Here is a 57,671-nt window from a genome sequence, read left to right on the forward strand (position 1 = left end):
GCCTTGATTGGGCTAGTTACGCCATCCATTACCACGTCTTCTGGAAGAATAACTGGCAGTTGGTCTGCTGGTACTGGGTGAACTTCACCGTCTTCAGTGGTTACCATTGGGATTGGAGTACCCCAGTAACGTTGACGAGAAACGCCCCAGTCACGTAGACGGAAGTTTACTGTTTTCTTACCTTTGCCTTCTGCTTCCAGTTTTGCCGCGATTGCATCGAATGCTTCTTGGAACGCAAGACCATCGAATTCGCCAGAATCGAACAGTACACCTTTCTCAGTGTAAGCCGCTTCAGACACATCTAGCTCAGAATCGTCTTCAGGTTTGATTACTGGGATGATATCGATGCCGTACTTAGTTGCGAATTCGTAGTCACGTTGATCGTGAGCAGGAACCGCCATTACAGCACCTGTGCCGTAATCCATAAGAACGAAGTTAGCTACGTAAACAGGAACAACACGACCGTTAAGAGGGTGGATAGCCGTTAGGCCAGTATCCATACCTTTCTTTTCCATCGTTGCTAGTTCAGCTTCAGCCACTTTGGTGTTACGACATTCTTCAACGAATGCTGCAAGCTCAGGGTTGTTCTGTGATGCTTTCTCTGCAAGAGGGTGACCCGCAGCGATACCGACATAAGAAACACCCATTAGCGTGTCTGGACGAGTTGTATAAACTTCTAGTGGCGCTTCTTCACCGTTAACAGCGAAAGATAGCTCAACACCTTCAGAGCGACCGATCCAGTTGCGCTGCATGGTCTTAACCATTTCAGGCCAACCTTCAAGGTTGTCTAGATCATCTAGCAGCTCTTGAGCGTACTCAGTGATCTTAATGAACCACTGTGGGATCTTCTTTTGTTCTACTGGAGTATCACAACGCCAGCAGCAACCGTCTTCTACTTGCTCGTTCGCTAGTACAGTTTGGTCGTTTGGACACCAGTTAACAGAAGAAGTCTTCTTGTAAACTAGGCCTTGTTCGTAGAGTTTTGTGAAGAACTCTTGTTCCCAACGGTAGTACTCAGGTGTACATGTTGCGAATTCACGTTTCCAGTCGTAACCAAAGCCCAAAAGTTTAAGCTGGTTTTTCATGTATTCGATGTTTTCGTAAGTCCACGGAGCAGGCGCTGTGTTGTTTTTTACAGCTGCATTTTCTGCAGGTAGGCCGAATGCATCCCAACCGATTGGCTGCATTACGTTTTTGCCTTGTAGACGTTGGAAACGAGATACCACATCACCGATGGTGTAGTTACGCACGTGACCCATATGCAGTCGGCCACTTGGGTACGGGAACATAGAAAGACAGTAGAATTTTTCTTTATTTGGGTCTTCACTTACAACGAAAGTCTCGCTGTCATCCCAGTGTTGTTGAACCTTTTGTTCAATCTCTTGCGGGTTATATTGTTCTTGCATCGATGGTATCCGGTTATCTTGGAATTTGTGAGTTCGGTTAGAACAGAATCTTACAGATCGTCATAGAATACCTAAAGGAGCTTAGTACAACAATAGTTATACCCTTCATACTTGCAGTTGCAGCATGGTTGATTGCGTAAATTCAACCAAATTACTTAGGACAGCTATACTTAAGGGTATGAATTGCATTTGTTTGTTAGGAACGGGTCGCTTAACTACGGCCCCGTTCACTAAGATAAAGCTTGGTCATCTTAAGGAGGTCGTTATGCCGAAGAAAAAAGCACTCTATGAAGAAGTCGTCGAAGAGGTGATAGAAACGCTGAAGCATAGTCCTGAAGAGCTTAACAACAAAATCGAAACGTCAGGTAAGTATGCGAAAGCAGCCAATGACATGACCAAAGATGAGCTCTCATTGATCTCGGCCTATGTGAAGTCGGACTTAAAAGAGTTTTCCGAAAGTTATGAAGAGAGTAAAGGTGGTCCATTTTATTTGATGATCACAGACTCTATTTGGCAAGGATTGCTAGATATCACTGATCGCACTAAGGTGGAATGGGTTGAATTGTTCCAAGACTTAGAACATCAAGGGTTGTATCAAGCGGATGAGGTTATCGGGCTCGGGACGCTTGTCTGTGATGAGTGTGGACATCAAACCGAATACAACCACCCGACCAATATCATTCCATGTATCAAGTGTGGGGCGACAGGGTTTAGCCGTAAAGCACTTAAGCCGTAAACACTATAGCCATAGCACCATCAACTTTCCACCGCAGTAATAAAAAAGGGTTGACCCAATCAGCCAACCCTCAAATCACTTTCTTCGAATCTCGAATCTAGCTCTTTGGCTTTCTAATTACCCAGCCAATCACTAAGCTGAGCATCGCCCAGATATACAGTGGCCAAGTACCAACTGCGTGAAAAGGCGTTTGCCCATCAGTTGAAATGAGCTCGGCTTTTAATACGGCCGTTTCAAACTGAGGTATTTGCTTGATGATGTTGCCTTTGTAATCGGTTACTGCCGTCACACCATTGTTGGTCGAGCGAATAACGGGCTTACCAAGCTCTAGAGCACGCATCTGTGCGATTTCCATATGTTGCAGTGGGCCAATCGAACGACCAAACCACGCATCGTTAGAGAGGGTTAAAATAAAGTCCGTCTCATCAGTCACGCTTTGTCTAACTTGATCATTAAAGACGATCTCATAACACAACGCAGGCGCTAAGTGACGGCCATTTGCCACGATGTTTGGTTGAACAAAATCGCCACGGCTAAATGATGACATCGGCAAGTTGAAGAACGGTGCCAATGGGCGCAAGATATCTTCAAACGGCACAAACTCACCAAATGGCAATAGGTGATGTTTATGGTAGCGTTCGTTTGGATCGTAGCTGTATTCACCGTATGGATTGACACCTAGAGAAAGAACGCTGTTATAGTACTTCTTATCTTCAGACTGATTGAGTATGCCAGTGATGATTGAGCTGTTGTTCATCTTCGCTGCGCTATCTAAGTTACGTAAGAAAGATGGAATCTCAACTTCGAATGCTGGAATAGCGGCTTCAGGCCAAATGATGATATCGGCATCCCAGTTTTCTCTACTTAGATCTGTGTACTTCATCATCGTAGGCCAGCGGTGGCTTGGTAGCCATTTACTGTCTTGATCTACATTGCCTTGAATCAATACCACTGAGGTTGTTTTTTCAGGGTTCGGTGTCACCCAATCGATATTTCGAATGCCAAAACCTGCACTGAATACGATCGCAGGGATGATGCCAACACTCCATGCTTTGTTGATAACCATATAAGCGAGTGCAGATGCAGAGACAATGACTGCCAGAGTAATTAACTCGACACCGCCAATCGGTGCAAACGAGCCTAGTGGAGAATCGATTTGGCTGTAGCCAAGCCAAAGCCAAGGAAAGCCCGTCATTACCCAACCACGCAGCCAATCACTGATTAACCACAATGCAGGAGCTGCGAGGAAAAAGCGACTTAGGTTATTAGCAGGGAAGTACTTGTTTAAGCTCCAGGTAAATAGGCCTGAATAAACCGCTAGGTAGCCAATGAGCAATGCCATCAAAAACAGGTTGGCTGCCAGTGGCATGCCGCCAAAATGATCGATGCTGACGTATACCCAGCTGATACCTGTTGCGAATTGGCCTAAACCCCATCCGTAGCCAATCCAAAGCGCACTTTTAGGAGAACGGTTGTGGATCAGTAACAGCAACAAAGCTGGGCTGATAATAGCAAGAGGCCATATTGAATATGGAGCGAATGAAAGGGTTGTTATAGCGCCAACAAAAACGGCCGCAAGCGGCCGTAATAGGCGATGAATAAAGGTCTTAGTCATCTAATTTCTGTCATCTCTTTAGAGAGAAGTTGTTATTCTTCGATAGTCGGAAGAGGCTGCTCGTCAGGGATGGTTACCTGTAGCTGAATCACACGACGGTTATCTGCGGATGTTATTTTGAAATGGTAGTTTCCGATTTCTACAATTTCGCCACGAACAGGCAGATGACCGAGTGCTGTCATTACCATACCACCCACAGTATCAACTTCATCATCACTAAAGGAAGTGTTAAACGTATCGTTGAACTCTTCAATGGTGGTTAAAGCTTTAACCGAATAGGTATGCTTACTCAGCTTACGAATATCTAGCTCTTCTTCATCGTCGAACTCGTCTTCAATTTCACCAACGATTTCTTCGAGGATATCTTCAATGGTTACCAGGCCAGAAACACCGCCAAACTCATCGACAACGATAGACATGTGGTAACGCTCTTCTTGGAACTCCTTGAGCAGGCGATCAACTCGCTTACTTTCAGGAACAACCACGACAGGGCGAATCACTTGTTCGATATCAAATGGGGCACTTTCTGAACCCAAATACTTAAGTAGGTCCTTCGCTAATAGAATGCCTTCAACATGGTCTTTATCTTCACTGATCACTGGGTAGCGAGAGTGTTGAGCATCAGTAATAAGCGCAATCAATGTATCTAAATCATCGGTGCGTTCAACTGTAACCATTTGAGAGCGAGGCAGCATGATATCGCGTACTCGCATCTCTGAAATTTCCATAACACCCTCGAGCATGTCGCGCGTGTCGTGGTCAATTAGGTCATTAATTTCTGAGTCGCGGATTACATCTACGAGCTCTTGGCGATCTTTTACTTCACCTTGAAATAGTTGGCCTAGGCGTTCAAAGAAGGACTTTCTACTCGGACCTTCAGATTTTTTACTTCCCTCAGAAGTGGGGGGGTTACCTTCGTTCATGATTTCTCAAAAAATAACGCTATCAGAAGTGTGATAGCACACGTTACAACTCAGATTCCTGCGAAAATCACAGGTTCGATGAGTTATTGTTTCTCTGCAACCTACTTTACTAGAATCAATTTACTTTTCTAGAATATACGGGTCTTCAAACCCCATAGTTTGCATGATTTCTGTCTCGAGTGACTCCATCTCTTCAGCTTCATCATCTTCGATATGATCATAACCTAGCAGATGCAGACTGCCATGTACAACCATATGAGCCCAGTGTGCTAGCAGAGGCTTATTTTGCTCTTCTGCTTCTTTTTCGACAACTTGGCGGCAGATAATGAGGTCACCCAGTAGATCTAATTCAATTCCTGGTGGTACTTCAAATGGGAAAGACAGCACGTTAGTTGGCTTATCTTTTCCACGGTAGTCATGATTGAGCTGGTGGCTCTCTTCTGTATCAACAATACGAACGGTGAGCTCGGCATTCTCTTGAAACTGAGGAATTGTTTTGTCCAACCAAAGCTGAATATCTTGCTCAGTTGGAAGTCCTTGCTCATTTTCGACCGCTATTTGCAGGTCTAGTTCAATAGACATCTATTTATCACCTTGTTCTGTAATTACAGAGCTATTTTGTGTTGCTAATTGTGTCGTAACGGCTTGCTGAGCTTCAAGAAGTTTGGCTTCACGCTCTTCACGTTTGCGCTTTTCAAACTCTTTGCGCTCTTTCTGGTCTTTTGTTTCCCACTTCTCGTACGCATTGACGATACGAGCAACGACAGGGTGGCGAACGACGTCTTCAGACATGAAGAAGTTAAAGCTAATGTCATCCACTTCGTTGAGTACTTCAGTTGCATGACGTAGACCTGACTTAGCTCCTCGAGGTAAATCGATTTGCGTAATATCACCTGTGATCACAGCGCGTGAGTTAAAACCGATACGGGTTAAGAACATCTTCATCTGTTCTACCGTGGTGTTTTGGCTCTCATCAAGAATGATAAACGCATCATTTAATGTACGACCACGCATGTAAGCCAGTGGTGCAACTTCAATCACGTTGCGCTCAATCAGTTTCTCAACACGCTCGAAGCCAAGCATCTCAAACAGTGCATCGTAAAGTGGACGCAAATATGGGTCTACTTTTTGGCTTAAATCACCCGGTAGGAAACCAAGCTTCTCACCGGCTTCAACAGCAGGGCGAGTCAGCAGAATTCGGCGAACCTCTTGGCGTTCAAGTGCATCGACCGCAGCCGCAACAGCTAAGTATGTTTTACCAGTACCAGCAGGTCCAATACCAAAGGTGATGTCATGAGTAACCATGTTCATTAGGTATTGAGCTTGATTCGGTGTGCGTGGTTTGATGACGCCTTTTTTAGTCTTAATGGTCACTTCTTTGCCGTAGTCGATTTCAGACTCGACCTGTTGCTCCAAAATACCAGACTCAGTGACCGCCAGATGCACTTGCTCTGGTTCGATATCGATTATGTTGCCTTTAACTGGAGCCGTTTCAACATAGAGGTGTTTGATGATGTCTAAAGCTGCGGCAGTTGTGTGAGGCTTACCGACAATGGTGAAAAAGTTGCTACGGTAATTAATCTCTACACCCAGACGACGCTCAAGGTGCTTGATGTTGTCGTCGAATGGTCCGCATAAACTTGCCAAGCGCTTGTTGTCTGCTGGCTCTAGATTTATCTCTAAGGTAACGATTTTATTGCTCAAATTAGCCTCTCATTTTGTGCCACTCACTCTTAAATAAAAAAAAGAGCAAGAAGCCCGATTTAGACCGGGCTTCTGGATGGTGATATCCCTATTTCTAAGATGGTCACTTAGTTAGGTAATTTCAAGCTTTGTGTTTGCGCTTTGTGCTCAAACAGTTGTATTGGCTATGGCGTAAATGTTGCTACACCTAGCTCGTCTTCACGTTTTGTTTTTTCCATCATTTCTGCTGGAGTCATTACAACGCGTAGACCCATGTCTTTTTCTGTGCGAACTAGCTCACCACGTAGTGAGTTGGTGTAAACCTCAGTGATCTTCACATCTACGAACTGTCCGATAAGATCAGCAGAACCTTCGAAGTTCACAACACGGCTGTTTTCAGTACGGCCACGCAGTTCCATTAGATTCTTTCTTGATGGACCTTCAACAAGGATACGCTGCTCTGTACCTAGCATTAGGCGAGAGAAACGCATAGCTTGTGTGTTTACTGTCTGTTGCAGCTCCCACAGGCGATCTTTCTTCTCTTGTGCTGGTACATCACATGGATAATCTGCGGCAGGTGTACCTGGACGAGGAGAGAAAACAAAGCTGAAGCTCATATCGAAATCAACTTCTTTAATTAGCTTCATTGTATCTTGGAAGTCTTGCTTAGATTCACCAGGGAAACCAACAATAAAGTCAGAGCTGATTTGAATATCAGGACGAGCTTTACGCAGTTTGCGGATAATAGACTTGTACTCGATTGCCGTATGCGGGCGTTTCATCATCGTAAGAATACGGTCACTACCACTTTGTACAGGCAAGTGTAAGAAGCTCACTAGCTCTGGCGTATCTTTGTAAACTTCAATGATGTCATCACCAAATTCAAGCGGGTGGCTTGTAGTGAAACGAATACGGTCGATACCATCGATAGACGCAACTAGGCGAAGTAGTTCTGCAAATGTGCAGATGTCGCCTTCGTAAGTAGGGCCACGGAATGCGTTTACGTTTTGGCCTAGTAGGTTTACTTCACGTACGCCTTGCTCTGCCAGTTGTGCAACTTCGTAGAGTACATCATCCATTGGACGGCTAACTTCTTCACCACGAGTATATGGCACAACACAGTAAGTACAGTACTTAGAGCAACCTTCCATTATAGAAACGTAGGCTGTTGCACCGTCTGCTTTCGGTTCCGGCAAGTTATCGAACTTTTCGATCTCAGGGAATGAGATATCCATTACTGGCTTTTCGTTAGACAGTGATGACTTAATCATCTCTGGCAGACGGTGTAATGTTTGTGGGCCAAAGATAACGTCTACGTACGGTGCACGTTGACGAATGTGGTCACCTTCCTGAGTTGCTACACAGCCACCCACACCGATCACTACACCTTCTTTTTTATCTTTAAGCGTTTTCCAACGACCAAGCTGGTGGAATACTTTTTCTTGCGCTTTTTCGCGGATAGAACAAGTATTCAATAGTAGTACGTCTGCTTCCTCAGGTACTTCAGTTAGCTCGTAGCCATTTGCAGCGTTAAGCAGGTCGGCCATTTTTGATGAATCGTATTCATTCATCTGACAGCCCCAAGTTTTAATTAGCAGTTTCTTACTCATTATATGTTCGCTCGATCGTTAGTTTAATTTAAGGGAGCAAATCGCCCATTATTCATCCGCCAGCATTGTTTGTCATAATTAGGTATTCAATTTTATGACTGGCTCTAGCGGCAAGCGGCGTATTGTACTGGTTTCAAAACCGACTGACTAGTAGTCTGAACAAATCTCTTATGTAGTGGTTTTTATTATTGTTAACGCCATATACCATAAGGGATAACCCTTTTTTCGAATAAGGTTTTTGGTTACAAGTTAGTTATGAAAAAGTACAATCAAAAACAGTCAAAGAATCAAACTGATAAGTACAAAATATGAACAGTTACGATATTGTGGTAGTCGGTGGCGGCATGGTTGGCGCAGCAACAGCGGTCGGCTTTGCAAAGCAAGGGCTGAGTGTTGCGGTGATCGAAGGTTTTGCCCCACAAGTTTTTGATGAGTCACAAGCGATGGACATTCGTGTGTCTGCGATTTCTCAAGCATCGGTCGATTTACTTGAAGATCTTGGTGCGTGGCAAAGTATTGCAGCGATGCGCGTGTGTTCTTACAAGCGTTTAGAAACGTGGGAGCATCCTGAGTGTCGTACTCGATTTGATGCTGAATCACTGGATCTGCCTCGCCTAGGCTATATCGTTGAGAATAGGCTCATTCAACTAGGATTATGGTCGCAATTTGATGCCTACGACAATCTCGAACTGTTATGCCCAGAAAAGCTGGATGAGATTGATTTTGGTGAAACCAATATCGTTAAGCTTCAATCAGGAGCTGAGTTATCAGCGAAGTGGGTGGTTGGTGCTGATGGCGCGAATTCAGCCGTTCGTCAGCAATCTGGAATTGGCATTACGGCTTGGGATTACCGACAGCACTGCATGCTTATCAATGTCGAAACCGAGCAGCCTCAACAAGATATTACTTGGCAGCAATTCCTACCAAGTGGTCCTCGTTCATTTTTGCCATTATGTTCTCTAACCTCGGACGGTCAAGAAGTCGGGCAGGGATCGTTGGTCTGGTATGACTCCCCATCTCGCATTAAGCAATTATCATCGATGACCCCTGAAAAGTTGCGAAATGAAGTACTTGCTAACTTTCCTAAAGAGCTAGGTGATATCAAGGTATTGAATTCTGGATCTTTTCCTCTGACACGACGTCATGCTCAATCATACTCGAAGAATAATTGCATTTTAGTCGGTGATTCAGCGCATACGATTAACCCTTTAGCAGGGCAGGGCGTCAACTTGGGCTTTAAAGATGTTTCAGTACTATTGGATGTCACCAATGAAAAAGGCGAATTGAATCAATCTGTAGCAAGACGCTATGAAGTGATGAGAAGAAGTGACAACTTAATGATGCAGAGTGGAATGGACTTCTTCTATAAAACCTTCAGTAATGACATTGGCCCGTTAAAGTTTGTCCGCAATGCTGCACTAAAGTTAGCAGAGAACTCTGGGCCGATTAAAGCTCAAGTATTGAAATACGCCTTGGGCCTTTAAAACGGTTAGATCAGGTTGTTTATATAGAGAAGGAGAGCCGATGCTCTCCTTTTTTGTTTTTGCTGTAATGCTTATTGTTGCTGAGCGACACAAACTGGTGCATCAAGGTCTAACGAGTACCCTGTATAAACCAAAGACCCATCCTCATTATCTCGCTTGAATGAGGTGATGTTGTTGGAGTGCTGGTTGGCGGCGATAAGCCATTTCCCATCGTCAGTTATATGGAAGTCTCTTGGGAATTTACCTTCAGTGTCGTAGCTATCAATGAAAGTCAGTTTTTGAGCCTCAGAGTCGACACTGAAGCTGCTGATTCTTGATTGGTGTCGACATGACACATAAAGGAATTGCTCATCAGGGGATAGCTTAATCGCAGCTGCGGCTTCTCCCTTCTCCATATTAGGTAAGGCATCAACCTCATCCACTATATTCCAAATACCTAAAGACTTTTCCAAAATCAATATCGTTTCAGAGAGCTCACAGATTACATAGGCTTTGTCTTCAGCTTTGTTGAAGATTAGGTGACGAGTTCCATTTCCTGCGGGCGCTTTAATAGACTGCATTGGCTCATCAAGGAACTCTTCTTGCTCTTCGTCAAAGCAATAGAAGTTGATTCGATCGGTGCCGAGATCGACAGTCACAAACTGTGGTGAGTTTTGTAAGAACAAACATTGATGGGCGTGTGGGCTAGTTTGTCTCTCTCTGTTCGGCCCTGAGCCAACCATCTTGATTGTTTTGAGTCGTTTATCGATGTTGCCATTGATACTTAAGCTAAAGATATCAAATGTACCTGACGAGTATTGGGAAGTGATAGCAAATTTATTGTGTGGATCTATCGCAACGTGGCAGGGGTGATCTCCCGAGATTAGGCCTGTATTGGACGCGATTTGTGAATCAACATTAGGTATATGAATGAGTTTCGGCAGTTTCTTTTGCTCAACCTCAGATGCTGTATAGATTCCAGACTTTGTCGCGGTGATAAAAGAGGGGTTATGACATTCGGCAATAAGCTCTAGAGGTAATAGTTTTCCTGTTTCTAGATCTAACTGAGTTTGATAGACACCTTGGCTTTTACTTGGCGTATCCGTGTAGCAACCGATCGTTAATGGGAGGGTTTTCATAGGCAGTCATACTCAATTAGAAAGTGGAGCAGACATTGTCTTATAAAATCGTATTAAAAGTGAGGTTATAGAAGAGAATACTTGGTGACTTGGCTAGCAGAATTGCATATTCCAGATAAAACAAAACCCAGCTAAAAAGCTGGGTTCTATTCAATGATGGTGCGGTCGGAGAGACTTGAACTCTCACACCTCTCGGCGCCAGAACCTAAATCTGGTGCGTCTACCAATTCCGCCACGACCGCAGCAAATCTTTATAGTTATATCGACATTGGTGATTCGATGTAACGTTGTGCTCTTGGTTTGCTATTTAGCTTAAAAACAAGCTAGGTAAAAACAAAGAGTTTAATAGTGGCTGGGCTACCTGGATTCGAACCAGGGAATGCTGGCATCAAAAGCCAGTGCCTTACCGCTTGGCGATAGCCCAACAGGATATCAATTAAGATATTTAAATAATGGTGCGGTCGGAGAGACTTGAACTCTCACACCTCTCGGCGCCAGAACCTAAATCTGGTGCGTCTACCAATTCCGCCACGACCGCAGCAAAGCTTTTACTCTAGCTAAGAGTATAGTTAAGAAGACTTATGGTTTGTCTAAGTAACGTTGTAATGGCTGGGCTACCTGGATTCGAACCAGGGAATGCTGGCATCAAAAGCCAGTGCCTTACCGCTTGGCGATAGCCCAACAGTGATGTCATTTAAGACATCTAAATAATGGTGCGGTCGGAGAGACTTGAACTCTCACACCTCTCGGCGCCAGAACCTAAATCTGGTGCGTCTACCAATTCCGCCACGACCGCAGCAAATCTTTATAGTTATATCGACATTGGTAATTCAATATAACGTTGTTTGTACTTTTTCTTTCATAAAGAAAGAATGGTGGCTACTGCGGGATTCGAACCTGCGACCCCATCATTATGAGTGATGTGCTCTAACCAACTGAGCTAAGTAGCCAATAATGAATTTTATGTATTCACTATTTTATCTCTAATTAAAGAGAAATAATGGTGCGGTCGGAGAGACTTGAACTCTCACACCTCTCGGCGCCAGAACCTAAATCTGGTGCGTCTACCAATTCCGCCACGACCGCAGCAAAGCTTTCCTCTCAACTAAGCAAAGAGCCTAGCGAAGAGTATATAGTTAAGAAGACTTATGGTTTGTCTAAGTAACGTTGTAATGGCTGGGCTACCTGGATTCGAACCAGGGAATGCTGGCATCAAAAGCCAGTGCCTTACCGCTTGGCGATAGCCCAACAGGATATCAATTAAGATATCTAAATAATGGTGCGGTCGGAGAGACTTGAACTCTCACACCTCTCGGCGCCAGAACCTAAATCTGGTGCGTCTACCAATTCCGCCACGACCGCAGCAAAGCTTTTACTCTAGCGAAGAGTATAGTTAAGAAGACTTATGGTTTGTCTAAGTAACGTTGTTTGTTCTTCTTTCATAAAGGAAGAATGGTGGCTACTGCGGGATTCGAACCTGCGACCCCATCATTATGAGTGATGTGCTCTAACCAACTGAGCTAAGTAGCCAATAATGAATTTTATGTATTCACTATTTTATCTCTAATTAAAGAGAAATAATGGTGCGGTCGGAGAGACTTGAACTCTCACACCTCTCGGCGCCAGAACCTAAATCTGGTGCGTCTACCAATTCCGCCACGACCGCAGCAAAGCTTTCCTCTCAACTAAGCAAAGAGCCTAGCGAAGAGTATATAGTTAAGAAGACTTATGGTTTGTCTAAGTAACGTTGTAATGGCTGGGCTACCTGGATTCGAACCAGGGAATGCTGGCATCAAAAGCCAGTGCCTTACCGCTTGGCGATAGCCCAACAGTGATGTCATTTAAGACATCTAAATAATGGTGCGGTCGGAGAGACTTGAACTCTCACACCTCTCGGCGCCAGAACCTAAATCTGGTGCGTCTACCAATTCCGCCACGACCGCAGCAAAGCTTTTACTCTAGCAAAGAGTATAGTTAAGAAGACTTATGGTTTGTCTAAGTAACGTTGTAATGGCTGGGCTACCTGGATTCGAACCAGGGAATGCTGGCATCAAAAGCCAGTGCCTTACCGCTTGGCGATAGCCCAACAGGATATCAATTAAGATATCTAAATAATGGTGCGGTCGGAGAGACTTGAACTCTCACACCTCTCGGCGCCAGAACCTAAATCTGGTGCGTCTACCAATTCCGCCACGACCGCAGCAAAGCTTTTACTCTAGCGAAGAGTATAGTTAAGAAGACTTATGGTTTGTCTAAGTAACGTTGTTTGTTCTTCTTTCATAAAGAAAGAATGGTGGCTACTGCGGGATTCGAACCTGCGACCCCATCATTATGAGTGATGTGCTCTAACCAACTGAGCTAAGTAGCCATCTGAGAGCGAAGTAATATAATATAATCTCGCTTCCAATGCCATTATCTTTTTAAAGATAATTACACTTTAAATTGTGGCTGGGCTACCTGGATTCGAACCAGGGAATGCTGGCATCAAAAGCCAGTGCCTTACCGCTTGGCGATAGCCCAACAATGATATCAATTAAGATATCTCAATATGGTGCGGTCGGAGAGACTTGAACTCTCACACCTCTCGGCGCCAGAACCTAAATCTGGTGCGTCTACCAATTCCGCCACGACCGCTTTACTTTCCTAAAAACTCTTTGTTGTTAAGAGACAGATGTTTAATAACAAACAGAGTGCTTAGGAAATGGTGGCTACTGCGGGATTCGAACCTGCGACCCCATCATTATGAGTGATGTGCTCTAACCAACTGAGCTAAGTAGCCATTTCCAAATTGTTGCTCATTTCGAGACGTTGCCGCTTCGTTGTGAACGGGGCGCATTATGCGGAGTTGAGCGAAACCCGTCAACTTTTTTTTTGAATAAATCGCGAATAAACATCTGTTCGGTTTCTTTTTAGGCAAAGAGGTGTATTTGTCGACAAAAAACAGGTCTAAAAGGCGATATATATAGGAAGTTAAGTTTTGGATGTGGGGCTATTTCTAAAGGGGCAAAACAAAAAGGCCAGTGAATTCACTGGCCTTTTTTCTAGATGTTTAATCAGAATTATACGTTGAAGCGGAAGTGAACTACGTCACCATCTTTAACGATGTATTCTTTGCCTTCAAGACGCCATTTACCTGCATCTTTTGCTCCGCTTTCACCGCCAAATTCGATGAAATGTTCGTAGCCAACTACTTCTGCACGGATGAAACCTTTCTCGAAGTCGGTGTGGATCTTACCAGCTGCTTGCGGCGCTGTTGCACCGATAGGAATAGTCCAAGCACGAACTTCTTTAACACCTGCAGTAAAGTAAGTTTGAAGAGTCAGTAGCTCGTAACCAGAGCGGATCACTCGGTTAAGGCCTGGTTCTTCGATGCCCATGTCAGCTAGGAACTCTTCACGATCTTCATCGTCAAGCTCAGAAAGTTCAGATTCGATTGCAGCACACACAGCAACAACAACGTTGTTCTCTTTTTCTGCATATTCGCGAACGGCGTCTAGGTAAGGGTTGTTTTCAAAACCATCTTCAGCAACGTTTGCAATGTACATTGTTGGCTTAAGCGTTAGGAAGTTAAGGTAGTCGATTGCTGCTACTTCTTCTTTGCCAAGTTCAACAGTACGAGCCATACCACCTTCAGTCAGGATAGGTAGAAGCTTTTCAAGAACTGTAGTTTCAAATTTAGCGTCTTTATCTCCGCCTTTTGCTTTTTTAGCATTACGGAAGATTGCACGTTCACAGCTATCTAGATCGGCAAGAGCAAGCTCAAGGTTGATCACTTCGATATCTTCGATTGGAGATACTTTGCCTGAAACGTGAACGATGTTTTCGTTTTCAAAGCAGCGTACAACGTGACCGATAGCATCAGTTTCGCGGATGTTAGCTAGGAATTTGTTACCTAGACCTTCACCTTTAGATGCGCCAGCAACTAGGCCTGCGATATCTACGAATTCCATTGTCGTTGGAAGGATCTTCTGTGGATTAACAATTTTTGCTAATGCATCTAAGCGTAGATCTGGAACCGGAACGATACCTGTGTTTGGTTCGATTGTACAAAATGGAAAGTTTGCTGCTTCGATGCCTGCTTTAGTCAGTGCGTTAAACAGAGTTGACTTACCAACGTTTGGTAGACCAACGATGCCACATTTAAAACCCATGATATAAACCTTATTCTGCTTTGAACGTATGTAAGCGATTTTGTGCTTTTGGTAGGCCATCTTTTAATAAGATGTCTAGGCTACGAACCGATTCGTCAACGACAGCCTCGATACACTCTTGCTCTTTCGCAGGAGCTTTGCCTAATACATAACCTGCAACTTTATCTTTGTGTCCTGGATGGCCAATGCCTAATCTAAGACGATAGAATTCTTTATTGTTACCCTGCTTGCTGATGATGTCTTTCAGACCATTATGTCCACCATGACCACCACCTTTTTTAAACTTTCCAATACCTGGAGGAAGATCTAACTCATCGTGAGCGACCATGATCTCTTCTGGTTTAATTTGGTAGAACTTTGCTAAGGCAGCAACCGCTTTGCCTGACAAGTTCATAAAAGTCGTTGGGATCAGCAAGCGAAGATCTTCACCATGAACCATGATACGACCCGTTAGGCCAAAGAACTTTGGTTCGTTCTTTAGTGTCACGTTATGTACACGCGCTAATTCTTCAACTACCCAAGCACCCGCATTGTGGCGAGTTTTGGCGTATTCTGGACCTGGATTAGCCAGTCCAACGAGAAGTTTTATTTGTTGGCTCAAGGTATGGATCTCTCTTGGGATTTCAAAAAGCGCCGTATGATATCACAGTTTATGAAAAAGGTGCGAGCTAGCTGATAGCAACACGATGATTCCTGACTGTGGTGAATTGCGGCTTAATATTGGTTAGACATAAAAAAAGCACTTCATCGAATGAAGTGCTTAATATCTTTTTCAGATTGTTCTGCTAAAGCAAAGCTATAGAGCTTTGATTAGTTAAACATCGCTGAGATTGATTCTTCGTTGCTGATGCGGCGAATTGCTTCAGCAAGCATGCGAGAAAGGCTTAGCTCAGTAACTTTGCCTGTCGCAGCCATCTCTGGAGAAAGCTTGATTGAATCTGTAACAATAACTTGGTCTAGAACTGAGTTACGGATGTTTTCTGCAGCAGTACCAGAGAATACAGCGTGAGTAGCGTAAGCGAATACACGCTTAGCACCGCGCTCTTTAAGCGCTTCAGCTGCTTTACACAGTGTGCCACCAGTATCGATCATGTCATCAACGATAACACAGTCACGGCCTTCAACATCACCGATTAGGTTCATTACTTCAGAAACGTTAGCACGTGGACGACGCTTATCAACGATAGCGATGTCAACATCACCTAGCGCTTTAGCGGTTGCACGAGCACGTACAACACCACCAAGGTCTGGAGAAACCACAACTGGGTTTTCTAGGCCACGGTTAGCCATGTCTTCTAGAAGAACTGGAGTACCGAAGATGTTATCAACAGGTACATCGAAGAAGCCTTGGATTTGCTCTGCGTGTAGGTCGATAGTAAGAACGCGGTCAACACCAACGTTAGAAAGGAAATCTGCAACAACTTTTGCAGTAATAGGCACACGAGCAGAACGTACACGACGATCTTGACGGGCATAACCGAAGTAAGGGATTACAGCAGTAATACGGCCAGCAGAAGCTCGGCGCATTGCGTCAATCATTACCACCAATTCCATAAGGTTGTCATTGGTTGGTGCACAAGTTGATTGAATCAGGAATACATCGCTACCACGAACGTTTTCATTGATTTGAACAGCGACTTCGCCATCAGAAAAACGGTCTACAGTAGCATCGCCAAGAGAGATGTATAGACGATCAGCAATACGTTGGGCTAGTTCAGGTGTTGCGTTACCAGCAAATAGCTTCATATCAGGCACGGTGGAAACCTCGGGTTGCGTCCAGTTTTAAATAGATTGTGGGTGGGCTGATTGGTATTCAGCCAAAGTTTCTTTCAAAGGCGAAATGTTTCGTCCTCTCGCGACAAACGCGGAAACTGTGTCAGGCAGTTGCTCTAGCACCGATTCGGCTTCTTTTTTGCTGCTAAATTCAGCAAAAACGCATGAACCCGTACCAGTCAATCTCGACGGCGCGTATTGTAGCAGCCATGAAAGTTGCTTATCAACCTCTGGGTACAGCATTCGCACAATTTTTTCGCAATCGTTTACGTATTCTTGCTCTAGAAGCGTTGCTAGTGCTCGCTTCGGCGTATTTCGAGTTAATTCTGAATGTGTGAATATGTCTACAGTTGCTATGCTCACTTGAGGCTTAACAACGAGATACCATTTTTCATCCGGATTAGCAGGCTGTAGCTGTTCTCCAACCCCTTCAGCAAAGGCGGCGTGGCCTCGAACGAAGACCGGAACGTCTGCACCAAGCTGCAAACCGATTTCGGCAAGTTGATCATCCGAGAGGTTGAGTCGCCATAAATAATTAAGCGCGACCAGCACGGTTGCTGCATTTGAAGAGCCTCCGCCAATACCGCCTCCCATAGGCAGCACTTTCTTGAGTTCAATATCCGCACCGAAAGACGTTGAGGTATATTGCTGCAGCGCAGTAGCGGCTTTCCAGATCAAGTTGTCTTCAAGTGCTACCCCAGGAATTTCTGGTGTGATTGTTATCGAGCTAGTTTCTGAGTTTGCACTAACCGTCAGTTCATCGCCAAACTCGACAAACTGAAATAAGGTCTGAAGTTCGTGATAACCATTATCGCGTCGGCCAGTGATATAGAGAAATAAATTCAGTTTAGCCGGAGAAGGCCAGTGGGTTGGCGTTGTTATCATTTTTTCAGTGTCCACTTCGAAACTACAATGTTGATTTTGTTCTCGTCTTGCTTGAATGACAATCGAGTAGGGAGTGGGATTGTCTCTACCTTAGTGTTGTCTTCACTAGAGTTCTTGTTGTCTTCACCAGATAATAGTGTACTCGGCATCTCTGTATTTCGATAGTTATCAAAATTCAGTGTCCATAGTTGGTTGCTAACTTGTTTGGTGAGAGATTCAAGCGTGTTGGTGGTGTTCAATTGGTAGCTATCGGCTTGATCTGGAATGCCAAGGAACCATTGTGGTAAATGGTCAATGGGAATCTGTAATCCAGTAAGTTGTTCCACAAGAACGGAAGCACTTGCATGAGTAAAAACTTGGTCATCATAAGTGACTACCTTGGCACCCGATGGATCTATGGTGAGGTTCAAGGCGGTTTGACCAAGGAAAGTGGTCAGTCTTAATTGACTCTGATTTGGTGAATGCTTCCAAATGAAATTTAGGCTTTGGCGTTGCTCTGGAGAAATGTAAGCGAGCTTGCCTGAGGCTTGATAGTTTTCTATCTGTAAAAGCCGATCTTGGTGACTTTGCCACTCGACGCTGGTCGGTTGTTCTGGGATAGACGAGCAACCCACCATAATTATGGTTATAAAAATAAGAGACGTGATTTTACGAAGCTTGCTCATATTTGCTCACAACTTGTTCAAATTTATCTAAAAAACGTCTCAACTATAGCATTGAATTCACGAAGTCAGGAAAACAAATCCCGCTTGCTCTTTAAATAGAGCCATGCATCAAGTAAAATTCGCCCCTTGTTTCCATTCCCTGATCGAGAACTTCTGATACATGTCTTTGCTTGCCGTAGGTATCAATCACAATACAGCGTCGGTTGAATTGCGAGAAAAAGTCGCTTTTGGTCCAGATAAATTATCTGAGGCACTCAAGCAACTTAACGCAAATGCACACGTAAATGGAAGTGTCATACTTTCTACCTGTAATCGAACTGAAGTGTATTGTGACGTCAAAGGCGTGGCAAAAAACAAGCTCATCGATTGGTTGTCAGTTTTCCATCAAGTTAGCCCTGAAGAGCTAAAACCCAGCATTTATATCCATGAAGAGCAGGCCGCGATTAAACATTTAATGCGCGTAGCTTGTGGTTTGGACTCCTTGGTATTGGGTGAGCCGCAGATCTTAGGTCAGGTGAAGCAAGCTTATACGGACTCGCGAGAGAACAAATCTGTTGATGCTTCAATGGAAAAACTGTTCCAGAAATCATTTTCTGTCGCCAAGCGTGTTCGAACTGAAACTGAAATTGGCGGAAGCGCGGTATCTGTTGCTTACGCAGCCTGTACGTTAGCTAAACACATCTTTGAGTCGATTGCCGATTCAACCGTTTTATTGGTTGGTGCGGGTGAGACGATTGAATTGGTGGCTAAACACCTTTCTGCGAATGGCTGCACTAAGATGATAGTGGCTAACCGAACTCGTGAGCGTGCTTTAGGGCTAGCTGAAGAGTTTGGTGCTGAAGTGATCAGCCTGAATGAGATTCCTGACCATTTGCATAGAGCGGATATCGTGATCAGCTCAACTGCAAGCCCGCTGCCTATTATTGGTAAGGGCATGGTTGAAACCGCACTGAAGACAAGAAAACATCAACCTATGTTGTTGGTTGATATTGCAGTTCCTCGTGATGTGGAATCTCAGGTCGGCGATCTGAATGATGCTTACCTATATTCCGTTGACGATTTGCAGTCGATCGTTGATGGCAATATTGAACAACGAAAAGTAGAAGCGATTCAAGCTGAAGCAATAGTTAGTGAAGAAAGCGCCGCGTTTATGAGTTGGATGCGTTCACTGCAAGCGGTAGACAGTATTCGTGATTACCGTAAATCGGCCAATGAAATCCGAGAAGATTTATTAAGTAAGAGTTTACAATCACTTGCCGCTGGCGGTGACCCTGAGAAAGTCTTACTTGAGCTAAGTAATAAGCTCACAAACAAATTGATCCATGCTCCAACGCGTGCACTTCAAAGTGCAGCTGAGCAAGGAGAACCTGCAAAATTAATGGTCATTAGACAGAGTTTGGGCTTAGAAAACCCTCAATAATATTCGACCTCCAACAGAATAAGACATTATGAAAGCCTCGATTCTAATAAAGCTTGAAACACTTGTTGAACGCTATGAAGAAGTTCAACATCTACTTGGTGATCCCGGTGTACTTGGGAATCAAGACAAATTCCGTGCCTTGTCAAAAGAGTATTCTCAATTAGAAGAGGTGACGGGGTGCTTCAAATCATACCAGCAAGCTCAAGAAGATTTAGAAGCTGCTGAAGAGATGGCAAATGAAGACGACGCAGAAATGCGCGAAATGGCTCAAGAAGAGATCAAAGATGCGAAAGCGAACATTGAACGTCTAACTGATGAGCTGCAAATTCTTCTGATTCCAAAAGATCCAAACGATGAGCGTAACTGTTTCTTAGAGATTCGTGCCGGTGCTGGTGGTGATGAAGCGGGTATTTTTGCAGGTAACCTTTTCCGCATGTACTCTAGATTTGCCGAGAAAAAAGGTTGGCGCGTTGAGGTGATGAGCAGCAATGTTTCAGAGCAGGGCGGCTTTAAAGAGATGATCGCTAAAATCAGTGGCGACGCTGTTTACGGCACAATGAAGTTCGAGTCTGGCGGTCACCGTGTACAACGTGTACCTGAGACGGAGTCTCAAGGTCGTGTTCATACATCAGCATGTACTGTTGCGGTTATGCCTGAGATCCCAGAAGCTGATCTACCAGAAATTAAAGCTGGCGATCTTAAAATTGATACTTTCCGTGCATCTGGCGCGGGTGGTCAGCACGTTAACACCACGGATTCAGCAATCCGTATTACTCACTTGCCAACCGGTACCGTAGTAGAGTGTCAAGACGAGCGTTCTCAGCATAAAAACAAAGCGAAAGCGATGGCTGTTCTTGCGGCTCGTATCGTTCAAGCTGAAGAAGAGCGTCGTGCTGCTGCGATTTCAGATACACGTCGTAATCTATTAGGTTCTGGTGACCGTAGTGACCGTATTCGTACGTACAACTACCCTCAAGGTCGTGTTTCTGATCACCGCATCAACTTAACTATCTACCGCCTGAACGAAGTTCTGGAAGGTGATATGCAAAGCCTGCTTGATCCTGTTCTACAAGAGCACCAAGCCGATCAACTAGCAGCACTTGCTGAGCACAATTAATTACTATGCAGTCAGCATATACGGTTGAAAGTGCTTTAAAGTCAGCAATCGTACAGCTTCAAGAGGGCGATAACACATCGCCCTCGATTGATGCTGCGGTACTGCTTTGTCACGCCCTAGATAAACCTAGATCTTACCTACTGACTTGGCCTGAGAAGCATCTCACTTCAGAACAAGAATCCGAATTCCATACCCTTCTAAAACGTCGCTTAACCGGTGAGCCTGTGGCTTATATTGTTGGTGAACGTGAGTTTTGGTCGCTGCCATTAAAAGTTTCTCCTTCTACTTTAATCCCGCGCCCGGATACCGAGCGTTTGGTTGAAGTCGCTTTGGATAAAACCTACGGAAAACAAGGTGCGATTCTAGATTTAGGCACGGGCACAGGTGCTATCGCGTTAGCATTGGCGTCTGAGATGCCGAATCGACCAGTGACGGGTATTGATCTTCGCCCTGAAGCGCAGCAACTTGCTACAGAAAATGCACAACGCTTGAACATCACCAACGCCACCTTTTTACACGGCAGTTGGTTTGAGCCTTTGAACTCGGTGAATTCTGAAGAAGAAGTTGCGAAGTTCTCGTTGATTGTCTCGAACCCACCTTACATTGAGAAGAATGACCCTCATTTATCTCAAGGTGATGTGCGTTTTGAACCGATCACAGCGTTAGTTGCTGAAGAGAAAGGTTTAGCTGATATTCGATACATCTCTGAAAACGCACGCGGTTTTTTAGAAAACGAAGGCTGGCTAGCATTTGAACACGGCTATGACCAAGGCTTGGCGGTACGTGAGATAATGCAACAACTGGGCTACTTGGATGTGGTTACAGAAAAAGATTACGGTGGTAATGACCGAGTGACATTGGGTCGTTACTGTTCATAGGCTGCTGTTCATCATCTAGTGAGCAACAGATGATGAACTTGCTAAATTGATACCTTTAACCTCGACAATACACTTAACTCGATAATGCACTTAACGCGGAAATACAGAGAATTAACGCAGAAATACAGGGCATTAACGGGTATTGTTTGGCTCGTGTTAACGAAAGCACATATAAAAAATATAAAGGAATACCATGTACGAAGGTTTAAAACATTTTCACCTACTAACGATTGCTATAAGCGCGCTACTTCTTTCGATTCGTTTCGCTCTGATGATGGTTAACTCACCAAAGCTTAAGCATCCTTTCTTGCAGCGTTTCCCTCATATCAATGACTCGTTGCTGCTGCTATCGGGTATTGGTTTGATTTTTATCACTGGCTTTATTCCCTTTACACCAGCGGCACCATGGTTAACTGAAAAACTGACCTGTGTAATGGCTTACATCGCATTGGGCTTCTTTGCGCTTAAGTTAGGTAAGAACAAGCTATTGAGAGTTTTCTCATTCTTTGGCGCTCTAGGCTGGTTAGCGATGGCAGGCAAAATTGCAATGACGAAGACACCAACATTTTTCGGTTAATTATCTCCTTATTTCGGTTAGTTACGTATGTACGAATTTTTTGATGAAGACTTTGACCAGCTAGAGTTAGCTGAAGGTGCATTGATCTTAAATAAAGCGATTAACCCAGAAACTCAAGACAGCTGGGCTGAGCAAGAACTGGCGAGATTGTTAAAAGACGCTGAGTTTGCTTTGGTTAATGAAACCGACGAGCAACAGAAGTTTGAATCTTTTATTCGACTATTCTTTTATGAGTGGGGCTTCGCAGGCGATAAAGACGCTTACTTCTCATCGGAAAACGCGTTTATCGATAAAGTGCTCGAGAGAAAGAAAGGTATCCCTGTCAGTCTTGGGGCAATCTTCCTTTTTCTTGGTCGCAAGCTAGGCTTCCCTGTAGAGGGTGTCTCTTTTCCGACTCAGTTTCTGCTTAAAGTGAGTTGGTACGGGCAAGCAGCCGTCTATATTAATCCTTACAACGGTGAGTATGTTGGCGTGCAAACTTTACGAGCTTGGTTAATCGGACATGATGGCCCACTCGCTAAGGTGAAAGCGGAGCACTTAGAGGTTGCCGACCACCCAACGATTATTGGTAAGTGGCTAGCGTTGCTTAAGAGTGCATTACTGCGAGAAGAGCGTTATACGCTTGCATTGAAGTGTACCGATCTTGCGTTAACGTTTGTGCCGGATGATCCGTACGAAATCCGTGACCGTGGCTTTATTTATCAGCAGCTAGACTGTCATCAAGTTGCAGCAACGGATTATCAATACTTTATCGACCAATGCCCAGATGACCCTGCATCTGAGTTACTGAAATCTCAAGTGAACGTCATGAACGAAAAGACAGTGGTTGTTCACTAATTAATAATTATTTAGAGAGAATATGATGGAACAGAAAACAGTTCACATTGGTGATATGCCAATTGCTAACGACAAGCCATTTACGCTATTTGCAGGCATGAACGTTCTTGAATCTCGCGATCTAGCAATGCAGATCTGTGAGCATTACGTGAAAGTCACAGAGAAGTTGGGCATCCCTTACGTATTTAAGGCGTCTTTCGATAAAGCAAACCGCAGCTCAGTTCACTCATACCGTGGTCCAGGTATGGAAGAAGGTCTTAAAATCTTCCAAGAACTGAAAGATACCTTTGGCGTGAAAATTATCACGGATATCCACACAGAAGCACAAGCTCAGCCTGTTGCAGATGTGGTTGATGTAATCCAGCTTCCAGCGTTTCTTGCTCGTCAAACTGACCTTGTTGAAGCGATGGCTAAGACCGGCGCTGTAATCAACGTGAAGAAGCCTCAGTTCATGAGCCCAGATCAAGTGGGTAATATTGTTGATAAGTTTGCTGAGTGTGGCAACGACAACATCATTCTTTGTGAACGTGGTTCTTGCATGGGTTATGACAACTTAGTTGTTGATATGCTTGGTTTCGGTGTAATGAAAAAATCATCAAACGGCAGCCCAATTATCTTTGATGTGACTCACGCGCTTCAAATGCGTGACCCATCAGGTGCTGCCTCTGGCGGTCGTCGTGAGCAAACCGTTGAACTTGCTAAAGCGGGTCTTGCGACGGGTATTGCGGGTCTGTTTCTTGAGGCTCACCCTAACCCTGATCAAGCACGTTGTGATGGCCCATCGGCGCTACCTCTAGATAAACTAGAGCCGTTCTTGAAGCAAATGAAAGCACTTGATGACCTTATCAAAGGCTTCGACCACATCGATATCAAATAGCTTTGGCTGATGCTAAATAACGAGCATTAAATCGCTAATGTTAGTGAGTTTAAGTGGTTATTTAACAGCATAAGATAAACGCCCAACTCTTAGAGTTGGGCGTTTTTTTTAACGGGACATCCGTTCAGTTCACTGAAGCCTCGGCCTATTTTGACGATGACCAAGTTGTTTTTCGATGACTAAGCTGTGTAGTCGTTAGCTAACCTGTTTTTCAAAGTACTAATCAACGGCAGATGATCAAATCTTTGTTAACAGAACCTTTGATTCCCTAAGAAAGTGGTATGGGTGTGTGAGGTCTGTCCTGTTTATAGTAAATTACTGATGTTCATCACACTTTATAAGTAAACGATTGCCTGTGATGCAGGGGAAGTTTGAGTGTAATCTCATAATTTTGTTACACTTAACTGCCGATCTATGCGTGACCAATTCGACATAAATATGAAATCGTCGTGTTACATCTAGAATGTTAATTTAAGATTAGTCATGTTGAAGTCTTATTGTTCGAACTCCAGGAAAGGGGTCGCAATAGATTATAAAAAGCAGTGGATTCCCCTAAAAAGTTCAAAGGTATGACAATGAAGCAACGCCTTATTCTAAAGACAGCACTAAGTGCTGCAATCCTAGCTACTCTAGCTGGATGTGCGTCTCAATCAACTCAAGATTGGAACCAAGACGAAACTTACAAGTTAACGGTTCTACACACTAACGACAACCATGGTCGCTTTTGGCAGAACAAATACGGTGAATACGGCATGTCTGCGCGTAAAACGCTTGTTGACCAACTTCGTGCTGAAGTTGAAGCAGAAGGCGGTAGCGTGTTGCTTCTATCTGGTGGTGACATCAACACTGGTGTGCCAGAGTCAGATCTTCAGGATGCAGAACCTGATTTCAAAGGTATGAATAAAATTGGTTACGATGCAATGGCATTGGGTAACCACGAGTTTGATAACTCTTTAGACGTACTACAAAAACAGATCGACTGGGCTAACTTCCCAATGCTATCTGCAAACATCTATGACAAAGCAACAGGTGAACGCAAGTTCCAAGCTTACGAGATGTTTGAAAAGCAAGGTATCAAGATTGCTGTTATCGGTCTAACCACTGAAGATACGGCAAAAATCGGTAACCCTGAATTCATCGCGAGCATTGACTTCCGTGACCCTAAAGAAGAAGCGAAGAAGCTGATCGCTGAACTTAAAGAAACAGAGAAGCCAGATTTAATCTTCGCTGTGACTCACATGGGTCACTACGAAAACGGCCAACGTGGTGTTAACGCACCGGGTGATGTAGCACTTGCTCGTTACCTAAACGAAGGCGACCTAGACATGATCGTTGGTGGTCACTCTCAAGAGCCTGTATGTATGGAAGGCCCTAACGTTGCGAAGAAAAACTTCAAGCCGGGTGATGAATGTAAACCAGACGTACAGAATGGTACTTACATCGTTCAAGCTCACGAGTGGGGCAAGTACGTAGGTCGTGCTGATTACGAATTCCGTAACGGTGAGCTAGAGATGGTGAGCTACGATCTGGTTCCAGTTAACCTTAAGAAGAAAGTTAAGATTGACGGTAAGAAGCAACGTGTTCTTATTCAAGATGAGATCGCACAAGATCCAGAGTTGCTTGAATTCCTACGTCCTTTCCAAGAGCAAGGTCAAGCACAGCTAGAAGTTCAAATTGCTGAGACAAATGGCAAGCTTGAAGGCGATCGTAACGTGGTGCGTTTCCAACAAACTAACCTAGGTCGTTTGATTGCGACTTCTCACATGGAGCGTGCACAAGCAGACTTCGCTGTGATGAACTCTGGTGGCGTTCGTGACTCAATTGAAGCGGGCAATGTCACTTACAAAGATGTACTGAAGGTACAACCTTTTGCAAACATCCTGACTTACACAGACATGACAGGTAAAGAAGTTCTAGATTACCTAAACGTTGTGGCGACGAAACCAATCGATTCTGGTGCTTACGCGCAGTTCGCTGGCATTTCAATGACAGTAGCAAACGGTGAAGTATCGAATGTCTTCATCGGTGGCAAACAGCTTCGTTTAGACGAAACATACCGTTTCACAGTGCCAAGCTTCAACGCGGCTGGTGGCGACGGTTACCCTAAACTGTCAGATCACCCTGGTTACGTGAACACAGGTTTTGTTGATGCTGAAGTACTGAAAGAGTACCTAGAAGCGAACAGCCCAGTTGACGTGAACAAGTACGCACCTTCTGGTCAAATGGTTTACAAGTAATTAAACCCAGTTGCTAGAGTTAATAGGTGCTAAATTAGATTGACTCTAGCACCATGATAAATTTAACTAAAGCGACGCCTCGGCGTCGCTTTTTGTTTATCTATCGTTTGGATTTGTTATGACCCCTGCAATCAATCTCGCCAAGAAAAAGAAAATCGCTCATAGCGTGCATCAATATCACCACGATACGAATAACACGAATTATGGATTAGAGGCTGTCGAAGCGCTTGGTCAAGATCCCAAACGTGTATTTAAAACGCTTTTGTTCTGTTTGAATGGCGTCGCTAAAGATTTAGCTGTTGCCGTTATTCCCGTTGATCAGAAGCTAAACCTGAAGCTTGCGGCAAAAGCGGCAAAAGGCAAAAAAGCAGAGATGGCGAATCCTGATATTGCTCAGAAAACCACGGGTTATGTGGTGGGCGGGATCAGCCCTCTTGGTCAGAAAAAAGCCTTGCCTACCTTTGTTCATTCCAGCGCTACCGATTTTGAAACGATATGCGTGAGTGCAGGGAAGCGCGGGCTAGAAATTGAGCTCGACCCGAAAGACTTAGCGCTACTGACTCGCGGTCAGTTTGCTGATCTATGTTTATAGATTGTCGTCGTCATGATGATAAAACTATCGAATTACATACAAGAACGCCCGCTAGACTAATCTAGCGGGCGTTTTTATATCGAGTGTCTCGTCTTACTGATTCTGACTACTTCTTCAGGCCTAATGTACCACCAACGCGTTTTGCTGCTGGTTTATTTGGTCTGTTTGAATCTTGACTACGGTTTGCTGGCTTACCGCTTCTACGATCGTTATTGTCGCGGTCTGTGCGATTGCGATCCGAGCTGTTTCGATCTGAATTTGAACGCTCTGAACGAGAGTTCGATTTCCAGTTCTCGGTGTTGCCGCCGCTTTCACTATTCGACGAATTACGACCACGCTTTGAGTTTGGCGCATGGCGGAATTCATCCGCGTTATTACCACGGTAAGTGCGAGTACGGTTCTCGTTTTGATTACGGCGCGCTGTTGAAGTTTGGTTTTCTTCACGGCTATCAAAAAGTTTTGCGTCTGTCGCTTTGCGAATGCGTTGACCTTTCGCGTTCATTTTTGATGCATCTTCAGTACTTACAGAGCCTTCACACATCGCTAAAATTTCAGTGATCTCTTCGTCGCTCAGGTAGCGCCATTTCCCGTTAGGAATGCCGTCTAATGAGATGTTCATAATACGAACACGGCGCAGCTTAAATACCTCGTAACCCAATGCTTCACACATACGGCGAATCTGACGGTTAAGGCCTTGCGTTAGTGTGATTCGGAACGAAAATTTGGTTTCTTTCTCGACCTTACATGGCAAGGTAACAGTATCGAGAATATGAACGCCAGCGCCCATTTGCTTCAAGAACTCAGTCGTAATCGGCTTATCTACACGCACTACGTATTCTTTCTCGTGGTTGTTACCTGCACGTAGGATTTTGTTTACGATGTCGCCATCGTTGGTCAAGAAGATAAGACCATCAGAAGGCTTATCTAGACGACCAATAGGGAAAATACGTTTGTGGTGGCCGATAAAGTCGACGATGTTGCCAGGAATATCACGTTCAGTAGTACAGGTGATGCCTGTTGGTTTATTAAGAGCAATGTAGATCGGCTTCTCTTTTGAGCGAACAGGTTTATTGTCGATCTCAACATCATCACCGGGCAAGACTTTAGTACCCATTTCAGGGATCTTACCGTTAATAGTAACTCGGCCTGCATCAATGAGTTTGTCGGCTTCGCGGCGTGAGCAAAAACCAGTTTCACTGATGTATTTATTAAGGCGTTTAGCTTGGGATTCTTGTGACATGATATTCTCTTAGCGTTTCACAACGGAAATATAGATAAACAAAAAGCAACCTTTGGATAGTTGCTTTGAGTTGGGATTCGTTAACTGAGGACAATTTTAGCACTTGGTGTGAGTCTAGGCACGAAATATCGATCTTGATGCAATTCGCTATCAGTGTACTTATCTGTTTCAACCAGTTAACTGGTGCGTTTTTGATGGCGCTCTCTGTTCTCTAGCTTTTTCTCATTACTCTTTCTGAGCATAACGTAGACTGCGCCAGTGCCACCATGAAATTGCTGAGCAGAATGAACACATTGAACGTCGTTAATTTGCGTGAGCCAATTCGCCACGTAGCTTTTCATCATTGCTGGTGGGTTCGAGCGCTCACCTTTACCGTGAACAATGATAACGGTGCGAACATCCATTCTTAAACACTGGCGTAAAAATGAGAGTACTTCGTTACGAGCGTCTTTCAGTGTTTTCCTATGAAGGTCGAGTTTGGCCTGAATAGGGTATTTGCCTAAGCGCAGCTTTTTGTATACGCCTTCTTGTACACCATCTTTCTTGTAAGCAATGACGTCGTCTGGCTTGATCATTGGTGAGTAGTCTAATGATAAGTAGTCTTTCTCGTCGTCAGACAGCCACATAGCGGCTTCACGCTTAGCAAGGTGAGATTCTGTGACTCGGTGTACTTTCTGGTGTTCGGCGGTGTCATGGTTGATACGTTTAACATCGCCCATCATTTCTTGGAATAGATCTAAGTCGTCATCATGAGACATAGTGTGTATCTCAAGTTGGAGAAGGATAGGGTAAGTATACCTAAGTTGAGGCCGGGTTTAAAAATGAAAAAACCGGAGAAGACAATAAGTCTGCTCCGGTGCAAAGCGTTTTTACATCCACCCAAAGAAAATGATACTTAAAAGTAGATGACTTAGGCTGAGCGATTCTAGTGAGGAGATTTTTCAGTCATAACTTTGTAGATGAAGAAGCCTCCATAGAACATCATGAGACCCAGAGCCCCGAATATTACTATCATTGAAGATAGCCCCACTGCATTACCAAATAGGAGTTCTAGCCAAAAGTCCATGTGTATACCTCAAAGTTATATGACATGGCTCAGTGTATTAAGTAGCGTTATCAATTCACTGATCTGGATCAATCCTGTTTCATAAGTTAAATACTTGTTGGTGAGTGTGTGTTTTTCGTCACATTAGCCGTTGGGTTGTACGTCTTTTGTTCGAACGATTCGATATTGTAAAAAAGAGTGAAAAAAGCTCTTGCGCATAAATTCAGAATCCGTATTATACGCTTCATCGACAGGCAATCAGCCAGTTAGATATCTCGGTGAATAGCGCAGCTTGGTAGCGCATCTGGTTTGGGACCAGAGGGTCGGGGGTTCGAATCCCTCTTCACCGACCACATTAAAGAAAGCCGTAGCACTCTTTGTAATAGAAGGGGCTACGGCTTTTTTGCATTTCAGGATAAAGATAATCACTTGGTCAACGGGTTCGCCTGATGTTCAAAACAAGCTCTTCACTGACCGTATTAAAGAAAGCCTGCTCAATGAGCAGGCTTTCGTCGTTTCAGGGTATGGGAAATGGGGTTTGAACCTAAGTGGGGGTCGCCTGATGTTCAAAACAAGCTCTTCAACGCCACATTAAAGAAGCCGTAGACCATTTATTATAGAGAAGGGCTACGACTTTTTTGCATTTGGTATGTGCGTCATTCCCTAGAGTGGCGAAGGAGCGAGTCGGGAATCTCTTGTTGTTCTAAACATCCCGCATAGAGAAAAGGATTGACTCAATAAGTCCGTCCCAAATCTGTTTACTTCACATCACAAGTGATGTTCTTGATTGGTGTCTCTGAAGTAACAAAGCAAACATACGCTTCAACAGGATTATTTGGACCAATTCGAATGTAACCTGCCTGTACTTCATCTTCGTTAAAGGTCACCGAGTGAGAGTTACCCGTCTTGCCATCGTAAAAGCTTGCTTCAAAATTACCATTCATTTGGCTTGCGATACGGTTGCGTGTCGTAGACGTCGTGAAAGTAATATTCGCGCATCGCATGGGTGGCTTTTCAGTAATCAAAAACTGTCCGCTTTCTTTATCTAGCACGCCGCCTTTTGTATCAGGCTGAATGTCGATGGCTTGAAACTGTTCGATGGTACAAGTTTCTTTGGCAAACGCTGCCGTGGGCATCAGGATCGTGAGGGCTAAAGGTAAAGCGAAGAGTACTGGTTTCATGAGAACAACACCGTGTATAAAAAGAGCGAAAGATAATAGCACCGTTATGGTGCTATTAAATGTAATGATTCTGTTATTAAGGAAATGCTTTTATAACGAGAATACAATAAGGTTGAGCATCGTTAGCTTTTTTGGCTAGCCTCAAATTGACACTGAGCCTGTTGGCTTTGTGATTGTTGAGTGACATTAAAACCTTTCTCTTTTAACAACTGCAAAAGGTTACCTTCGCCAACTAGGTGCAAGGCGCCAACCACGATCAAATAATTCCCATTTGAATCGAGTTTCCAATCATTGGCGGATAGCTTGTTTGCCCAGTCGATATTGCGATCAGTTAAGAATGCTTTCTCGAGTTCAAGCGACATCTCAGACAGCTCTGCGAAGGCTTCCAGCTTCGCTAAATCACCCGCTTTCCAGCTTTCGATTAAGCAATGAACCACACGATCAGTTTGGTCAAATTCTTCAAGGCTACTGACTAACCATTCTTTACCGTCGTCCTTTTGTTTTGTCATCAGGTCTATTTGGAACTGTAGGGGCTCTAAACTGATTACCGGAACATCTTGGATCGTTGCTTTGTGAGCTAGTGTCGCATCAACGCCGCCGGCGGAGCCATAACCAAGGTTTTTTAGCTGCTGCATCTGTATGGAAAGAGAAGTCGCCCAAGGCGGTGAGCTAAGCAGTTGTTGCGTCGGCATCTCCAACGATTTTGATATGTCGGTTAATAATTGCAGTTGTTCTTCATTGAGCACATCGGCTGTGGTGAGTTTGTTGTGGGGATATACAACGCCATCAGACTTTCTGATATCCGTTTCGATAACTAACCCATCACTGTTTTTTAGCGCGTCGGTGATCGCTGAAGGAAGTGGGTACATACTCTCGTCCCCAACGTGCACGGAACCTAAGATAGTGAGTGTCAGTTCATCCTTTTTTGCTTGCCAATAAAGGGGCTCGGCGACCGCTTGCCTAGCTGAAAAAGCGAGAACGAATAAAACCATGTATAAGAATGGGCGCAAAGGGAGCTCCTTTAGGAAGTCTTAAACTCGTTAAAATCGATTTTGACGGTGTTTTTTAACGGTTTTTTTTGAGAACGATGTCACGTTGTTTGTACGAAAAGTATAACAACACCAACAAACTCTTAAACCTTTCTCAGTAACAACGACACGATTTTATGAAATCCTTTCAAAAGATTGTGATTCAATTCTCAAATATTACGTCAAAATAAAACTGACGGAACTGTCGATATCGGTAACTTGATGATTTTAATCAGGTTAATTTTATCAATATTTTTTAGATTTGAAGTCGATCACTTTATTAACTTGATTTAATTCACGGCGAAAAATAAGACCATATAGTTTATCTAACTTTTGAAGCGTTCTATTTTGCTTCTAACTCAATTTTTTAAATTTATGGGTGAATACGATGTTGAAGAGAAACTTACTATCTGTAGCAGTACTGGCTGGTTTAACGGGTTGTGCGGTAACACAAGCACCAGAACAAAAGGTGGTGAATGCACTGGCTGATAACCTAGATGTGCAATACGAAATTTTGACGAACCACGGCGCAAACGAAGGCATGGCTTGTCAGGATTTAGGCGCAGAGTGGGCATCATGTAACAAAGTGAACATGACTCTGACCAATGACGGTGAAGCGATCGATTCGAAAGATTGGACTATCTACTTCCACAGTATTCGCCTTATCTTAGATGTTGATAATGAGCAGTTTAAAATCACTCGTGTAACGGGCGACCTACACAAACTAGAACCTACAGATAAGTTCGATGGTTTTGCCGCTGGTGAAGAAGTGATTCTTCCACTAACAAGTGAATACTGGCAACTGTTTGAAACCGACTTTATGCCGGGTGCATTTGTAACGGCGCCAAACGCTGAACCTAAGATGATTGCTTCATTGAATACGGAAGATGTCGCGTCGTTCGTAACAGGTTTGGAAGGAAACAACCTTAAGCGTACACCTGATGACAACAATGTCATGGCAACAGCGGTTACTCGCTTTGAAAAGAATGCTGATCTGGCAACGCAAGATGTATCAACCACTTTACTACCAACGCCAATGTCGGTAGAAGCGGGCGAAGGTTCAGTGAGCATTGCTGGTGGTATTGCCCTACCTAAAGACGCATTCGATGCTGAGCAGTTCGCTGCAATTGAAGAACGTGCAGATGTGGTAAACGTAGATGTGAGTGGCGACCTACCTGTTAGTGTTGCTGTTGTTCCTACTCAGTTTACGGGTGATTTAGCGAAATCTGGCGCTTATGAACTAAGCATCTCGGAAGAGGGGATTGCGATTAAAGCGTTCGATAAAACAGGTGCTTTCTACGCCGTTCAGTCTATTTTTGGCCTAATAGACAGTCAGAATGCTGAATCACTACCACAACTGTCGATCCAAGATGCGCCACGCTTTGATTACCGTGGTGTGATGGTGGATGTTGCTCGAAACTTCCACTCAAAAGATGCCATCCTAGCCACGCTAGATCAAATGGCAGCCTACAAGATGAATAAACTGCACCTTCACTTAACGGATGATGAAGGCTGGCGTTTAGAAATCCCGGGTTTACCAGAGCTAACGGATGTAGGGTCTAATCGTTGTTTTGATTTGGAAGAGCAAAGCTGTTTACTGCCTCAGCTAGGTTCAGGTCCAACAACAGACAACTTTGGCTCTGGTTTCTTTAGTAAAGCGGATTACGTCGAGATCTTAAGTTACGCAAAAGCGCGCAGCATCGAAGTAATTCCAGAAATTGATATGCCAGCACACGCTCGTTCTGCTGTGGTATCAATGGAAGCCCGTTACACTCGCCTAATGGCGGAAGGTAAAGAAGCGGAAGCAAGTGAATACCGCTTGATGGACCCACAAGATACTTCAAACGTGACGACGATTCAGTTCTACGATAAGCACAGCTTCATCAACCCATGTATGGAATCATCGACTCGCTTTGTTGATAAAGTGATTACTGAAATTGCAGCAATGCACAATGAAGCGGGCATGCCGCTAACGACTTGGCACTTTGGTGGCGATGAAGCGAAAAACATCAAGCTAGGCGCAGGCTTTCAAGATGTTGATGCTCAAGACAAAGTGGCATGGAAAGGTAACATTGAGCTAGACAAGCAAGATAAACCATTCCAACAGTCTCCACAATGTCAGTCTTTGATTGCTGATGGTTCAGTGAGTGATTTCGGTCACCTACCTGGCTACTTTGCAAAAGAAGTATCAAAAATTGTTGCAGACAAAGGAATTCCTCACTTCCAAGCTTGGCAAGATGGCTTGAAGTATGTGGAAGAGGGTGAATCTGGCTTCGCTACTGAAACGACTCGCGTTAACTTCTGGGACGTTCTTTACTGGGGCGGCACTTCATCAGTGTACGACTGGTCAGCGAAAGGTTATGACGTAATTGTTTCTAACCCAGATTACGTATATATGGATATGCCATACGAAGTAGATGCAGCAGAACGTGGTTACTACTGGGCTACGCGTGCAACCGATACTCGTAAGATGTTTGGCTTTGCTCCAGAGAACATGCCACAAAATGCAGAAACGTCACTAGACCGTGACGGCAATGGCTTCAGTGGTAAAGGTGAGATTGAAGCGAAACCTTTCTACGGTTTGTCAGCGCAGCTTTGGTCTGAAACTGTACGTACTGACGAGCAGTATGAATACATGGTGTTCCCTCGTGTTCTTGCTGCGGCAGAGCGTGCATGGCACCGAGCAGATTGGGAAAACGACTACAAAGTGGGCGTTGAGTACTCTCAAGCTACTGACTTAGTGAATAAGCAGGCTCTAAACAGCGACTTTAATCGCTTCGCGAATATTGTTGGTCAACGTGAGCTGGCTAAGCTCGAGAAAGCGGGTATTGATTACCGACTACCAGTTCCAGGTGCTCAGGTTGTTGATGGTAAGCTAGCGATGAACGTTCAATTCCCAGGCGTAGAGCTTCAATACTCAGCTGATGGTGAAAACTGGCTGACTTATGATGAGCAGCAACGTCCTTCGGTTTCTGGTGAAACGTATATCCGCTCTATCTCTGAAAGTGGCGAGAAAGTAAGTCGAGTAACTTTGGTAAAATAATCGACAAGCAAAATTAATAGATGAGCTCCCTAGCTTTTATCTGATTCAGATAAGAGTGGGAGCTTTTTTTTCGTCCAAATCAAGTTAGCCACTTCTCTTAAACTGAAACATATAGAAATAGCCTTTATGTATATCGTCAACAATGTCATAAGGTGAGTTCCATCGCAAAAGTGACGCGCTTCTCATTATTCTCTTCGAAAAATAAGTCTCTCATCAAAAACTCTAAATCAGGTGTGATTCAACCAACTAAATCTAATTTCGCATCGTAAAATAATGTGATCCTGATCTGTACGTTTTTTGATCTTGAGTTTTTTATCAATTTTTATATTTTTAAGTGACTGATTTTAATGTGTTAAATAACTTGTTCTTTTTTGATAGTGAGAGAGATCACTCTGCTCATTCTTTTATTTTGAAACGCAAATTAATTCGAGCAACATAGATTTCATGCCAGGGAGGCAACTAACTACTCAAGCGGTGAAGGTGAATGATGTACCGAAGATGTGCCGCTGAAAAAATCAAACTAAGGCAGTTTACTATGAAAAAAATTATCGCTCTAAGTGCACTTTCTCTTGCTTTTGCTTCTAGTGCTTTTGCTGGTTCTTCTTACGTTACAGGTAACGTTCAATTTCACTCTGATTTCGATCCGTCAGCAACCTCTACCCTAGAAGCGGGCCACACATTTGATACTGGTACAACACTACTAACAGAGTTCGATGGCATCTCTCTAGGTAAGTACGACGATGACGCAATCCAAGATAGCGGTCTAGGTAACTCTCCGTACATTACTCTAGGTGTTGAGCAGATGTACAACATCAATGACAACCTATGGGTTGCTGCTGGTTACCACCACCTACTAAATAACGGTGAGACGGTTCAGTACCGTCCGCTAGTTAAGATTGGTTACAACTTCGATAACGGTATTTCTATCAGCAACCGTACTCGTTACCACGCTATGGAAGACAGCAAAGCTGACGACCAAACTCGTTTTGATAACCGTATCGGCTATGCAGTAAACGCTGAGCTAGCTCTAAGCTACAACAACGTATACGTGATGAGCGATGCTGATAATACTATGGACCACGAGCTTCGTGCTACATGGACTCGTCAAGGCGTTCAACCTTACTTTGAGTACCGTAACCAAGCTGACAATGCTAACAACGCATTCGTATTCGGTGCTTCTTACGGCTTCTAAGCCGATTCACTTGGCTGCTTAGTCTATTCGATTATTAGCCGAGTGAGCTTCTTCGCTAAATAGCTTTTTTGTTAAATAGCTTTTTGTTAAATAGCTTCTTAGCCAATTAGCGAGGAGAAATATAGCGGCACTAACAGCCCGGTTGGTGCCGCGACAAGATTTGCTTTACTGTCCAAAAGCAAAGAGCCTAGCAAGTAAACCACAGTCTTGGGTTTACTCATGCTAGGCTCTATTTTTATGACTTCTTTTAATTGCTTGGCGTTGGTCTAGTTAAGCTTTATTTTCCGTTGTAATGACGGTACTCAAACACCTGACCTTCTTCATTAAACGCATACACAGAATACTCGTCTTTCTTATCGCCATATTCCATGCCCGGTGAGCCCATTGGCATACCTGGAACCGCTAAGCCAATCGCATTGCGTGGTGGGTTTTCTAAAAAGGCTTTAACGTCCTCTGCTGGAATGTGCCCTTCAAATACGTAACCGTCGATCTCTGCAGTGTGGCAAGAGGCTAGTTTTTGCGTTACCCCTAACTTCTGCTTTATTGGATTCATATCATCGTGGAGCTTCTCTGTAACATCGAACCCAGCATCTCGCATATGTTCTGTCCATTCTGTGCAGCAGCCACAGTATGGAGACTTATGGTTTAGAACATCAGTCGCGAGAGCTTGTCCTGAAATTGCAGCGAGTGCTGTAAGAGTCATAATTTTACGAATCATGGTTAACCTCATGAATATGGTTTTTGTTGATATTAGAATGTGTGGGTTTGAAAAGTCTTAATCTGTTGGCATTGCTTACTACCGTAATTGACGACATCGCCATCGCAGCGCCTGCAACTACAGGACTAAGCAGAAATCCGAAAAATGGGTAGAGCACACCGGCTGCGATAGGAATACCAAGCGAGTTATAGATGAAGGCACCAAACAGGTTTTGCTTCATATTTCTTACGGTCGCTTGGGACAACTCGATCGCATTGCTTACTGATAATGGCGATGAGTTGAGTAGCGTCATTTGCGCACTTTCAATCGCGACATCACTGCCACTGCCCATTGCGATTCCTATATCTGCTTGAGCAAGAGCTGGTGCATCGTTAATACCGTCTCCGACCATAGCAACACTCTTATATTGCTGTTGAAGCTGAACAATATGCTGAGCTTTCTGCTCTGGAAGCACCTCCGAGATAACCTCGTCGATACCGACACTTTTACCAATCGCTTGAGCAACAAAATCGTTGTCGCCTGTTAATAGCACGGTGTGAATTCCGGCGGATTTTAGTTGAGCAATGGCTTGTTTGCTATCTATTTTTAATGCGTCTGAAATGCCCAATATGCCTTCGAGTTTTTGGTCAATCACAATGAAAATAGGCGTCCACGCTTGCGAGCGGCAAAGTTCGATAAAATCCGCGCCAATCTCAGTATTGATGCCTAACTGGGTTAGGTATTTAAGCGAGCCAACTTGCACGTTCTTGCCGTTAATTGTTGCCTGTACGCCAAGCCCTCGTTGGTTTTCGAACTCGCTATGAGGTAGTGCTGAAACTTGTAGGTTCTCTGCGTATTGGCAAACAGCTTTGGCGAGTGGATGCTCAGATCCCACTTCTACTGAATAAGCATAAGCCAGTAACTCTTGCTCTGTTAGATTAGAGTAAAAGGCCTGTTGAACGGTTGGTTTTCCTTGGGTCAACGTACCTGTTTTATCAAACACAACAGCATCGATCTTGCTGGCAGACTGCAATACATCCGCATCTTTAATAAGAACGCCAAACTCAGCCGCTTTACCTACGCCAACAGTAATCGAAAGTGGTGTGGCTAGGCCTAGCGCACATGGACAAGCGATGATCAGCACTGTGGTTGATACCACTAACATGTAACTGGCACTTGGTTGTGGACCTACAAAAAACCAAATTAAGGCGGCAACCGCTGCGATTGCGACCACAACCGGAACGAAAACGGCTGAGATAGAATCGGCAAGCTTGGCGATTGCTGGTTTACTGCTTTGCGCTTGGCGAACCATTTGAATGATTCGAGCCAACATGGTGCTTGAGCCAATTCCAGTTGCTTCAATGATTAAGCTGCCATCACCATTAATGGTACCTGCTGAAACCCCATCATCGAGCGATTTAACGTTGGGAAGCGGTTCACCAGTCAGCATCGATTCATCGATATAAGATTCGCCAGATACCACAACACCATCAACCGGGACTTTTTCTCCCGGTTTCACTCGTACTTGCATACCGACTTGAATCGCCTCTACGGCGATGGTTTGTTCTTTACCATCGACGATAACCACGGCTTTTTGAGGTTGTAAATTAATCAGTGCCTGCAAAGATTTGGTGGTGCGTGCTTTGGCTTTAGCTTCAATGTAGTGCCCTAAAGAGATAAGGCCGACAATCATTGCACTTGCTTCAAAATAGACATGACGCGATGGTTCTGGGAACCATGATGGAATCAGCACAACCAGCATAGAGTAGAACCATGCTGCGCCCGTACCTAAAGCAACTAACGTATCCATGGTCGCACGCTTATGCATGAGTGATTGCCAAGCGTTAGTGAAGAAGCTGCGTCCTGAAGTGGCTAGCAGTACCAAACAGACGACACCGATTAAGCCCCACGCCAATTGGTCGTTAAATGTAGCAATGGTCATGCTGCCACCGAACAGACCCCACGCCATCAGCGGAGCACCGATAAGCAGCGCGCTTACTGAATTCTTTAGTAAAGCTTTTTGGGTACGAAGTTGTTGTTCTTGCTGTTTTTGTTGTTGAGTCGCCGCGTCATCAACGAACTCGGCACCATAACCTGCGGTTTTTACCGATTCTATTAGCGCGCTTTCGATGACGTCACGTGTTTTAGACGTGAAGACCAAGGCTGTCTGTTCAGCGAGGTTGATCTGCGCTTGGTCGACGAACTCATTCTTTTTCAGCGCTTTCTCTACCGAAGAAACACAACTTGCACACGTCATTCCCTCAAGAACAAGGTGATAAGTATATTGGCTAGCTGCAGGTTTAGCTTGTGTCGGTTCAGCCGGCGTTGGTTTTTTATTTTCTTCTGAATCTGAATTAGATAAAAGGTCATTGGCTTCAGAGTAGGGAGCTGCGTGATAACCCACACTTTCGACTAGCTCAATAATCTCGGATTCTTCAAGCAGAGTAACCAACGACAATTCATGTTTGGTGACGTTTAGATTTGAGGCTTGCTCAGTTTGTTGAATCGCCTGAGTCAGTTTGCTCACACACTTACCGCAGCTAAGACCAGATAGCGAAAGGTGCAGTTTATTACCCATGCTATAACCAAGCGTCGCTAGTTGTTCGTTGAGTTGAACGTAACTAAAAGGAGTGGAAATATCGATGTATGTCGGCGATATGTCGTTGATCTTCGTATTATCGAGACCATCAAACAGTGTGCGGACTTTCTTCGCACATCCCATGCAATTTAGGCCGTTGAGTGCGGTTGTGTAATGCTTCATATCGATACTCCAATTCTCATCTACGCCCAACATAAACCTTACCGTAAGGGTAAGGTCAAACATAAATTCAAGAATTTGATCTTAGTGGCATATGAATGGGTGGGTTAAGTTTGTGGGATAGGCGAGAGTTAAAGAAAAGCATGGCTATAATTTACTGGCTCAGGCTATAGATTTGCTACATCGAAGCTGGATTTGGCCTTTCTACAGTCGCTTTCGCACAAGATCCGCGCATTAATCATTCACTACTGATTGTAGATTTAAGCGGTGGTGATAAAATAGCGCCCAAAATTTAGTGATATTTTTCTGTTGCAGGCTTTGTAATGGCAATCACTAAAAGAATCACCTACATAATCAAGGTATTTAAATGACGGTTAAAACTCGTTTTGCTCCTAGCCCAACTGGCTATCTTCACGTTGGTGGTGCACGTACTGCACTTTACTCTTGGCTATTCGCTAAGAATCAAGGTGGTGAATTCGTTCTGCGTATCGAAGACACGGACCTTGAGCGTAACTCTCAAGAAGCGGTTGATGCAATTCTAGAAGGCATGCAATGGATGGGTATGGAATGGGATGAAGGTCCTTACTACCAATCTAAGCGTTTTGACCGTTACAACGAAATGGTTGATAAGCTACTTGCTGAAGACAAAGCATTCAAATGCTACGCGTCTAAAGAACTGCTTGATGAGATTCGTGCAGTACAAGAAGAAAACAAAGAAATGGCTCGTTACGATGCGAACCACCCTAAAATTGTTGCAGCAAACGAAGCAGCAAAAGAAGGTGATGCATGCGTTATCCGTTTCCGTAACCCTAAAGAAGGCAGCGTAGTATTTGATGACCAAATCCGTGGTCGCATTGAAATCGCGAACAGCCAACTTGATGACCTAATCATTCGTCGTACAGACGGTGCTCCAACTTACAACTTCGTAGTTGTAGTGGATGACTGGGATATGGGCATTACACACGTTGTTCGCGGTGAAGACCACATCAACAACACACCTCGTCAAATCAACATCTACGAAGCACTAGGCGCGCCAGTTCCAACTTTCGCTCACTGTGCAATGATTCTTGGTGATGACGGTGCGAAACTTTCTAAGCGTCACGGTGCTGTATCAGTAATGCAATACCGCGATGAAGGTTACCTACCAAATGCACTAAACAACTACCTAGTTCGTTTAGGTTGGTCTCACGGTGATCAAGAGATCTTCTCTCAAGAAGAGATGATTGAATTCTTCAGCCTGAACGCAATCAGCAAGTCTGCATCTGCATTCAACACTGAAAAACTACTTTGGTTGAACAACCACTACATCAAGACTTCTGAGCCTGAGTATGTTGCAAAATACCTGCAATGGCACCTAGATGCACAAAAGATCGATACAACAAACGGCCCGGCTATCACTGAAGTGATCAAGCTAGTTGGCGAGCGTTGTAACACGCTTATCGAACTTGCTGAGCAATCTCGCTACTTCTACGAAGATTTCTCTGAGTTTGAAGCCGGCGCAGCGAAGAAGCACCTACGTGGTGTTGCTAAAGGCCCACTAGAGCTTGCTCTTGCTAAGGTTGAAGCACTTGAAGAGTTCACTACAGCAAACATCAAAGATGGTGTGATTGCAGCAGTATGTGAAGAGCTAGAGATCGGTATGGGTAAAATCGGCATGCCACTTCGCGTAGCAGTAACAGGTGGCGGTCAGTCTCCTTCTGTTGATGCTGTGATGGAGCTTGTTGGTAAAGAGCGCGTAATCGCTCGCATCAAGATGGCTCTTGAGTTCATCGCAGAGCGTGAAGCTAACGCTTAATTGAGCTTTTGCTAGATTCAAAAAAGGGTCAGTAACTTGGTTACTGACCCTTTTTATTTGTCTCGAGTTTTAGCTAATAAATAAGCTTAAATCTTTTTGAAGATGATTGAGGTGTTAATTCCGCCAAAGGCAAAGTTGTTGCTCATCAGATATTCAACATCCAATTCGCGACCTGAGCCCGTGATGTAATCAAGCTTGCCGCAGCGTTCGTCGATGTTCTCAAGGTTCAATGTTGGGCTGAACCAGCCTGAATGCATCATCTCTAGGCTTAACCAAGCTTCAATCGCACCACACGCACCCAGCGTATGACCAAAGTAGCTTTTCAATGAACTGATTGGCACTTCACCAAAGATGTTCGCGGTCGCATTACTTTCTGCAATATCGCCTTTATCTGTTGCCGTTCCGTGCGCCGAAACATAACCAATTTTTTCAGCAGGAAGCTGTGCATCTTTCAGCGCTTTTTCCATACAGATTTGCATGGTTTCCATCTGAGGTTGAGTCACATGAGCGGCATCGCAGTTGCTGGCAAAACCGATGATCTCAGCGTAGATCTTTGCGCCACGAGCCACAGCATGTTCATACTCTTCAAGAACAAGTGTACCTGCGCCTTCACCGATAACGAGGCCATCGCGCTCACTGTCGTAAGGACTAGGGGACTTCTCTGGTGTGTCGTTTTTTAAACTGGTAGCAAAAAGGGTATCGAAAACGGCAGACTCAGTTGGGCATAGCTCTTCGCCACCACCGGCCACCATCACAGTTTGGTAGCCGTGTTTGATCGCTTCATAGGCGTAACCAATCGCTTGGCTTCCTGAAGTACAGGCACTGCTGGTGGGAATCACACGACCGCGCAGGCCAAAGAACAGTCCAACGTTGACCGCAGCTGTGTGTGGCATCATTTGAACATAGGTGGTTGCTGTAATTGCTCGTGTCGATTTCTCGTTAAGCATCACGCCAAACGCACCAACCGCATCGGTACTGCCGGTTGAAGACCCGTAGGCAATGCCAGTTTCTCCGTTAGTCAGAACATCATGTCCAATCAACCCGGCTTGTGTTAAAGCATCTTCAGTCGCGACAGTGGCTAAGCGAGAAACCCGACCCATGCCTCGAACCTGTTTGCGTTTGTAGTGTTTTGGCAACTGGAAGTCATCAATAGGCGCAGCTAGCTTAGTGTTGAGGCCATCATACTGCTCAAAGCTTGGCATATATTGGGTGGCATTTTCACAGGCTTTTAGTTTCGGCTCGATGTGCTGCCAGTCATTACCAAAGGCAGTAACACCAGACATGCCAGTTACAACAACGCGGCGGGTCATACTAGGCCTCCATTAACTGAAATTACTTGGCGAGTGACGTAGCCTGCAATATCAGACATGAGATAACTCACAAGGCCTGCAACTTCTTCTGGCTCGCCCATGCGGCGCAGTGGAACTTGGGGAAGGGCATGATCTTTCACGTGCTCATCAACCATGCCGGTATCAATTAAGCCTGGAGCGACACAGTTTACCGTGATCTTGCGTTTCGCTAACTCTAAAGCTAGAGACTTAGTTGCGCCAATTACGCCCGCTTTTGCTGCGGCATAGTTGGTTTGGCCGCGGTTACCCATGATGCCGGATACCGACGCCAGAGTAACGATTCGCCCGCCTTTGCGTTTTTGAACCATTGGCATCACGCACGGGTGAAGTACGTTGTAGAAGCTGTCGAGGTTGGTATGGATCACGCCATCCCACTCTTCTTCAGTCATGGCTGGGAATGCTGTGTCACGAGTAATACCCGCATTGTTCACCACACCATAGTAAGCGCCATGCTCGGCAATATCTGACTCAAGCGTTTCGCGACATTCGCTGCGATTGCTGATATCAAATTGGATGAGACGTCCTGCGCCACCCAGTTCGGTGATCGACTTTAACGTGTCTTCAGCACCTTGCTTGTCACCCATGTAATGAACGGCAATTTCAAATCCGTCTTTCGCGAGTTGAATAGCGATCGCTTTACCAATGCCTTTGCTGGCACCTGTGACTAAAACCTGACGGGTCATGATGGGCTCCTAGTTTTCATTTCTTGTAATTTTTGTTCGGTCGGAACGTAGACATTGAGTTGGCATTGAGCCACTAACTGACCTTGGTCTTCGACTCTGGCGGTAAACACGGCCATGCCACTGTCTTCCATCAGTTGCTCGGCGTAGATATTAAGGGTCTGACCTTGAGTAAACTCATCACACAGTGACTTGTAACGGCGAGACCCGAGTAAGAATCCGATTGGGGGAGTGGTGCCGTTTTTCAGTGCATGATATCCAGACCATGCCGCTACAGACTGTGCCATAAACTCGATACCCACATAAGCGGGTACGGTTTGAGATTCAGCATTAAAGAACAGATTATGAGCTCCAATATCGACCTGACAGTGAATCGACAACGCCTCTACGCTGATAGCACGATCGATTAATATCATCGGATCATCGTGTGGAAGAAGTTGGTCTACAGAAGGGATATCAGTCATTTACTACACCAAAGATCAGGCTAATGTTGTTGCCACCAAAAGCGAACGAGTTGCTTAAGATGTTCTTTACTTTAAGTTTCTGGGAACAGTTTACCAAATCAATCTCAATATCTTCAGCTTTATCCTGACATTTTTGTAAGGGAAGCGGTAAGTCATATTTTAAAATATGCCATGCTATTGCAGCCTCTATTGCACTTGCGGCTCCAAGAGTATGCCCGGTAAGAGGCTTGGTGGAACTGACGGGAACCTTGTTTGCAAAAATACGATGAATGGCTTTGCTTTCCATTGAATCATTGAGTGGAGTTGCGGTGCCATGAGCATTGATATAACCGATGTCTTCAGCTTGTAACTGAGCAGAATCTAACGCTTTTATCATCGCTTGTTCAGCGCCGTTCCCTTCAGGGTGGGGCGCTGAAATATGGTGTGCGTCAGAGCTATCACCACAGCCTAACAAGGCAATGCTAGGTATATTCTGGTTTGTATTAGCAACATTCAGTTTTGTTTTGCTGAGCAACATAAACGCCGCCGCTTCACCGATGTTGATACCATTTCGAGAGGCACTAAACGGTTTACAATGTGTGGTTGAAAGTGCTTCAAGGCCATGAAAACCATTGAGCGTCAGCTTACATAAGGTGTCGACACCTCCAACCAACACAGCATCAGCCATTCCAGAATCTAACAAGCGTTGAGCGGTAAGAAAAACACGGCCGCTTGATGAGCAGGCGGTCGAGATTGCGTAGTTTGGCCCTGTTAATGAGCAATATTGACTAACAAACTCAGAGGGATTCCCTAGCTCTTGTTTGGAGTAGTGATAATGCTCAGGAAACTCACCGTTTGCCAATTTATATTTGAAAGCGGCTTCACCATCAGAAATCCCCGAGGTGCTTGTGCCGATAACAACAGCAATTCTATCTGCGCCAAATTGTGATTTTGCTTGCTCGATAGAGTCTTGGATTTGATTTAGAGCTGATAACGCCAGTTGATTGTTACGAGTGGCGTATTGTGCGAGATTGGATGGAACCTCAGGCAGTTCGCCCGCGACCTTACCCACGATAGTGTGTTTACCATCATTCAGCATATCGCTTACTTCAACCATGTTCGATTCACGCGTATCTTTGAGGCAGCCATGAATGTCAGCAACGCTTGAGCCTAATGCGGAGTGGAAACCACAGTCTTGGATATAAATAGGCATAGTATTCAGCTCTTACTTGGGTTATCGACAATCGTTGAGTTCAACGTTTGTATGGTGATGGTGTAGCCTTGAATCAAATGCTTGAAAACAATGTCTCCAGAGAGCTTCGGTTCATTGGCTCTTGCTTGATACTCGATACGAATAATGGCTTGTTGGTCGTCGTCAAACACGGTTCTTGTATTGTCAGTATCGACTAGATGCCAACCTATGGTTTGCAAAGGCTGAGTCCAGGCTTCAGTCGGCCATAAGGTCAGCATCAAATTAAATAGCACCTGTTCAGGTTGTGGCAAAGTTGCGCCAAGCCCAGACAAAACCTGCGTATTAATCACTTGATTTTGATATTGCAGCGATAGGATGCGAGTACCCCAAGAAGAAAATCCCGCCAAAACCACTTTATCCGCTGTCACTTCGACTTGAACAGGAAGTTGCTGCGTATCGGTTTCCCACGTAGCGCTAATGAGCTGACTGGCCGTGAGGGAGTATCCCAGTTCAGCTGGCAATGGTAGTGCTAGCTCGGTGTCATTGTTGATAGACACACTTGCACCAGTTGGCTGCTGAGAAACCATCGAGCAGGCACTGAGCAGTACACCCACTAGCGTGACGAAGGTTACCTTTAATGTCCTGATCATCTAAAAACCTCTCGAGAAGTTGGTCTTTCTACGTTTTTGCTATTGTTGATCGCGAGTGGCGAAAGTAGCCACGCGATAAAGATCCCTGTCAGAACAGTAACACCGAAGCTATGAATTGCATGAGTCTGACTTAGTGACAATAAGCCAAATGAAAGCAACGTCGTGAGACCCGATAGGGTAATCGCTAATAAGGTGCTTAGTGATTTCTTCTGCTCAGCAAAGAACAGGGTATAGTCGATACCAATCCCTAAAATTAGAATCAGTCCAAGCAGGTTAAACAGATTCAGTGTTGAGCCTAAAATGCCCGTGACCGCTAAACCTGCGACTCCGGCAATCAATGAAGGCAACAGCATTAATAGGCTTTGCTTAACACCGTAGCGCCAACCTAAAACCATCCAAATAGCGGCCAAAGCTATCAATAATAGCTCGGTGATCTTGACTCTGTATTCCGCAAAGAGAGCGGAGATTTCATCGGCTTTATTAAGGTATTTAACACCTTGTTGCTGAGCAAAGCTTGAATCGAGCCATTGAGAGAACAGAGCTGAGTTTGTAACGTCTTTGATCAAAATGACTGACGCCGCTTGTCCATCGATAGGTTTTAACCAAAGTGGTCGAACAGGTTCTGACACCGGTGATTCCAAAAACCCAGATACCGTGATTGCTTCGAACTTAGGTAATTCTGGAAAGCTAGGCCAACCAAGAGTGTTCTGTAAGATATGGCTTTGCTGGCGATAGAGTTGTTCAACCAATTGATAGTTATCATGCTGGTCTTGTTTACTTAACAACTGCTGATTGATGCTGCGATATCCTGAGATACCTTGGCTATCGATTAAAGAGTCTAAACTCGCGGTGATTTCTGCCAGTTTTATGAGTAGCTTTTGATCGCTCTTAGCGGTCACCAGCAGCATATTTTGGCCACTGCCTAATCCTGATATCTCAGTAATGGCTTGCTCTTGCTGTTTGAGTTGATCAGGCATCGCTTGAAGTTGGCGAATATCGTCGTCGTAGCGAATTTGACTGAGTGATATCAAGCTAACGACAGTCACTATTAATGGTAAGCCAATTCTAAACTTTTGGTTGCTCCAGAGACTTAACCAAGTATGCCAAAGCTTCGACAAGGGAAGCGGGCGTTCTTGGCTTGGTTTTGCAGCTAAAACTGGGTACCAACACACCACGCTGGCGTAAGCCGCAATAAGCCCAATCGACGAAAACAGAGCAAGTTGCTGTAACCCCGGGAAAGGTGCCACCAACAAACCTAGGTAGCCAATCAAGCTGGTGATCAGACCCAAGGTGATCGCAACGAGAATATGTTTCAACCCTTTGTCGCTTTGCCATTGATTACTCGCCGCCAAACGATCGGTTAGGTAATGAAAAGAGTAGTCGATGGATACGCCAATCAAGCTGGCACCGAACACCAAACTAAATAGGTGAACCTTGCCGAAGATAGCGACGGTGCTTGCAAGCGCAACCAACAACCCAGTGCTGATGGAGAGCAAGGATAAGGCAAGTGGTAGGGCACTACGAAACGTCAGCCACACCAATAAAATAACACCGGCTAATGAGCCCAAACCAATAGTACTGATTTCTGATTTCGCGCTTTCGGTGCCGTAATTTGCGTAGAACACCACACCGGTATGCTGCACTTTGACGCCAAACTGCTTTTCGACCTCGCGCTCAATTGAATCAAGATCGGGAAGTTGCTCTTGAATGGCCAAGCTATAAGGTGAACCCGCCAGAGTCGCCGTGACCAAAATATGAGTTTGGTCATTAGATTGAGCGGTGAGGTACCCCTCTTTCAGAACAAAGTTACTTGATTGAACGCCAACTGCGCTGATGTAGTCGCGAAATAGCAGAAATGGATCCATCGACAATTCGGCTGCAGTGACGCCTGAGAAAGGATTGTACAGAGATTGGATGACATATTGAGCTCGCGAATCTGGCGAGTGTGTCAGTGTCTCTTTTTGTTGTTGGGTCAGCAGTTGAGCTCGGTGACGAAAGTAGAAATCGCTCCACTGGCTTTGGGTGCTGGCGTTGATTTTGCCTTGAACTTGCTTAAACAGAGTTGGCTGACTTGAAAAAGCTCTTTGGTTGAGAGCTTTTTCAAAAGCGTCGGTCGCAATCATGGCTTGGTCGATGTCGGGGGCGCTGATGATAAACACTACTTGCTCGCTCATCGAGCTGGATATCTGCTGAAAGGCTTGCTCTACCATTGGGTCTTGCTGGTTTTCTGGTAGTAACTTTAGAATGTTGCTTTCAATCGGTACCGACGAAGAAAAAGCGAATTGTTTGATTAACAATCCGCTAAATAGTACTACGATAACAAGCCAAACAAGGGCCAGACTAGAGTTGGAATTGTTGCGCTTCAGCATCTGATAATACTTCCGGTAGATGGCTTAATTGGCTAAATTCGATCACCGTGCTGTCTCCACGAATCTCTCTCAACTCAATACGTTCAATATCATTTTTACCTTGCAGCGTAATGGCTTCAAACACCGCGTTCATCGGAGCACTTTTCGGCTTTAGAGTGAGTGTCCATCGTGTGTCTTGTGAACTTGCGTTTGCACTTTCATCAGTGTTTGTAGTGGTTGCAGGCTCAAAGTCGAGTGAGAATTGTTCTTGGAGTTTTTGCGTATCCCCGTGGAACACCGATAAGAATATATGGCTGAAATAAAACGCCATTGGGTTTTCTTTGTCGGTGATGATTTTAGCGGGTTGATCAGCAAACCTTTGGCTCAGTTTGTTATCGGTTAGCACCAAGCTAACAGGAAAAGGGGTAGTTTGTGTCCAAAGCAAACCATTCGACTTGTCTAATAGGAAAGTACCTTGTGATGTTAGAGGCTGGGCGAACATTTCCATGTTGCGCGTTTGGGTGAACTCACCATGCACTATGTTGTTTGCGCTTAATACTATTTGCAGATCTGAAATAGAACCAACCGTAGCTGTACTTTCATTAGCAATAACAAAACTACTCGCCATCATTGAGGCAAGCCCTAGTAATGCGATGCTGATGTGTTTGCGACTGCGTTTAAACAGACTCATGTTTCACCTGCTGCTGTGTGTTAGATACTTGAGATGGGTCTGATTGTTGGTCGCTTGGTTGCTTCTCAGTTGTTTGGGGTAAGTCGCCAAACTGGTGCCAGTGCTCGACTTTATCTGTAAACACTTTCGGTGAAGCGAAGCACATCTCTTGTTCTTCAATGGTCACCGCAACCTGCATTGTGTGGGCGCGTGTCATGCGAGCACCTGTGTTGGCATCGTGAATTTCGTAGTCAACACGCAGGCGGTTTTCCCATTCAGTCAACTTAGCCGATACCTTGATCTGATGATTGAACGGTATCGCCTTAATGTACTTTACACGCGTGTCGATGATCGGCCACATGTAGCCCGAATCCTTCATCTCATGGTAGTTGTACTCAATCTTATCCATCATGATGCGCCTAACTTCTTCAAAAAACCGGAAGTAGTTGCCGTGATAGATCACGCCCATCGGGTCGGCATCTTGGAATGAGGTAATCAGAGTCACCTCAGATTGTAATGGATGAAGGATTTCAGACATAAATCGCTCTCAACAATATTGCGTAAAGGGTTGGCTACTTTATGAAGTTAGCTACTTTTGAGGTTAGCTACTCTATGAGTAAAGTGACCAGTGCTGACTTTGAATACGAGCAATGAAGTGGCGTAGATCGCCTTCAAGTGGTCGATCTTCTACGATAAATTCAAACTCTTTGAGCACTTCGTCGCGAATGTGCTTTAGGTTTTCACTCATGTGGTGCTCATCAAGCTCATTGTGGCGCTTACGAAGTTCAAGTGCTTGTGTACCCGCCAGAAGAGATGCTGCCGCAACTTGTTCAGTCAGTTCCAGAACACGTAAACAATCACGAGCTGCGATGGTGCCCATACTGACTTTGTCTTGGTTGTGGCACTCGGTTGAACGAGAGAACACGCTTGCCGGCATTGTGTGTTTCAATGCCTCTGCTGTCCAAGCTGAAACGCCAATCTGCACCGCCTTGAAGCCGTGGTTGATTGGCTTACGTTCGCCTTCTGCGCCTGTTAGGTTAAATGGCAGACCGTTATTGAACTTGTAGTCCATCAACTGCGCCATTTGACGGTCAAGTAGGTCTGCAAGGTTGGCTACCGCTGTTTTTAGTGTATCCATTGCCATTGCGATATGGCCACCGTAGAAGTGTCCACCGTGCAGTACGCGCTCATTGTCGCCATCGATAATCGGGTTATCGTTAGCGCTGTTCAGCTCGTTCTCAATCATTTGGCGTAGCCAAGGTAGAGAGTCTTGAACCACACCAATAACATGTGGAGCACAACGCAGTGAATAACGATCTTGTAGGCGATCACTGTTGCGTGGCGGGCGATCGGCTTGCAGGTCATCGCGCAGCCATGCAGCAACTTGTTGTTGACCAGGGTGAGGTTTCACTGCGAACAAGGCTTCATCGAAGTGGAAATCGTTGCCTTGCATACCCACAGACACCATTGCCGTGATCTTAGTCGATAGTTGAGCTAGGTATTCTGCGCGCTTGTAGGCGATACAAGCCAGAGCCGTCATTACTGACGTGCCATTCATCAATGCTAAGCCTTCTTTTGGCTTAAGCTGGATAGGGTTAATCCCTAGCTCTTTGTAAACGTCACTAGTAGGGCGAACTTCACCTTTGTAGATAACATCGCGCTCACCAATCAGTGCTGCCGCTAAGTAAGACAGCGGCGTTAAATCGCCACTGGCACCAACCGATCCTTCTTGAGGAATACGTGGTGAGATATCTTGGTTGATCAGAGTAACGATCTGGTTGAGCAAATCATGAGTCACACCAGAGACACCTTGCGACAGAGAACAAAGGCGCGTTGCTAATACTGCACGAGATTGTTCGTGAGACAATATTTCGCCTAAACCACAGCCATGAAAGCGCGTTAGATGCAATGGCAATTCATCAACAAGGTTTGGTGGAATTGCTACGGTACATGAATCTCCGTAACCAGTTGTCACGCCATAAATCACGCCTTCTTCTTTCAGTAGGCGCTCTAAGAAAGCGACCCCACGGTCGATCTTAGATGTGAAGGCTTCACTTGAGTTCATCGAGGCTTTTGCGCCTTGTGAGATAGCGACAACATCCTCAATCGTGAGGCGTTCGGCACCAAAGGTGATGCTATTTGGATTCTTTTTCGTCATGGTGCTTGCTCAATGTCCAAAAATTAAAAAAGTTGTACCACTGAAGCGGTGCTTTCAGTGTGTAGTGCTCAAGTCGGTCTGCGTATTTTTGCACGACTTGCTGTAAATATTGTTCGCGAGTTTTTCTGGGTAGTTCTACCTTGTCGCTAAAATGCTCGAAATAGACATTAAAATGCGGCTTAGATTGTGAGTCATCACGTAGCCCAAATAATAGAAATACTGGCGCTTTGAGAACAGAGGCTAACATAAATGGCCCTTGAGGGAAGGGCGCTTCCTTACCCAAGAACTCAGCCCATACTGAACGGCTCTCTTTGCTGGTGGAGGTTCTATCGCCAACAATCACAATCCACTCACCTTGTTCCAATTTCTGTTGCAACAAGATAGCAGTATCAGGCCCCATTGAAGTTACCTGAATCAGGTTTAAATCAGACTGCGGGTTGACCGCTTTCATCACCGAATTAAAACGTTCAGCGTGCTCGGTAAAAACCAGTGCATTGATTTTGATGTTTGAGTGTCTGCGACCTAAAGCGCGGCACAATTCGATGTTGCCAAGATGAGAACCTAGGATTAGCACACCTTGCTTATTTGCCACCATGCTCTCAAATTGTTCTTGACCATGAATCGTCAGGTTATCGACCGAAAAATCCCCTTTCCATGCAGCCAACTTGTCTAGCATGGTATGGCCAAACGAGAGCAGATGGTTATAACTGGTTAATTCCGCTGGTAACTCAATATTCTGTTGTTCAGCGTATGCCTTAAGCTGAAATAGGTACTGTTCTGAGGCGTTTCGTGCACGTTTGCCCGTTAGATGGTAGTAACGCATCACACCGCGTAAAATCAGATTAAATACGCCTCGGCCTAACAAGGTATAAACGGCCAATAACAGTTTGATTCCCAGCACAGTGCCGCGTTCTTGAGTACGTGACCAATGGGGTTGTTCTGAACCTATCTGTTCGGAATTTACCTGTCTTGAATCTGCCGAGGAATCTTGGCTATTTTCAGCCGATAACTTCTTCGCTGAATCCGACTTGAAATGACGCGCGATCAGTTTTGGTGCTCTTGGCAGCATGCCGAAGAACAGTCGCGTGTGCATCCAACTGATTTTTACGTTGTCCCACAGTGCATCGAAATGAGAGATACCATTCTCTGGGTAGATAACACGCGTTTCAACGAAGTCGATATCGCAGCCTTCCCAATACAGGCGAACCAGAATCTCGATATCAAAGTCCATTCTCGAACCGACATCGTATTTATTCAGTACGGTTTGCGTCTTATCGATTGGATACGCTCTAAAGCCACACATGCTGTCTTTAATTGATAAAGAAAGGGTTTCTATCCATACCCAGATATGTGTCGCGTAGCGTCCGTAGAGCCTTGCCTTAGGCACGCTCTCGTCATAGACCGGCTGACCCGAGATAAGTTGCAGGGGCTTAGTTTGTGAAGCTTGGATTAATGCGGGTAGGGCGTCTAGGTCATGTTGCCCATCAGCATCAATCTGAATGGCATGACTAAAGCCGAGCTCTTGCGCTCGCTTAATGCCCGCCTTTACTGCGCCGCCTTTGCCTTGGTTCTGATCAAGTGTTGCCAAAGTCACGCTTGGGCTATCGGCAAGTGGAGTCAGAAACTGTTTGGTCTCGAGTTCACTTCCATCATCAACAATAATGATCGGAAGTTTGAAATTAAGAAGTGATGAGACCACCGAGGGCATGGTTGCGCCGTGGTTAAAGCACGGAATTAGGAAGCAAGCCTTGTAGTTGCTTTCTTCAAGTGCGTGTTGAGAAACAGCCTCGGCGCTATTCACTTTTCTCTCCCAGCTTCATTTTGCCTGAAGAGTGAGTTTGTTCGCCATTGTTCGACGTGTAACTAAAGCTCAATTTATCTTTGTCAGCATCCCACTTGAGTGACAGCTGAATGGTCGAATCAGGCAGGATCGGCTCTTGGAACTTGATGACTTCCATGCCTTTAAAGTAACCAGGGACATTCAGCTCTTGAACTGCATAGTGAAGTGCCCAATCAATCTGTGTAACACCCGGAAGAATAGGGAAGTTCTTGAAGTGCCCCTTAAAATCGGTGATGTCCCCAGTAACATGGAGTGTCAAAGTCGATTCTTTCTCTATAGTGTCAACAGCAATGACGTTTGGTTTTCTCTTATCCATGGCGCGTGCTTAGAATCCTTGGGCTGAAAATGGGTGTTGTGACAAAAATATAAAAAGACAGTCTCAGTGTAAAACACGATAAGCGATTTCTATGATTTTACGAGCTGCTCTATGTGAGAGGTTAACCGCTTACCTTGGCTGTTGAGGGGAATCTCGTCAACAACACGATATTTTCTTGGGATGGCGATCGGTTCTAACCACTTTCTCAACTCTGAACGCAGCATCAACCAGAATTTACCTTTACTCATGGTGGCGAGTTTCGCTTGGCCTTCCTCTGATAATACCAAAACCGACGCTAAGATTAAGCGCTCAGGTTCTTCAAATGGAATCACCACGCACTCACTGATCCAAGGAAGTTGCTCTAGTCGCTTTTCGACTTCAACCAGTGATACTCGTTTTTCTTCTATCTTGATCACTCGATCGGTTCGGCCTTTCAATATGAATTGATTGCTCGAGACCATTTCGCACTCATCGGCGGTTTGATACCAGTTGTTTTTGTCGATGTACGGCGACAATAACTTAATGCAATTCTCACTGTCGAGACTAGCCTCAATACAGTCAAAAAGCTGCCAAGGTGTTTGAGCGCTCTCTTGCTGACGAAATGCGATACCGCCGGTTTCAGTGCTACCAAAAACCTCGATGGGCAAATGTCCTAACAAGTTAAGTGCTTGGTGAGCCGATTCGGTTGGTAAAGGGCCACCAGAAGAGAACACACCAGCTAGCTGTGCAGGTTTTGTCTCGTGTTTTAATCGCTTGAGTAGCGCAGGGCTACTGATCAGCACGCTCTGTTTGTTAGCGTGAGATAGGATTTGTTCAGGGTACTCAAGATTGTGTCGAGCAAATGGAACACCAGAACAAAGTGGCCATAAAATTCGGAACAACAGACCATAGATATGTTGGTGTGAGACTGTACTGTGGACTCGGTTGCCCTTAAGTAAATCGCCCCAGTTTTTATCTAGCTGAGCGATTTCAATATCTAGGTGCTCTAAGGTTTTGTCTATAGCTTTGGGCGTACCACTTGAACCTGAAGTAAACAGGGTCAAGTGGATGGCTGCCAAATCAATGGGCGCAAGATTATCGATTAGAGGTTGTTGTGCTTTGGGGTTTGAGTCCAATAAGTTTTGGATATTGCGAACATCACTAACCTCAACTTCACCAATCGAGTCATCAACTAACAGGCAGTCAAAATGTTCACTCAGCTCGGCAAGCGCACAGGGCTGGTAGTTGCCCGGTAAGATGATGTGTTTTTCGCTGACGGCGCATGCCAAAAAGGCCACCGAAAATAGGTAGCTGTCTTGGGTGCAAATCGCAACTCGTTGAAAAGGGGATGAAGATAAAAGGTGTACGAGTTGAGATAAGTCGTCGTTAAATGTTTGCCAAGTAATCTCACTATTGTCGTCAAAGCAGACAATAGATTCAGGGGCTCGGTTTTGACTGAGGAGTTCAGACAATGAGATGTAAGATACGGTTTGGGTCATAACAATTTAACTCTGACGAATGCGCTGTCTTACCACCCACTCTCCTGCAAAGAGTAACCCGGCGAACAAATAGCTGAGTAAGCCATTGTATAGGGTCCAGATTTCAAGAGGCTGGAAGCAGGTATAAAAGGCGATAGAGCCATTGATAACAAAGAATAAACACCAAACTTTGGTGACTTTTCGTGTGTAATCAACGCCACTTTGCGGAAGTTCAGGCTCTTGGAGTCGAGCAAGACGTTCGATAATGCTTTGCGGTTGCCATAGGCTTGAAGCGAATACAGCCAACATACAAACATTAACGATGACTGGATAATAGGTTAACCAGCCATGCTGTTTGAAGGCTAACCCTAATGCCAATAGAACAATTCCGGCACTTCCACTGATCCAAGCTAGGTGTTTTAGCTCTTTGATCTTAGCCTGACTGCCGGTGAAAATGCGGACAGCAAAGATAGCGGCTAAGACGATACCAACGGTTTGTAGGCCAAACTTGTTGAGTCCAAAGTAAACCGCTATTGGATAAGTGAAAAGTATGATTGCCGACAATAAAGTCAGCAGAGGACGCATTAGGCGTCCTTCAATAGTTCAACCACAGACTCCACAACGTCATTAACGGTGCGTACTGCTTTGAACTCTTCAGGTTTGATCTTCTTACCCGTTACGTTCTGTAAATGAACGACCAAATCAACCGCATCAATGCTGTCTAGGTCTAGGTCGAGATAAAGGTGTGCTTCAGGCGTGATATCTTCGGCATCAAGCTCAAACAGCTCAATAAGCGCATCTTTAACCTGGTTGTATACTTCTTGTTGGTTCGCTTGTGTCATAAAGATCTGTCTAGTTGTTTGTTTGAGAAGAGATGTAGTTCGCTAGATTTTCAACTGACGCAAAGTGCTGTCGAGTGTTTGAATCGTCGGCATCGATAACAATGTTGTACTTTTTCTTGATAGCAAGACCAAGCTCAAGTGCATCGATAGAATCTAGTCCAAGTCCATCACCAAATAGTGGAGCTTCTGTTTCAATCTCATCAATGCTCATGTCTTCAAGGTTCAATGCGTCGATGATCAGTTGTTTCAGTTCGTTGTGTAATGTTTCCACTTTGGCCTACTTAATGCTTTATCTGAATGCTGCTTTAAGGGGGCGATTCTACATTATGCGATGTATTTTCGAAATGCCGATATCGCCGGTTGTTTATTGATGAGCTAAATGTTTTCTTCGGAAGGGAATATAGTATGTGCAAGATGATGATTAAGGCGTCTTGCTGCCGAAGTTAAGTTATTTGCATTTTCAATAAATGGTGCGACTTCTATTTTACCTTTCACCGCGATATGAAAAAAGGGTTTCGTCGCAGGAACTTGATACCATTGTTTCTCTTTCGTTAAGAATGTCGGAGAAACCGTAATATGAATCACGCGTAAATCGGTTTGTGTTCGAGTAGCAATTTGCGCCGCACCACGTTGTAAGGATGGTTCAATTCCCGGCGTTGTGCGAGTTCCTTCGGGAAAAACCAGCAGTACATTGCCACGAGCGAAACGTTCTTCACAGCGTTCTAAAAGATCGTCAGGTGCTTGATTGGGTATATAACCTGCCGCTTTAACGATCCTCTTCATAAATGGGTTTTCCCATATTGCCGCTTTGACGAGGCAATCACATTGAGGAAGTTGAGAGGCGATCAGCACATAGTCGATTAAGCTCGGATGGTTGGCAACGATGATGCAGTTGCGATCTTCACGTAGCAGCTCGGCACCATCAATTCTGTAATCAATTGCGCCTGTGAACTTCATGATTTGGCAAAAAGCATTGAATGAGAAGCGAATCAGTCGCTGAACTTTGAGCTCTCTTTGAATGGTGTTTGATGTGGTGAGTGCGATCGAAGGCAAGATCAAAAAGCTGAGAACTAAGCCTCCCAGCCCAAAAGTGGTAAAGCAGAACCCTGTCGCAAACACTCGCCAATATTGGTCTAACTTGCTCATAGCTGTGTTCCTGTCTTGGCGTTATTTATCCACGACCAAGTTTGGTGCTTGCCAGCAACAGTCCACTTATTTGTACCCAATAAGATATGTTGGAGCGTTTGTAGCCCTTGTGGTAACCCGGAAGATGCTTGGTTGGCTTCTACTGTTCTAGTAATAGAGTATTCACCGCCAGTCGTGAGCACTAAACCCAGAGCATAATCGGCATAGTACTGAGTTTCGTATTCTTGATAAAGCTCAGGCAGCGGTTGGTCAAAGTCGATGACTAAGACACGATGCGATGGGTATTGGTGAAGATAAAGGTAAGCTTCAATCAGGGCGTTATGAAAGGTATCTTGCCCAGCAGCGATAGAGGTCAGTGGAATCGGCGCTTTTGCGGCAATCGTTGTGAGACCAGCAGCGGTATTGTGCACCGACTGCGAGAACGCCATTGGTGAGGCGTCATCACCTTCTAAGATTGATTGAATCAATGTGGCAGTTCGGTGCAGCTCACCATGTCGGCTGGCAAAAACCAGAAAATCAACCGAGGTGTCTTTTAATAGAGTCAATGCGGTTTGGACGGCAAGCTTACTTTGCAGGCTCATTCGGCGACGCATCATCGGCGGGATGGCTTTAAATTCAGTTGAGCCATCTTGTGGCCAATCTAAATTTGTACTCCATGTTTGCCATTCGGCAACGGAATTGAGCCCCGCAGAATTTGCAGACCATTTCTCAATATTAAACGACATTAATTGGGATTGATTTGACATAGAGTATTGATTTGCTTTGGGTCTAACTAAATACTATGCGTGCTTATAAATAAACACAGGTAAGGAATTTAAATGAAATTACTAAAAATAGCCGTTTCAATGTTATTCATATTCGTTCTTGCAGGGTGTGGACGTGTCCAACCTGTAATGAATGTTGAGGATACTCCAGTTGCACTTAATCTTCAAAGTAAACAGGTGAAATCAGCTATTTATGAGTCTGCTGAAAACCGAGGCTGGTTGGTTTCAGAAATAAAGCCTGGCTTGATCCGTGCAGAACTGTATGTTCGTTCACACCATGCTGTGATTGAAATTCCTTATAGTGACAAGTTTTACTCTATTCTTTACGTTGAATCAGAGAATTTGAAGTACGACGATGGTGAAATACACCGTAATTACAACCGTTGGGTTAATAACTTAAACGTTGATATTAAACGTAAGCTTGCACAAATGGCAGCTGAGTAATCCTCTATTATTTAAAGTTAGGTTTTTCGTGTCGGAATATAAATTAGATCCATTCAACGCATTAGAAGCAAAAACAGAAGCGCAGAAATTGTCTTTCGCTCCCATTGTTTTTCATACTGCCCGTACACTTCGTGATTTAGGTATCTTGAAAGCGTTAGATGACGCGGGTAATGATGGTTTACCTGCAGAGACTCTTTCGGAAATAACGGGTGTATCTGAGTACGGCGTAAAAGTTCTGCTTGATATGGCGTTAAGTGCTCATATTGTTACTTGGGACAAACCTAACTATAAAATGGCCAACCTTGGTTTTTACCTTCTGCACGATGGTATGACCAACGCAAACATGGATTTCACAGCCGATGTTTGTTACGCAGCGATGATGCATCTAACCGAAGCGATTGAAGAAGGCACACCTGCCGGCCTGAAGGAGCTGGGTGATTGGGAAACCATTTACCAAGGCTTGTCTCAATTGCCAGAAAAAGCCAAAGAGAGTTGGTTTAAGTTCGATCACTTCTATTCGGACCGTTCGTTCCCTGTTTTGCTTGAGAAAGTCTTCAGCAAGAAACCTAAATCGCTAGTGGATATCGGTGGTAACACCGGTAAGTGGGCAATGCAGTGCTGCAATCACGATTCAGATGTTGAGGTCACGATTGTTGATTTGCCGCAACAGCTAGAAATGGCAATGGCAAACGCGACACAACATGGCCATCGAGACCGAGTGACTCCATTCCCAGCCAACATGCTCGACAAACAGCAAGCGCTGCCGACGGGTGCGGATGTGTGGTGGATGAGCCAGTTCCTTGATTGCT

The 57,671-nt window shown here is 44.7% G+C and carries 51 protein-coding genes and 20 tRNA genes (2 of these 71 only partly in view); 16 read left to right on the forward strand and 55 right to left on the reverse strand.

The genetic code is table 11. The features are described 5' to 3' along the window. Nucleotides 1-1,406: the 5' portion of a leucine--tRNA ligase gene (leuS, locus tag OCU90_RS03790; protein WP_061024087.1), read on the reverse strand. The gene continues 1,171 nt to the left of window position 1, outside the view; 1,406 of the gene's 2,577 nt are visible here — the first part of the coding sequence; the start codon lies at nt 1,404-1,406; its stop codon lies off the left edge, out of view. 265 nt (nt 1,407-1,671) lie between these two features. On the opposite strand from leuS, the gene OCU90_RS03795 reads away from it, so the two are divergent. Continuing rightward, nucleotides 1,672-2,142, forward strand: coding sequence for a zinc ribbon-containing protein (locus OCU90_RS03795; protein ID WP_004735251.1), 471 nt, complete (start codon nt 1,672-1,674; stop codon nt 2,140-2,142). Between the two features lie 97 nt (nt 2,143-2,239). Here the strand turns inward: OCU90_RS03795 and lnt are convergent, their stop codons facing one another. The 5 genes from lnt to miaB form a co-directional block, all read right to left on the reverse strand. Continuing rightward, complete coding sequence (gene lnt / locus OCU90_RS03800) at nt 2,240-3,757, reverse strand: apolipoprotein N-acyltransferase (protein ID WP_004735252.1); 1,518 nt, start codon at nt 3,755-3,757, stop codon at nt 2,240-2,242. 32 nt (nt 3,758-3,789) lie between these two features. Then, nucleotides 3,790-4,680, reverse strand: coding sequence for a CNNM family magnesium/cobalt transport protein CorC (gene corC / locus OCU90_RS03805; protein ID WP_004735253.1), 891 nt, complete (start codon nt 4,678-4,680; stop codon nt 3,790-3,792). Nucleotides 4,681-4,800: 120 nt separating this feature from the next. Further along, nucleotides 4,801-5,262, reverse strand: coding sequence for an rRNA maturation RNase YbeY (gene ybeY / locus OCU90_RS03810; protein ID WP_061024089.1), 462 nt, complete (start codon nt 5,260-5,262; stop codon nt 4,801-4,803). Then, nucleotides 5,263-6,384: a PhoH family protein gene (locus OCU90_RS03815; RefSeq protein WP_061024091.1), complete on the reverse strand. Its 1,122-nt coding sequence runs from the start codon at nt 6,382-6,384 to the stop codon at nt 5,263-5,265. It lies immediately after the preceding gene. A gap of 164 nt (nt 6,385-6,548) precedes the next feature. Further along, complete coding sequence (gene miaB / locus OCU90_RS03820) at nt 6,549-7,973, reverse strand: tRNA (N6-isopentenyl adenosine(37)-C2)-methylthiotransferase MiaB (RefSeq protein WP_004735256.1); 1,425 nt, start codon at nt 7,971-7,973, stop codon at nt 6,549-6,551. Between the two features lie 308 nt (nt 7,974-8,281). Here miaB and OCU90_RS03825 point away from each other — a divergent pair, with 308 nt between their 5' ends. Next, nucleotides 8,282-9,457, forward strand: coding sequence for a 2-octaprenyl-3-methyl-6-methoxy-1,4-benzoquinol hydroxylase (locus OCU90_RS03825; RefSeq protein ID WP_054543137.1), 1,176 nt, complete (start codon nt 8,282-8,284; stop codon nt 9,455-9,457). Between the two features lie 71 nt (nt 9,458-9,528). Here OCU90_RS03825 and OCU90_RS03830 read toward each other — a convergent pair whose 3' ends face one another. From OCU90_RS03830 to lolB, 25 genes are all read right to left on the reverse strand, one after another. After that, complete coding sequence (locus OCU90_RS03830) at nt 9,529-10,575, reverse strand: lactonase family protein (protein WP_061024095.1); 1,047 nt, start codon at nt 10,573-10,575, stop codon at nt 9,529-9,531. Nucleotides 10,576-10,732: 157 nt separating this feature from the next. Continuing rightward, a tRNA-Leu gene (locus OCU90_RS03835) sits at nt 10,733-10,817 on the reverse strand. A gap of 107 nt (nt 10,818-10,924) precedes the next feature. Then, nucleotides 10,925-10,999 (reverse strand) — tRNA-Gln (locus OCU90_RS03840). 29 nt (nt 11,000-11,028) lie between these two features. Then, nucleotides 11,029-11,113: transfer RNA gene (locus OCU90_RS03845), tRNA-Leu, on the reverse strand. A 68-nt stretch (nt 11,114-11,181) separates the two neighbouring features. After that, a tRNA-Gln gene (locus tag OCU90_RS03850) sits at nt 11,182-11,256 on the reverse strand. A gap of 30 nt (nt 11,257-11,286) precedes the next feature. Next, nucleotides 11,287-11,371: transfer RNA gene (locus OCU90_RS03855), tRNA-Leu, on the reverse strand. Between the two features lie 77 nt (nt 11,372-11,448). Beyond that, a tRNA-Met gene (locus OCU90_RS03860) sits at nt 11,449-11,525 on the reverse strand. 51 nt (nt 11,526-11,576) lie between these two features. After that, a tRNA-Leu gene (locus tag OCU90_RS03865) sits at nt 11,577-11,661 on the reverse strand. Between the two features lie 87 nt (nt 11,662-11,748). Continuing rightward, a tRNA-Gln gene (locus OCU90_RS03870) sits at nt 11,749-11,823 on the reverse strand. A gap of 29 nt (nt 11,824-11,852) precedes the next feature. Next, nucleotides 11,853-11,937: transfer RNA gene (locus OCU90_RS03875), tRNA-Leu, on the reverse strand. A 91-nt stretch (nt 11,938-12,028) separates the two neighbouring features. Next, nucleotides 12,029-12,105 (reverse strand) — tRNA-Met (locus tag OCU90_RS03880). 51 nt (nt 12,106-12,156) lie between these two features. After that, nucleotides 12,157-12,241, reverse strand: a tRNA-Leu gene (locus tag OCU90_RS03885). 87 nt (nt 12,242-12,328) lie between these two features. Beyond that, nucleotides 12,329-12,403: transfer RNA gene (locus tag OCU90_RS03890), tRNA-Gln, on the reverse strand. 30 nt (nt 12,404-12,433) lie between these two features. Beyond that, a tRNA-Leu gene (locus tag OCU90_RS03895) sits at nt 12,434-12,518 on the reverse strand. Between the two features lie 68 nt (nt 12,519-12,586). Next, nucleotides 12,587-12,661, reverse strand: a tRNA-Gln gene (locus OCU90_RS03900). Nucleotides 12,662-12,690: 29 nt separating this feature from the next. Next, nucleotides 12,691-12,775: transfer RNA gene (locus tag OCU90_RS03905), tRNA-Leu, on the reverse strand. Nucleotides 12,776-12,866: 91 nt separating this feature from the next. Then, nucleotides 12,867-12,943 (reverse strand) — tRNA-Met (locus OCU90_RS03910). 77 nt (nt 12,944-13,020) lie between these two features. After that, nucleotides 13,021-13,095, reverse strand: a tRNA-Gln gene (locus OCU90_RS03915). Nucleotides 13,096-13,124: 29 nt separating this feature from the next. Beyond that, nucleotides 13,125-13,209: transfer RNA gene (locus tag OCU90_RS03920), tRNA-Leu, on the reverse strand. 68 nt (nt 13,210-13,277) lie between these two features. After that, a tRNA-Met gene (locus tag OCU90_RS03925) sits at nt 13,278-13,354 on the reverse strand. Nucleotides 13,355-13,634: 280 nt separating this feature from the next. Next, complete coding sequence (gene ychF / locus OCU90_RS03930; protein ID WP_026012356.1) at nt 13,635-14,726, reverse strand: redox-regulated ATPase YchF; 1,092 nt, start codon at nt 14,724-14,726, stop codon at nt 13,635-13,637. A gap of 10 nt (nt 14,727-14,736) precedes the next feature. Beyond that, a complete protein-coding gene (pth, locus tag OCU90_RS03935) occupies nt 14,737-15,327 on the reverse strand; it encodes an aminoacyl-tRNA hydrolase (protein WP_010439162.1) in 591 nt (196 codons plus the stop codon). 209 nt (nt 15,328-15,536) lie between these two features. After that, nucleotides 15,537-16,481 carry a ribose-phosphate pyrophosphokinase gene (locus OCU90_RS03940; RefSeq protein ID WP_012603389.1) on the reverse strand — a complete coding sequence of 315 codons (945 nt, stop codon included), beginning with the start codon at nt 16,479-16,481 and terminating at the stop codon, nt 15,537-15,539. A 27-nt stretch (nt 16,482-16,508) separates the two neighbouring features. After that, the gene (gene ispE / locus OCU90_RS03945; RefSeq protein ID WP_061025650.1) at nt 16,509-17,384 is read right to left on the reverse strand and encodes a 4-(cytidine 5'-diphospho)-2-C-methyl-D-erythritol kinase; all 876 of its coding nucleotides are present in this window, start codon (nt 17,382-17,384) and stop codon (nt 16,509-16,511) included. Then, nucleotides 17,381-18,049 (reverse strand): lipoprotein insertase outer membrane protein LolB, encoded by a 669-nt coding sequence (lolB, locus tag OCU90_RS03950; protein WP_061025648.1) that lies wholly within the window; start codon nt 18,047-18,049, stop codon nt 17,381-17,383. The genes ispE and lolB overlap by 4 nt, the downstream gene beginning before the upstream one ends. A 160-nt stretch (nt 18,050-18,209) precedes the next feature. Here lolB and hemA point away from each other — a divergent pair, with 160 nt between their 5' ends. From hemA to ybaK, 8 genes are all read left to right on the forward strand, one after another. Beyond that, complete coding sequence (gene hemA / locus OCU90_RS03955) at nt 18,210-19,469, forward strand: glutamyl-tRNA reductase (RefSeq protein ID WP_004736235.1); 1,260 nt, start codon at nt 18,210-18,212, stop codon at nt 19,467-19,469. A gap of 28 nt (nt 19,470-19,497) precedes the next feature. After that, nucleotides 19,498-20,586, forward strand: a complete 1,089-nt coding sequence (gene prfA / locus OCU90_RS03960) for a peptide chain release factor 1 (RefSeq protein ID WP_004736236.1) — start codon at nt 19,498-19,500, stop codon at nt 20,584-20,586. Between the two features lie 5 nt (nt 20,587-20,591). Next, nucleotides 20,592-21,464, forward strand: coding sequence for a peptide chain release factor N(5)-glutamine methyltransferase (prmC, locus tag OCU90_RS03965; protein ID WP_061025647.1), 873 nt, complete (start codon nt 20,592-20,594; stop codon nt 21,462-21,464). A 193-nt stretch (nt 21,465-21,657) separates the two neighbouring features. Next, nucleotides 21,658-22,041: a SirB2 family protein gene (locus tag OCU90_RS03970; RefSeq protein ID WP_004736238.1), complete on the forward strand. Its 384-nt coding sequence runs from the start codon at nt 21,658-21,660 to the stop codon at nt 22,039-22,041. A 27-nt stretch (nt 22,042-22,068) separates the two neighbouring features. After that, nucleotides 22,069-22,878: a SirB1 family protein gene (locus OCU90_RS03975; protein WP_017084479.1), complete on the forward strand. Its 810-nt coding sequence runs from the start codon at nt 22,069-22,071 to the stop codon at nt 22,876-22,878. Between the two features lie 22 nt (nt 22,879-22,900). Beyond that, nucleotides 22,901-23,755, forward strand: coding sequence for a 3-deoxy-8-phosphooctulonate synthase (gene kdsA, locus OCU90_RS03980; RefSeq protein WP_017076863.1), 855 nt, complete (start codon nt 22,901-22,903; stop codon nt 23,753-23,755). Nucleotides 23,756-24,330: 575 nt separating this feature from the next. Continuing rightward, complete coding sequence (ushA, locus tag OCU90_RS03985; protein ID WP_004736242.1) at nt 24,331-25,992, forward strand: bifunctional UDP-sugar hydrolase/5'-nucleotidase UshA; 1,662 nt, start codon at nt 24,331-24,333, stop codon at nt 25,990-25,992. A gap of 118 nt (nt 25,993-26,110) precedes the next feature. After that, nucleotides 26,111-26,584 (forward strand): Cys-tRNA(Pro) deacylase, encoded by a 474-nt coding sequence (ybaK, locus tag OCU90_RS03990; RefSeq protein WP_004736243.1) that lies wholly within the window; start codon nt 26,111-26,113, stop codon nt 26,582-26,584. Between the two features lie 106 nt (nt 26,585-26,690). On the opposite strand, the gene rluF is transcribed toward ybaK, so the two are convergent. The 3 genes from rluF to OCU90_RS04005 all read right to left on the reverse strand — a co-directional run bounded on the left by rluF (nt 26,691) and on the right by OCU90_RS04005 (nt 28,890). Beyond that, nucleotides 26,691-27,824 (reverse strand): 23S rRNA pseudouridine(2604) synthase RluF, encoded by a 1,134-nt coding sequence (gene rluF, locus OCU90_RS03995; RefSeq protein WP_061025645.1) that lies wholly within the window; start codon nt 27,822-27,824, stop codon nt 26,691-26,693. Between the two features lie 176 nt (nt 27,825-28,000). Beyond that, a complete protein-coding gene (gene smrA / locus OCU90_RS04000) occupies nt 28,001-28,582 on the reverse strand; it encodes a DNA endonuclease SmrA (RefSeq protein ID WP_061025644.1) in 582 nt (193 codons plus the stop codon). Nucleotides 28,583-28,749: 167 nt separating this feature from the next. Further along, nucleotides 28,750-28,890, reverse strand: a complete 141-nt coding sequence (locus OCU90_RS04005; RefSeq protein WP_004736246.1) for a DUF3149 domain-containing protein — start codon at nt 28,888-28,890, stop codon at nt 28,750-28,752. 255 nt (nt 28,891-29,145) lie between these two features. Between OCU90_RS04005 and OCU90_RS04010 the strand changes: the two genes are divergently transcribed. Next, nucleotides 29,146-29,222: transfer RNA gene (locus OCU90_RS04010), tRNA-Pro, on the forward strand. A 405-nt stretch (nt 29,223-29,627) separates the two neighbouring features. On the opposite strand, the gene OCU90_RS04015 is transcribed toward OCU90_RS04010, so the two are convergent. Together OCU90_RS04015 and OCU90_RS04020 are read right to left on the reverse strand one after the other, a co-directional pair. Then, nucleotides 29,628-30,050 carry a hypothetical protein gene (locus OCU90_RS04015; RefSeq protein WP_061025641.1) on the reverse strand — a complete coding sequence of 141 codons (423 nt, stop codon included), beginning with the start codon at nt 30,048-30,050 and terminating at the stop codon, nt 29,628-29,630. 122 nt (nt 30,051-30,172) lie between these two features. Further along, nucleotides 30,173-31,060, reverse strand: coding sequence for a TraB/GumN family protein (locus OCU90_RS04020; protein ID WP_061025639.1), 888 nt, complete (start codon nt 31,058-31,060; stop codon nt 30,173-30,175). Between the two features lie 406 nt (nt 31,061-31,466). Between OCU90_RS04020 and OCU90_RS04025 the strand changes: the two genes are divergently transcribed. Both OCU90_RS04025 and OCU90_RS04030 read left to right on the forward strand, forming a co-directional pair. Next, complete coding sequence (locus OCU90_RS04025) at nt 31,467-34,121, forward strand: beta-N-acetylhexosaminidase (protein ID WP_061025638.1); 2,655 nt, start codon at nt 31,467-31,469, stop codon at nt 34,119-34,121. 535 nt (nt 34,122-34,656) lie between these two features. Continuing rightward, entirely contained in the window at nt 34,657-35,313 is a 657-nt protein-coding gene (locus OCU90_RS04030) for an oligogalacturonate-specific porin KdgM family protein (RefSeq protein WP_017088099.1), read from the forward strand. A gap of 277 nt (nt 35,314-35,590) precedes the next feature. On the opposite strand, the gene OCU90_RS04035 is transcribed toward OCU90_RS04030, so the two are convergent. Both OCU90_RS04035 and OCU90_RS04040 read right to left on the reverse strand, forming a co-directional pair. Continuing rightward, a complete protein-coding gene (locus OCU90_RS04035) occupies nt 35,591-36,031 on the reverse strand; it encodes a DUF411 domain-containing protein (protein WP_004736129.1) in 441 nt (146 codons plus the stop codon). After that, complete coding sequence (locus OCU90_RS04040) at nt 36,021-38,834, reverse strand: heavy metal translocating P-type ATPase (protein WP_081090026.1); 2,814 nt, start codon at nt 38,832-38,834, stop codon at nt 36,021-36,023. The genes OCU90_RS04035 and OCU90_RS04040 overlap by 11 nt, the downstream gene beginning before the upstream one ends. 301 nt (nt 38,835-39,135) lie before the next feature. Between OCU90_RS04040 and gltX the strand changes: the two genes are divergently transcribed. Next, entirely contained in the window at nt 39,136-40,563 is a 1,428-nt protein-coding gene (gene gltX / locus OCU90_RS04045) for a glutamate--tRNA ligase (protein ID WP_017088096.1), read from the forward strand. Nucleotides 40,564-40,649: 86 nt separating this feature from the next. On the opposite strand, the gene OCU90_RS04050 is transcribed toward gltX, so the two are convergent. From OCU90_RS04050 to OCU90_RS04130, 17 genes are all read right to left on the reverse strand, one after another. Continuing rightward, nucleotides 40,650-41,873 carry a beta-ketoacyl-ACP synthase gene (locus OCU90_RS04050; protein ID WP_061025634.1) on the reverse strand — a complete coding sequence of 408 codons (1,224 nt, stop codon included), beginning with the start codon at nt 41,871-41,873 and terminating at the stop codon, nt 40,650-40,652. Next, entirely contained in the window at nt 41,870-42,595 is a 726-nt protein-coding gene (locus OCU90_RS04055; RefSeq protein WP_016767037.1) for a 3-ketoacyl-ACP reductase FabG2, read from the reverse strand. Before OCU90_RS04055 ends, OCU90_RS04050 begins: the two co-directional genes overlap by 4 nt. Then, nucleotides 42,592-43,056, reverse strand: coding sequence for a hotdog family protein (locus OCU90_RS04060; RefSeq protein WP_061025633.1), 465 nt, complete (start codon nt 43,054-43,056; stop codon nt 42,592-42,594). Before OCU90_RS04060 ends, OCU90_RS04055 begins: the two co-directional genes overlap by 4 nt. Further along, the gene (locus OCU90_RS04065) at nt 43,049-44,248 is read right to left on the reverse strand and encodes a beta-ketoacyl-[acyl-carrier-protein] synthase family protein (protein WP_061025631.1); all 1,200 of its coding nucleotides are present in this window, start codon (nt 44,246-44,248) and stop codon (nt 43,049-43,051) included. The genes OCU90_RS04060 and OCU90_RS04065 overlap by 8 nt, the downstream gene beginning before the upstream one ends. Before the next feature lie 5 nt (nt 44,249-44,253). Further along, a complete protein-coding gene (locus OCU90_RS04070) occupies nt 44,254-44,877 on the reverse strand; it encodes a DUF3261 domain-containing protein (protein ID WP_061025629.1) in 624 nt (207 codons plus the stop codon). Continuing rightward, a complete protein-coding gene (locus OCU90_RS04075; RefSeq protein ID WP_061025627.1) occupies nt 44,874-47,246 on the reverse strand; it encodes an MMPL family transporter in 2,373 nt (790 codons plus the stop codon). Before OCU90_RS04075 ends, OCU90_RS04070 begins: the two co-directional genes overlap by 4 nt. Beyond that, the gene (locus tag OCU90_RS04080; protein ID WP_061025625.1) at nt 47,218-47,916 is read right to left on the reverse strand and encodes a LolA family protein; all 699 of its coding nucleotides are present in this window, start codon (nt 47,914-47,916) and stop codon (nt 47,218-47,220) included. The genes OCU90_RS04075 and OCU90_RS04080 overlap by 29 nt, the downstream gene beginning before the upstream one ends. After that, entirely contained in the window at nt 47,903-48,433 is a 531-nt protein-coding gene (locus tag OCU90_RS04085; RefSeq protein WP_054548137.1) for an acyl-CoA thioesterase, read from the reverse strand. Before OCU90_RS04085 ends, OCU90_RS04080 begins: the two co-directional genes overlap by 14 nt. 72 nt (nt 48,434-48,505) lie before the next feature. Continuing rightward, the gene (locus OCU90_RS04090) at nt 48,506-50,053 is read right to left on the reverse strand and encodes an HAL/PAL/TAL family ammonia-lyase (RefSeq protein ID WP_061025623.1); all 1,548 of its coding nucleotides are present in this window, start codon (nt 50,051-50,053) and stop codon (nt 48,506-48,508) included. After that, a complete protein-coding gene (locus OCU90_RS04095; RefSeq protein ID WP_061025621.1) occupies nt 50,031-51,854 on the reverse strand; it encodes a glycosyltransferase family 2 protein in 1,824 nt (607 codons plus the stop codon). Before OCU90_RS04095 ends, OCU90_RS04090 begins: the two co-directional genes overlap by 23 nt. Continuing rightward, on the reverse strand, nt 51,847-52,209 hold the full coding sequence (locus OCU90_RS04100) for an ApeI family dehydratase (RefSeq protein ID WP_017076840.1): 363 nt from the start codon (nt 52,207-52,209) through the stop codon (nt 51,847-51,849). The genes OCU90_RS04095 and OCU90_RS04100 overlap by 8 nt, the downstream gene beginning before the upstream one ends. Nucleotides 52,210-52,298: 89 nt before the next feature. Beyond that, on the reverse strand, nt 52,299-53,687 hold the full coding sequence (locus OCU90_RS04105) for an AMP-binding protein (protein ID WP_061025620.1): 1,389 nt from the start codon (nt 53,685-53,687) through the stop codon (nt 52,299-52,301). 6 nt (nt 53,688-53,693) lie between these two features. Continuing rightward, complete coding sequence (locus OCU90_RS04110) at nt 53,694-54,251, reverse strand: COG4648 family protein (protein WP_061025618.1); 558 nt, start codon at nt 54,249-54,251, stop codon at nt 53,694-53,696. Beyond that, nucleotides 54,251-54,508, reverse strand: coding sequence for an acyl carrier protein (locus OCU90_RS04115; RefSeq protein ID WP_004739745.1), 258 nt, complete (start codon nt 54,506-54,508; stop codon nt 54,251-54,253). Before OCU90_RS04115 ends, OCU90_RS04110 begins: the two co-directional genes overlap by 1 nt. 10 nt (nt 54,509-54,518) lie before the next feature. Then, a complete protein-coding gene (locus tag OCU90_RS04120; protein ID WP_004736154.1) occupies nt 54,519-54,779 on the reverse strand; it encodes a phosphopantetheine-binding protein in 261 nt (86 codons plus the stop codon). 104 nt (nt 54,780-54,883) lie between these two features. Further along, nucleotides 54,884-55,654: a lysophospholipid acyltransferase family protein gene (locus tag OCU90_RS04125; RefSeq protein WP_061025616.1), complete on the reverse strand. Its 771-nt coding sequence runs from the start codon at nt 55,652-55,654 to the stop codon at nt 54,884-54,886. Further along, nucleotides 55,651-56,400 (reverse strand): beta-ketoacyl synthase chain length factor, encoded by a 750-nt coding sequence (locus OCU90_RS04130; protein ID WP_198594981.1) that lies wholly within the window; start codon nt 56,398-56,400, stop codon nt 55,651-55,653. Before OCU90_RS04130 ends, OCU90_RS04125 begins: the two co-directional genes overlap by 4 nt. A 72-nt stretch (nt 56,401-56,472) precedes the next feature. Here OCU90_RS04130 and OCU90_RS04135 point away from each other — a divergent pair, with 72 nt between their 5' ends. Continuing rightward, complete coding sequence (locus OCU90_RS04135; protein ID WP_017084503.1) at nt 56,473-56,862, forward strand: hypothetical protein; 390 nt, start codon at nt 56,473-56,475, stop codon at nt 56,860-56,862. A gap of 28 nt (nt 56,863-56,890) precedes the next feature. Continuing rightward, nucleotides 56,891-57,671, forward strand: the 5' portion of a protein-coding gene (locus OCU90_RS04140; RefSeq protein ID WP_017095992.1) for a methyltransferase. Its footprint extends 293 nt past the window's final position; the window shows 781 of its 1,074 coding nt (coding positions 1-781); the start codon lies at nt 56,891-56,893; its stop codon lies beyond the right edge, outside the window.

It is taken from the genome of Vibrio splendidus (genome assembly GCF_024347615.1).
In the GTDB taxonomy this organism is placed as follows: Bacteria; Pseudomonadota; Gammaproteobacteria; order Enterobacterales; family Vibrionaceae; genus Vibrio; species Vibrio splendidus.

Coding starts and splice junctions, on each gene's coding strand:
- OCU90_RS03795 (WP_004735251.1), top strand. CDS start 1,672: ATGCCGAAGAAAAAAGCACTCTATGAAGAAGTCGTCGAAGAGGTGATA.
- lnt (WP_004735252.1), bottom strand. CDS start 3,757: ATGACTAAGACCTTTATTCATCGCCTATTACGGCCGCTTGCGGCCGTT.
- corC (WP_004735253.1), bottom strand. CDS start 4,680: ATGAACGAAGGTAACCCCCCCACTTCTGAGGGAAGTAAAAAATCTGAA.
- ybeY (WP_061024089.1), bottom strand. CDS start 5,262: ATGTCTATTGAACTAGACCTGCAAATAGCGGTCGAAAATGAGCAAGGA.
- miaB (WP_004735256.1), bottom strand. CDS start 7,973: ATGAGTAAGAAACTGCTAATTAAAACTTGGGGCTGTCAGATGAATGAA.
- OCU90_RS03825 (WP_054543137.1), top strand. CDS start 8,282: ATGAACAGTTACGATATTGTGGTAGTCGGTGGCGGCATGGTTGGCGCA.
- OCU90_RS03830 (WP_061024095.1), bottom strand. CDS start 10,575: ATGAAAACCCTCCCATTAACGATCGGTTGCTACACGGATACGCCAAGT.
- ychF (WP_026012356.1), bottom strand. CDS start 14,726: ATGGGTTTTAAATGTGGCATCGTTGGTCTACCAAACGTTGGTAAGTCA.
- ispE (WP_061025650.1), bottom strand. CDS start 17,384: ATGATAACAACGCCAACCCACTGGCCTTCTCCGGCTAAACTGAATTTA.
- lolB (WP_061025648.1), bottom strand. CDS start 18,049: ATGAGCAAGCTTCGTAAAATCACGTCTCTTATTTTTATAACCATAATT.
- hemA (WP_004736235.1), top strand. CDS start 18,210: ATGTCTTTGCTTGCCGTAGGTATCAATCACAATACAGCGTCGGTTGAA.
- prfA (WP_004736236.1), top strand. CDS start 19,498: ATGAAAGCCTCGATTCTAATAAAGCTTGAAACACTTGTTGAACGCTAT.
- prmC (WP_061025647.1), top strand. CDS start 20,592: ATGCAGTCAGCATATACGGTTGAAAGTGCTTTAAAGTCAGCAATCGTA.
- OCU90_RS03970 (WP_004736238.1), top strand. CDS start 21,658: ATGTACGAAGGTTTAAAACATTTTCACCTACTAACGATTGCTATAAGC.
- OCU90_RS03975 (WP_017084479.1), top strand. CDS start 22,069: ATGTACGAATTTTTTGATGAAGACTTTGACCAGCTAGAGTTAGCTGAA.
- kdsA (WP_017076863.1), top strand. CDS start 22,901: ATGATGGAACAGAAAACAGTTCACATTGGTGATATGCCAATTGCTAAC.
- ushA (WP_004736242.1), top strand. CDS start 24,331: ATGAAGCAACGCCTTATTCTAAAGACAGCACTAAGTGCTGCAATCCTA.
- ybaK (WP_004736243.1), top strand. CDS start 26,111: ATGACCCCTGCAATCAATCTCGCCAAGAAAAAGAAAATCGCTCATAGC.
- rluF (WP_061025645.1), bottom strand. CDS start 27,824: ATGTCACAAGAATCCCAAGCTAAACGCCTTAATAAATACATCAGTGAA.
- smrA (WP_061025644.1), bottom strand. CDS start 28,582: ATGTCTCATGATGACGACTTAGATCTATTCCAAGAAATGATGGGCGAT.
- OCU90_RS04005 (WP_004736246.1), bottom strand. CDS start 28,890: ATGGACTTTTGGCTAGAACTCCTATTTGGTAATGCAGTGGGGCTATCT.
- OCU90_RS04015 (WP_061025641.1), bottom strand. CDS start 30,050: ATGAAACCAGTACTCTTCGCTTTACCTTTAGCCCTCACGATCCTGATG.
- OCU90_RS04025 (WP_061025638.1), top strand. CDS start 31,467: ATGTTGAAGAGAAACTTACTATCTGTAGCAGTACTGGCTGGTTTAACG.
- OCU90_RS04030 (WP_017088099.1), top strand. CDS start 34,657: ATGAAAAAAATTATCGCTCTAAGTGCACTTTCTCTTGCTTTTGCTTCT.
- OCU90_RS04035 (WP_004736129.1), bottom strand. CDS start 36,031: ATGATTCGTAAAATTATGACTCTTACAGCACTCGCTGCAATTTCAGGA.
- OCU90_RS04040 (WP_081090026.1), bottom strand. CDS start 38,834: ATGTTTGACCTTACCCTTACGGTAAGGTTTATGTTGGGCGTAGATGAG.
- gltX (WP_017088096.1), top strand. CDS start 39,136: ATGACGGTTAAAACTCGTTTTGCTCCTAGCCCAACTGGCTATCTTCAC.
- OCU90_RS04050 (WP_061025634.1), bottom strand. CDS start 41,873: ATGACCCGCCGCGTTGTTGTAACTGGCATGTCTGGTGTTACTGCCTTT.
- OCU90_RS04055 (WP_016767037.1), bottom strand. CDS start 42,595: ATGACCCGTCAGGTTTTAGTCACAGGTGCCAGCAAAGGCATTGGTAAA.
- OCU90_RS04060 (WP_061025633.1), bottom strand. CDS start 43,056: ATGACTGATATCCCTTCTGTAGACCAACTTCTTCCACACGATGATCCG.
- OCU90_RS04065 (WP_061025631.1), bottom strand. CDS start 44,248: ATGCCTATTTATATCCAAGACTGTGGTTTCCACTCCGCATTAGGCTCA.
- OCU90_RS04070 (WP_061025629.1), bottom strand. CDS start 44,877: ATGATCAGGACATTAAAGGTAACCTTCGTCACGCTAGTGGGTGTACTG.
- OCU90_RS04075 (WP_061025627.1), bottom strand. CDS start 47,246: ATGCTGAAGCGCAACAATTCCAACTCTAGTCTGGCCCTTGTTTGGCTT.
- OCU90_RS04080 (WP_061025625.1), bottom strand. CDS start 47,916: ATGAGTCTGTTTAAACGCAGTCGCAAACACATCAGCATCGCATTACTA.
- OCU90_RS04085 (WP_054548137.1), bottom strand. CDS start 48,433: ATGTCTGAAATCCTTCATCCATTACAATCTGAGGTGACTCTGATTACC.
- OCU90_RS04090 (WP_061025623.1), bottom strand. CDS start 50,053: ATGACGAAAAAGAATCCAAATAGCATCACCTTTGGTGCCGAACGCCTC.
- OCU90_RS04100 (WP_017076840.1), bottom strand. CDS start 52,209: ATGGATAAGAGAAAACCAAACGTCATTGCTGTTGACACTATAGAGAAA.
- OCU90_RS04105 (WP_061025620.1), bottom strand. CDS start 53,687: ATGACCCAAACCGTATCTTACATCTCATTGTCTGAACTCCTCAGTCAA.
- OCU90_RS04110 (WP_061025618.1), bottom strand. CDS start 54,251: ATGCGTCCTCTGCTGACTTTATTGTCGGCAATCATACTTTTCACTTAT.
- OCU90_RS04115 (WP_004739745.1), bottom strand. CDS start 54,508: ATGACACAAGCGAACCAACAAGAAGTATACAACCAGGTTAAAGATGCG.
- OCU90_RS04125 (WP_061025616.1), bottom strand. CDS start 55,654: ATGAGCAAGTTAGACCAATATTGGCGAGTGTTTGCGACAGGGTTCTGC.
- OCU90_RS04130 (WP_198594981.1), bottom strand. CDS start 56,400: ATGTCAAATCAATCCCAATTAATGTCGTTTAATATTGAGAAATGGTCT.
- OCU90_RS04135 (WP_017084503.1), top strand. CDS start 56,473: ATGAAATTACTAAAAATAGCCGTTTCAATGTTATTCATATTCGTTCTT.